The organism is Variovorax sp. Sphag1AA, from assembly GCF_014192575.1.
Taxonomy (GTDB): Bacteria; Pseudomonadota; Gammaproteobacteria; order Burkholderiales; family Burkholderiaceae_C; genus Variovorax.
On record NZ_JACHYC010000009.1, the window covers coordinates 169,094 to 225,212 of the forward strand.

Below are 56,119 nucleotides of genomic sequence, written 5' to 3' on the forward strand. Positions count from 1 at the left end.
CACCACCACGCTCGACTGGTTCGATCGCGAGTTCGTGCTGGTCGCAGGACCGAAGGCCGATGCATGGATGGAAGCAGCGCGCGCCGTGTCCGGCAAGAACGGGCGAACCGTGCTCGCCAGGCAACTCTACGACTCGCATGAGAAGGACGGCCTCCTGCTCGGCCTGCGCGGTGCAGTGCTGGTGCGGCCCGACGGCCATGTGGCCTTCCGCATGCCGTGGACGCCATCCGACCCGGCCGCGGAACTGTCGGCTGTCCTATCGACGCTACTGGATTGATGCCATGCCAGTCACCGCCCTGCACCACTTCACGATCCGCTGCACGCCGGACGAACTGCCACCGCTGGTGGACTTCTACACGCGGGTGATGCGCCTGACCATCGGCGCGCGGCCGGAGATCCCGGCACCCGGTGCGTGGCTCTATGCGGATGGCCAGCCGATCGTGCACCTCTACGCGCACCTGTCGACGCCGGACGCACCCGTGGATCCCGTCACGGGCCACCTCGACCACATCTCTTTCCGCTCGCGCGGGCTCGTCGAGATGCGGGAGCATCTTCGCGCGCTGGGCGTGCCGTTTGCAGAAGCGCCAATTCCCGGCTGGGCGATTCACCAGCTCTTTCTCCACGATCCGCGCGGCCTCAAGATCGAGATGACCTTCTGGCTGGACCAGGAAGAAGGGAGCGGCGCATGACGCACTTCGTGCAGGTCGGCGAAGTGCGCGTTGCCTTCGACCGCGACGGCGACGGCCCACCGCTGATGCTGATGCATGGCGCGGAAGCCTCCCGTCAAATGTTCTCGGCGCTGGTGCCGCTTCTGTCGAAGCACTTCACGGTGATCGCGTATGACCAGCGCGACTGCGGCGAGACCGAAGGCCCTGAGCGCGCGCCGACGCTCGCCGATCTTGCGAACGACGCACAGCTCTTGATCAAGGCGCTGGGACTCAAGCGCGCGCACGTGTTCGGCTCGTCCTTTGGTGGACGGGTGGCGCAGGCGTTGGCGCTTTTGCATCCGCGTGCAGTCGACCACCTCGTGCTCGGCAGCACATGGCCGCTGCCGCGGCCCTACGAGGAACTGTGCCCGGATGCGCGTCGACTGGGCGAGCTGCGACGCGACCTGCCGGGCACGGCCGAGGAACTGGCGACCTGGTTCTTCCCCGAAGCCTTCCTCAAGCAGCGTCCGGAGCTGCGCCGGGTGTTCGCGACTGCACGGCCCGCATCGACGCGCTCCGCACGGCGCGGCGCAACGGTGCAAACCACGATCGAACGCGGCGTGGCCGACATCGTCGCGCCCACGCTGGTGCTCGCCGGCGAACTCGATCGCGTCGTTCCGCCCAGCGTGACCCTCGCCATGGCCGGGCGCATCCGCGGCGCCGATGCCGTGCTGCTGCCCGCCATCGGCCATGTGACCGCGATGCAAGCGCCGGAGGTGCTGGCGCATCACATCGTCCGCTTTCTCCAACCCGAAGGAGCCAAGGCATGAACACGACCAGCGAACGATCGCGCGGGCGGCCCGACTACATCCGCGTCGAAGGCCTGTCGAAGCACTTCGGCGATGGTGGCGAAGGCGTGCTCGCGCTGAAGGACATCGACTGCAGCATCGAACAAGGCAGCTTCGTGACCATCGTGGGCCCGAGCGGCTGTGGAAAGAGCACGCTGCTGCGCATCCTGGCAGGGCTGCTCGACTACGACGTCGGCCGCGTCGCGCTCGACGGCCAGCCGATCCGTGGCACCCGGCGCGACGTGGGCGTGGTGTTCCAGAGTTCGATCCTGCTGCCGTGGCGCACCATCCTCGAGAACGTGATGCTGCCCGCGGAAGTGCTGGGCATTCCGATGAAGCAGGCGCGCGAGCGTGCGATGCAACTGCTGCACATGGTTCGCCTCGACGGCTTCGAACACAAGCTGCCACGCCAGTTGAGCGGCGGCATGCAGCAGCGCGCCTCGATCGCGCGGGCGCTTCTGCACGATCCGAAGATCCTGCTGATGGACGAGCCCTTCGGCGCGCTCGACGCGATGACGCGCGAGCGCATGAACCTGGAGTTGCAGCGCATCTGGATGGAGAGCGGCAAGACGGTCGTCCTCATCACCCACTCGATTCCCGAAGCGGTGTTTCTCGGCGACAAGGTGTTCGTGATGTCGCCCCGCCCCGGCACGCTGGAACGGGTGCTGCCCATCGACCTGCCGCGTCCGCGCTCGATGGATGTGATGACGCATCCTGCGTTCGCCGCTGCGACGGCCTCGATCCGCGAGCGCTTCTCGCATGCCGCTTCATTCGACTGACAGGGAGCTTCCGATGACAACCGCCATGCTCACCACGACTGATTCCATTGCGCACCCGGAAGACACCACAACGAAGGCGGCAAGGCCGAAGCACTCGCGTCGGGCCAATCCGCTCGCTTCGACCCGGGTGCAGTCGGTCCTGCTGCTCGTCACGCTGCTCGGCTCGTGGGAAGCGGCCGTGCGATTCTTCAAGGTGCCGCAGCACCTCGTGCCTCCGGTGAGCGACATCGCGGTCGCGCTCTGGCGTGGGCTCGCGACCGGGCCGCTTGCGAAAGATGGCTTCTGGTATCACGGTGGCGTGACGGTCGCCGAGATCCTGCTGGGCTTCCTCATCGGCAGCGGCGTGGGGCTCGCGATCGGCATCGTGGTGTCGCAGATGCCGAAGGTCGAAGCGCTGCTGGAGCCCTACGTCGCCGCATTGCAGAGTGTGCCCAAGGTGGCGGTCGCACCGATCATCGTGGTGTGGCTGGGCTTCGGGATCGGGTCGAAGGTGATGATCATCTGCCTGCTCACCTTCTTCCCGGTGCTGGTGACCAGCATCGCGGGCTTCAAGGCGGTAGACCCGGACCGCATCGACCTGCTGCGTTCGCTGTCGGCAACGCCATGGCAGATCTTCCGCAAGGCCAAGTTCCCGAGCGCGCTGCCGTACATCTTCGCGGGGCTCAACATGGCGGCCGCCTTCAGCGTGGTCGGCGCGGTGGTCGGCGAATTCGTCGGCGCACAGGCGGGGCTCGGCGTGCTCATCCTGCAGATGGAGGCACAGGCCGATACCGGCGGCAGCTTCGCGGTGTGCGTGGTGCTGTCGGTGATCGGGATCGTGCTCACGGGCCTCCTGCGCCGCATCCAGCGACGCGTGCTGCACTGGATGCCGGCCGACACCTCCCAGCGGACGGTGAATGTCTGAAGTTCTTCATGAAGGAGTGGACCATGTTGACGCGACGTGATTTCGGCCTGGGCCTCGGCGCCTTGGGCCTTGGCGCCGGGCTTCCGGCACTGGCGCAGGCTGTGCGCGTGATGAAGGTGGCGAACACCGCGGCGGTGAACGATCCGCAGCAGTGCTTCTGCACCGCGGGCCAGCATCCGAAGCTCAACTTCTACAAGCCCAACGGCGTGGATGTGGAGTACGTCAACATGTCCAGCATGACGCAGGCGCTGCAGAGCCTGCGAGCCGGCCATGTGGACTTCGGGCCGGCGGTGCCGGGGCTGCTGTTGCCCGCGATGGCGAAGGACCCGTCGCTCGACCTCGTCAGCGTCTACAAGTGGCTGCCGCGCAATGCGAACGTGATCGTGGTGAAGCCGGGCAGCCCGATCAAGTCGGCGGCGGACCTCGCGGGCAAACGCATCGGCGTGCGAAGCCAGGGCGATACCGGCATCGTCATCACCAAGACCATGCTGGCCGAGCTGGGCCTGAAAGACGACAAGTGCGAGTACATCGCCATCGGCGACGGTGCACCAGCCGGCGCCGCCATCGACAACGACCGGGTGGACGCGATGGTGACCTTCGACACCGCCGCCGCACGCATCGAACTGGTAGGAACGAAGCTGCGCTACGTGCCGATCACGCCGAAGTTCGCGCAGGTCGGGTCGGGCTGGATCTGCGTGCCGAGGAAGCTGCTGAAGGAGGAGCGCAAGTCGCTCGTGGCGCTGTTCCAGGGCATCGCCAAATCCACCATCTTCTCGAACGCGAACCTCGAAGCGGCCATCGACCTGCACTGGGCGGTGTACCCCGAAAGCCGGCCCAAGGGCCGCAGCGAAGACGAGGCGCGCAAGGAACTCGCCTTCATCCTCAAGGACCGCAAGAACAGCTGGATGCGACGGCCCGACGATCCCGACCAGCGCATGGGTGCGTCGTCGCTGTCCGAATGGAAGGCGAACATCGAGATGACGGCTGACAGCAGCAAGAACCCGAAGCTGGCCGAGGAACTCGGCGATCCGAACCGACTGTTCACCAACGAGCTGATCGACGACATCAACGCCTTCGACCGGCAGGCGGTGGTCGACATGGCGAAGGCCTTCAGGCTCTGAGCCCGCACGCGCCGCGGAGGTGCAAGAATCGCTCGATGAATTCGACGAACGAACACTTCCGCCCCGTCGCGCTCCAGCATGCCTGTCGGCTCATCAACCATGGCCCGACGGTGCTGGTGACCAGCGCGCACGACGGGCGTCGCAACGTCATGGCGGCGGCATGGTCGATGCCGGTGGAGTTCACGCCGCCGCGCGTTGCGGTGGTCATCGACAAGCACACCTTCACGCGTGAGTTGGTTGCAGCGAGCGGGGTGTTTGGGCTGTGCATCCCGAGCGTCTCGTTCGTCGACACGACCTATGCGGTCGGCAGCGAGAGCGGTCGCTCGGTCGACAAGTTCGCGCGACACCAACTCGTTGCGCGGCCCGGTCCGGTGCTTGGCGTACCGCTCCTCGAAACTGGTTGCGCGGCATGGCTCGAATGCCGACTCATTCCCGAGGCGCACACCGAAGACGCCTACGACACCTGCTTCGGTGAAGTGGTCGCGGCAGCGGCCGACGAGCGCATCTTCTCAGGCGGCCATTGGCAGTTCGGTGACGACAACAAGGCGCTGCACACGATCCACCATCTCGGCGGCGGAAACTTCGTGAGCGCCGGCGCCAGCTTCCGCGCCGCGCAGCCCTGACAGCGGTCACACCTCGAATCGAGCGACGTCGATGGCCTCGGGAGGCAAGCCAGCAACGTGGCGTGCCCACATGGCCTCGCACGCGGCTTCGAAGTGACGGGTGAAGCGGCGGGCATCGAACACGCTGCTGGTCTTTCGCTGCAGCAGCAGCTTGTTCCGCAACGCCGCAAGCGATTGCGGCGAGCGAGCGAATTCGAGTGCGCGAGCCTCGTAAGACTCGACATCCTTCGTCACGAGTTCAGGCAACCCCATTGCACCGAGCAGGCTGGACGCCACGCGCGCCGCGAAGGTGTCTCCTTCGAGCGTGAGCAGGGGCAAGCCGGCGCGCAATGCATCGCTGCAGGTGGTGTGCGCGTTGTAGTGAAAGGTGTCGAGGAAAAGGTCCGCCAGTGCATGGCGCGACAGATGCTCCGCATGCGACGATCGCTTCGCCCACACGATTCGCGACGGGTCGACGCCGCGCTTCTGCGCTTCCGCGGCAAGCGCCGACGGTGCGCCCGCGTGACCTTCCAGGAGCCACAGCACGCTGCCGGGTACGGCGGACAGCAGGCGCATCCACACGTCGAAGACGTCGGGCGTGATCTTGTAGTTGTTGTTGAAGCACGCGAACACGAAGCCGTCCGCCGGCAGCCCGGCCTGCTCGCGCGTGATTGCGCAGGGCGCGATCTCTGCAAGCTCGTCGTTGCATTGGTACGAGCCGGGCAAGCGGACGACCTTTTCACTGTAGAAGCGCTCGTCCTCAGGCCGGATCACCACAGGGTCGGCAAGGATGTAGTCGATGAAGTCCGCGCCCATGGTGCCGGGATAGCCGAGATAGCTGACCTGCAGCGGCGCAGCGCGGTGGGCGAAGATGCCGGGGCGGGATCCTTCGATGTAGCCGTTGAGATCGATCGCGATGTCGATGCCTGCTTCATGCGCCATTGCCGCAATCTGTGGATCGTCGCGGTTCGCCACCTCCATGAAGTGATCGAGCGATTGCATGACGCGTCGGCCCAGCGGATCCGAGATCGGCGGGCCGAACGAAAAGCCGAAGCATTCGAAGCGCTCGCGGTCGTGGCACTCGAAGAGGCGCGCAATGAGCTGCGAGGTTGGATGCGGACCGAAGCCGGATGAAAAGTAGCCGATGCGTAGACGGCGTGAAGCCGCGTCTCTAGGCGCCAGTGCGGGGCTTGATGCCGAGGCCGCATGATCCTGTGCGTAGCGCTTTGCGCAGGTGAAGAGCACGTTCGGGTCAGCGCCGGTCGGCAGGAGTGCGAAGGGTTCGGCCGCTTGTTCTCCAGCCAGCACGCGACTGAATGTCTCCTGCAGCAGCGACCGGTAACCGTCCCAACGGCACGCCAGCATTCGGTCGTGCAGCCAGTACCCGCGCATGTGGGCGGTGTCGGCAGGCAGCCGGGCGAGACGTGACAGGGCTTTGCGCGCGGCGTCCTGGCGGCCTGCGCGTTCGAGGAGTGCGACCTGGTTCATCGATGCATAGACATCCTGCGGCGCGAACTGCAGCGCGCGCTCGCAGCTCGCGAGAGCGTCGTCGAGTCGGCCGAGCTCAGCGAGCGCCATGGCGCGCTCCGACCATGCGCGCGCGAGCTGGGGCTGGAGCTTCAGCGCGCGCTCGAAGTGAACCACGGCCTGCTGCGGACGCTGCAATGCCAGCAGGCTGCTTCCGAGATTGAGCTGGAGTTCGGGCACGCGATCATTGAGGCGTGCCGCGCGCTCGAACGCCGCGAGCGCCAGCGCATGGTCGCCCGTCGCACTGTGGGCGACGCCGATTTCATGCAGCGCTTCGAAGAACTCGCCGGCTTCGCGGATCGCGCGCTCGAAGCAGGCGATGGCTTCGCGCGCACTGCCCCTTTGAAGGCGCACGCGACCCAGATAGAAGTGCGCTTCGGCGGAGCAGCCGGGCAAGACAACAGCGCGCGCGAGGTAGTGCTCGCAGCCTGCCATGTCGCCCTGGTTGCCGCGGATGAAGGCCAGAAGCTCGAGGGCGCGCGAAGGTGCGTCCGGCTTGTCGATCATGGTGCGCAGCATGGCCTCGGCCTGAGGCGCGCGGCCCGATCGGAACAGCTGTTCGGCTTGGACGAGTAGGGGATGCGCTGCGCTCGGCATGGCGCCGATTCTGATGCATCGAACAACGCAGGCGGGGTGCAGCTTGCCCTCCCCCAAGCCCTTTACTTAACTTCACTTGCTATGGAATTCGTAGCGCGGAATCGCGGCGTGCAAAGGACTTCAGGCGGAAATCGACAGTGCCGCTATTTCTGCTCGATCCGCCGCAAATGACATTCATTCGCATTTGATGTCTAGAATGGCGGGCTCAGATGACCTCCGCTCCCAACGCCCGCCGCCGCGCCTACTGGCTGAAGACCCTGCACGAATGGCACTGGATCAGCTCCGCGGTTTGCCTCGTGGGGATGGTGCTGTTCGCGGTCACCGGCTTCACGCTCAACCATGCGGCAAGCATCGAGGCCAAGCCCCAAGTCACCCATCGCACGGCGAAGATCGATGCGCCCCTGCGCGAGCAACTCGAGCAGGCAGTGCCCGCAGCCAAGGCGAACAAGGGCAAGGCTGAATTGCCCGAGGCGCTCCAGGCTTGGATCAAGCACGAATGGTCGATCCAGACCTCGGACCGAGAGGCCGAGTGGACCGACGACGAAATCTATCTTTCGCTTCCGCGTCCGGGCGGCGACGCCTGGCTTCGCCTCAGCCTCGACGACGGCGAGATCGAGTACGAGCGCACCGACCGCGGCTGGCTGTCGTACTTCAACGATCTGCACAAGGGCCGCAACACGGGCGCGGCCTGGAGCTGGTTCATCGACATCTTCGCCGTGGCGGCGCTGGTGTTCTCGATCACCGGGCTGTTCATTCTCAAGATGCATGCGGGCAACAGGCCCTTCACCTGGCCGGTGGCCGGGATGGGGCTCGTGATCCCGGTGCTGCTTGCCTTGCTGTTCATTCATTGATCTCAGGAAAGAGGTTTTCGTGCAAGTTCGCTACTCCCTCGCTCTCGTTGCGCTGCTCGGCGCGCCGGCCTTCGCCGGAGGGCTCTCCGTCAACATCGAAGTGCCGCGCCTCAACGTCGCGGAGTACCACCGCCCTTACGTCGCCGCGTGGATCGAGCGACCCGACCAGTCGGTCGCGACGACGCTGGCCGTGTGGTACGACGTCAAGAACAAGGGCAACGCCGAGGGCGAAGGGACGAAATGGCTCAAGGACATGCGGCAGTGGTGGCGCCGCACGGGCCGCGAGCTGCAGATGCCTGTCGATGGCGTGAGCAGTGCGACGCGACCCGCGGGCAAGCACCAGATCGCCTTCACCGAAGGCTCGGTCGCGCTGCCGAAGCTGGCGCCGGGCGCCTACAAGCTCTATGTCGAGGCGGCCCGCGAAGTCGGTGGACGCGAGATCGTGAGCATCCCCTTCCAGTGGCCTCCAGCAAAGGCCGAAACCGCGACTGTCGCCGGCAGCAGCGAACTCGGCGAGATCAAGCTCGATCTCGCGCCCTGAACCTTTTCATCCTCGACACCGGGAATTCATCATGAAGATTGCCACCCGCATTGCCTCGATCGCCCTCGCCCTTTCCGCCAGCGCCGCCGTCCACGCACATAACGTCTGGCTGCTGCCGTCGAGCACGGTGCTGTCGAAGGGCGACTGGATTACGGTCGATGCCGCGGTCTCGAACGACCTGTTCTTCTTCAACCATCGCCCGATGGGCCTCGACAACCTCGTCGTCACCGCGCCCGACGGCAGCACGATCAAGCCCGAGAACGTTCATGAGGGCAAGCTGCGCAGCGTGTTCGATCTGAACCTCGTGCAACCGGGAACGTACCGGGTTGCAGTGCTCAACGGTGGCGTCTTCGCGCGCTGGAAGGACAAGGCCACCGGTCAGGTCAAGCGCGCGCGTGGCACGCCGGAGAACATCACGAGCCAGATCCCGGCCGATGCGCAGGAAGTCGAGGTCACGCAGTCCGCGGGCCGCATCGAAACCTTCGTCACTGTCGGCAAGCCCAGCGCGCTGAAGCCGAGCGGCAAGGGGCTGGAGCTGATTGCCGCCAATCCGACGGATCTCGTCAAGGGCGAGAAGGCCACTTTCGCGCTGCACATCGACGGACAGCCGGCCAAGAACTTCGATGTGACGGTCACGCAGGGCAACACGCGCTATCGCGACAAGATCAACGAACTCACGGTCCACACGGACGCCAACGGCCAGTTCTCGGTCACCTGGCCCGAGGCGGGCATGTACTGGCTCGAGGCCACCGGAAAAGACGCGAAGACATCGGTGCCCGCCGCCAAGGAACGGCGCCTCAGCTACGCCGCGACTCTGGAAGTGATGCCCTGACTTCCCCGGCGGACCAGACATCCCCGCGCGTTTCTTTCGCGACATGGGGAGCCGGTGGCTATGCAAACAGCGCCGCCCCGCGTCTCGCGGATCCGGCGCGCCTGCAAAGCCTGAGCGGCCGCACGATGGGGACCACCTGGAGCGTCCGTCTGGACAATCCGTCGATGGTGCCGCTCGAAGCCATCCGCGCAGCCATCGAGGAAGCGCTGGACGTCGTGATCGCGCAGATGAGCACCTGGGAGGCCGACTCGAGCATCACGCGCTTCAACGAAGCGCCTGCGGGGAGCCGTCATGCGCTGGAGCCGGAATTCGCCGAGGTGCTCGCCTGCGGGCTGCGCTGGGCGGCCGCGAGCGGCGGCGCGATCGACCCGACGATCGGACCGCTGGTTTCGCTCTGGGGATTCGGCTCGCACGCCGCGGCGGTGATGAGCCTGCCCTCACCGTCCGACCTCGCTGCCGCGCGCTCGCGCATCGGCTGGCAGAAGCTGCAGTTCGATGACACGACACGCACGATCACGCAGCCCGGCGGCGTGCGGCTCGATCTGTCGGGTATCGCCAAGGGTTTCTCGGTCGATCAAGTTGCCGATTCGCTGAAGGCCCTCGGCCTTCGAGCCTTCCTCGTGGAAGTCGGTGGCGAAGTGCGCTGCCTCGGACGGCGTCCGTCTGGAGAGCCTTGGCGCGTGCTTGTCGAGGCGGGCACGCAATCGGTTCACATAGCGCTCGCCGACACGGCCATCGCGACATCCGGCAATCGCTGGCATGTGCATGAAGTCGATGCGCAGCGTTGGTCGCACACGATCGATCCGCGCACGGGGGAGCCCGTCGGACACTCGCTCGTTTCCGTCTCCGTGATCCATCCGCACTGCATGCACGCGGACGCGCTGGCCACGGTGCTCACGGTGCTCGGGCCGGAGGACGGCTTCGCGTTCGCGCAGCGACACAAAATCGCCGCACTGTTCGTCAAGGAAGACCAGGACGGCTGTCTTTCGTGTGCGACTGACGGCTGGATGGCGCAAGTCCACGCCGCATGAACGACTCTTCGTTGCGCGCCGTCGGTGCCGGCATGACGGTGCTTGCCTATGTGGCGCTCTGCACGAGCGTCTATTGGCGGCAGCGTCGGATTCGCCTCGAGAACGCGCGCGCGAGCGCGGCGCTCGCTGGCGGCGGTGCCGGCAAGCCGGCCCTGGTGCTTTTCGCGAGCCAGACCGGAAATGCGGAGACCCTGGCGTGGAAGACGGCGCGCTGGCTCCATGAACGCGGCACGCCTTCGCGATTGATGCCGCTCAACGATGTCGATGCAGACACCCTGCGCACTGCGGGAAGCGCCTACTTCATCGCGAGCACTTATGGCGAGGGCGATGCGCCGGATGGTGCGAGCCTCTTTGCCGAGCGTGTCATGGGCGGCGCCGTCGCTGATCTGTCTTCGCTCCGATATGCCGTGCTCGCTCTTGGTGATCGGCAGTACGCCAACTTCTGCGCGTTCGGCCGTGCACTCGATGAGTGGCTTCAGGCGAAGGGCGCCAAGCGCCAATCCGCACGCATCGAGGTGGACAACGGCGATGCAGCCCAGCTCGCTGCATGGCAGGCTCACTGCAGCGGCAGCGATGCAGAGGCCGTCACGGAAAGTCCCGCCTCGGCACCGCAGCCGTGGCGACTCGTGCGGCGAACGTTGCTCAACGAAGGCAGCGTGGGCGGCCCGATCTTCGAGCTGGCTTTCACGCCCGCCCTGGGCCACGAAGCGCAGTGGGAGTCCGGCGACACGGCGCAAATCACGCTCGACAGCGATCCAGGCCGGCCGCGCGAATACTCGATCGCATCGATCGGCGCAGACAGGGAAATGCAGTTCCTCGTTCGGCAGGAACGACACCCCGACGGCTCGCTGGGCGCCGCCTCCGGACTGTTGACGTCGACCCTCGTCATCGGCGAGACCGCGACCTTCCGCATCCGCCCACACCACGGCTTCAGGCTTGGGAGCAATGCCGACCGCCCGTTGATCCTCATCGGCAACGGAACGGGGCTCGCGGGACTTCGGAGCCATCTGCGCGCCAGAGCGGCGATGGGCCAGCGCGAGAACTGGCTGGTCTTCGGCGAGCGCAACGAGCGATGCGATTTCCTCTGCCGCGCCGAGATCGAGGCATGGCAACGCGAAGGCGTCCTCGGTCGGCTCGACCTGGCCTTCTCGCGGGACCAGGAGGAAGCGCGCTACGTGCAACACCGTCTACTGCAGGCCCATGAGGACGTATCGCAATGGGTCGCTCGCGGCGCGGCGATCTATGTGTGCGGCAGCCTGAACGGCATGGCGTCGGGCGTCGACGCGGCGCTCAGGCAGATCCTCGGCGTCGAGGCGATGGGCGAGCTCTCCGCGAGCGATCGCTATCGCCGCGACGTTTACTGAGCGGATCCCTCTCTTCTTCCCTCGTTTTCGTTCGTCAGTTGAACGCGCGTCGTTGCTGCATTGCGACGAAATTGAGGATTTCGCGTTACATTTGTATTGCGATTCATTATCATTTGCGAGGTTTCGCAAACCGCGAATCTCAGACTTCAACCAGCCAATCGCCACAGCCATCAGGCTCCATGCGACCAGCCAGTCGAGTTCTCTCTCATTTGCCTTCCTTCCAGGAGAACCTTCATGGCTTACATCAAGAGCCGCAAGCATGCGCGCGTCTTGCCGCCGCTCGGTAGCGCGGCCGCTGCCACCCTCGTTGCACTCGCCCTCCCCGTCTCCGCTCAAACCTCCACGAACACCCTCAAGGAAGTCCGTGTCGAAGGCACCGCGTCGGACGTCAAGGTCGACAACTCGGCCAACCCCAAGTTCACGGCTCCGCTGGTCAACACCCCGCAGACGATCCAGATCATTCCCGAGACGGTCATGCGCGAGCAAGGCGCGACGACGCTGACCGAAGCGCTGCGCAACTCGCCCGGCGTCGGCACCTTCTTCCTCGGCGAGAACGGCACCACCAGCACGGGTGACTCGATCTACATGCGCGGCTTCGACAGCTCGAGCAGCATCTTTGTCGATGGCATCCGCGACACGGGCTCTGTCTCGCGCGACACCTTCAACATCGATCAGATCGAAGTCGTGAAGGGCCCCGCCGGCACCGATACGGGCCGCACGTCGCCGACGGGCTACATCAACATGATCACCAAGAAGCCGCAGCTGTCCGACAGCTTCCTCGGCTCCGTGAGCATCGGCAGCGACGACTTCAAGCGCACCACCATCGACTGGAACAAAGTCCTGAGCGGCCCCGATGGCATCGGCTCGGCCCTGCGCCTCAATGCGTTCGCGCTGGATGCGGATGGCGCCGGCCGCGATGTCGTGAACAACAAGCGCTGGGGCATTGCGCCATCGCTCGCCTTCGGCCTGAATTCGCCGACGCGCTTCTACTTCGATCTGGTCTACGTCAAGCAGAACAACATCCCCGACGGGGGCGTTCCGACGATCGGCCTGCCGGGCTACACGTCGCCCGACCCGACCCGCCGCTTCCTGACGACCGCGTCGCCCGTGGCTTCGAGCAACTTCTACGGAACGCAGTGGGACTTCGACAACGTGACGCAGACCATGTTCACCGCCCGGTTCGAACATGACTTCACGCCCGACGTGACCCTGCGCAACACCTTCCGCTACGGCAAGACCGACCAGGACTACATGCTGACGTCCTTCATGGGCAGTTCGGCGAACCTGGTCACGCGCTTCCCCACGCAACCGCTGACCTGGACGATCGCGCGCAGCAATCCGACCAACAAGGATCAGGAAAACTCCATCCTGACCAACCAGACCAACGTCAGCGCGAAGTTCAATACCGGCAGCATCAGCCATACGATGAACGCCGGTGTCGAACTGATTCGCGAAGAACAGGACTCGGTGGGCTACTACGGCCAGAACGCGACCGTCTTCGGTATTCCGGGCATCCGCAACAGCGGCAGCTGGCCCGCGGCCAACCTCTACTCGCCGAACCCGTACGTCAGCGGCTACCTCCGCCTGCCGAACGGCACGACCACGGCCGGCACGACCGACACCGTCGGCGTGTACGCATTCGACACCGCGAAGCTCAGCGAACGCTGGATGCTGACCGGCGGCCTGCGCTTCGATCACTACTCGACCGATTACGCGTCGAGCGCCCTCAACGCGACCACAGGCGCGCTGACGCCGTCTTCGTTCGGCGTGTCGGGCAGTGAATGGACCGGCAAGCTCGGCGCCATCTACAAGCCGACCGAGAACAGCAGCGTCTACCTGGCCTACGGCACCGGCGCGCAGCCGCCCGGCGGCAACAACTTCACCCTCGCGGCGGGCGGAACCGGCAACAACGCGAACCGCACCGACTTCCTGCCCCAGAAGACCAAGACCTGGGAACTGGGAACGAAGTGGGACGTGCTGGAAAAGAGGCTTGCCCTCTCCGCAGCGCTCTTCCGTACCGACGTGAGCAACGAAGTGGTGCAAGACGCCGTCAGCGGCAACTACTACCAGACCGGCGAGAAGCGCGTCGAGGGCATCGAACTCGCCGCCGTGGGTGCGATCACCGACCGCTGGAGCGTGACGACCGGCTTCACGCATCAGAACGCGAAGGTGCTCAGCGGCCCGTCGGTCCTCGCGGATGGCGGCTCGGTCCTGGCCTATACGCCGGAGAACTCGTTCACGGCCTGGACCACGTACCAGTTGCCCATCGGCCTGAGCCTTGGCATCGGCGCACGCTACAACGGCAAGATGCATCGCGGCACCGATGGCGCCATCGGCACGCCGGCGTATGTCGAGGACTACTGGGTCTTCGATGCGATGGCCGGCTATCGCATCAACAAGAACCTGGACCTTCAGTTCAACATCTACAACCTGACGGACAAGGAGTACGTGGCGGCCATCAACAAGAGCGGCTACCGCTACACGCCGGGTGCACCTCGGACCTACCGCCTGACCGCGAACTTCCAGTTCTAACCACTGCTGCGGCGTCGCGCCCTGAGGGGCGCGACAATCCAGCCCCGCCGCCAGGCCGGGGCTTTTTGCTTTTTGAAGGATCGACGAAATGATGCTGCATGTGCCCCAAGTACTGAGTGCCGACGAAGTACGCAAGATCCGCACGGCGCTGGATGCAGCCGACTGGATCGACGGCCGCGAGACCGTCGGTGCGCAAGGTGCGCAGGTCAAGCGCAACCGGCAGCTGCCGGAGCACTCCGCAGTCAGCCGCGAGCTGGGCGCGATGATCCTTGCCGCACTGGCACGCAATCCGCTCTTCTTCGCAGCCGCCTTGCCGTTGCGATTTGTTCCGCCGCTGTTCAACCGCTACGAAGGCGGCGAGCACTATGGCTTCCATATCGATGGTTCCGTGCGCGCGATACCCGCGACAGGGCAGCAACTGCGCACCGATCTCTCCTGCACGCTGTTCCTCGGAGAGCCCGATGAGTACGAAGGCGGAGAACTCGAGGTCGTCGACACCTACGGCACTCACGAAGTCAAGCTGCCGGCAGGTGACCTGATCCTGTATCCATCGACGAGCCTTCACCGCGTGCAGCCCGTGACGCGCGGGGCGCGCGTCTGCTCGTTCTTCTGGCTGCAGAGCATGATCCGCGACGATGGGCGCAGGAGCATGCTCTTCGAGCTCGACCAGACCATCCAGAAGCTTCGCGCCCGGCACGGAGAGAACGACGAGACCGTTGCACTTACCGGCCACTATCACAACCTCTTGCGGATGTGGTCGGAGGTTTGAGCGCCCATCGTTGCTGATCGTCCCGGTCGGCGCACCCGCGCTCGCAAGGCCTTTATTCATGATATACCGCGCCATACACTTCTCTCCATGGCCCGCACATACGCATTCACCGTCACGAGTGGCACCGACGAGTTGCCATGGCTGCAGGATCCGATCGAGGCACATCGCCGCTGGCGCTCGACCCTGAGCTGGAAGCGTGACGTCTCAACCAGCGATGCCGACGCCCCGCTCTATGCCGAGCACAGCAACAATCTCTACCAATCGCTTTGGGGCAAGTTCTGCCGATGGCTGACCGGCCGTTCGCTGAAACTCGACGAAGTGCGGCAAACGCACATTGAAGCCTTCCTCAAGTCGCTGGAGGGACGCCGCGGCGCGCCGGCCAGTGTCCGCACCATGCGTACCTATCTGGCCGAGATCCATCGCGTGTTCACGCACCTTCACGAGATCGGCATCCTCAACGCCAACCACGCGGCCACGGTGCTCAGGCGGAAACGGCTTGCGCCCGAGTCGCAGTTCGAAACCGATCCACCGCTGCCCCCGAGCCCCGGCTTTCTGAAGGCCTACGAAAAGATGGCGCAGCGGATGTTCAAGGAAGAACGCGCCGAGCTACCCGAGGCGTGGTCGCCGGCACGCAATCTCGCGCTGCGGTTGATCGTCGCCGAGTGTGGATTGAAGCTGTCCGAGATCTGCAAGCTGATCCCGCGCAACGTCACGATCCAGCCAAACGGCACGGTGGTGATCCGCTCTCCGGGGCACCGTCAGGTTGTGACGCGCCCGCTTGTCGGTCGGCCGATGCTGGCAAGGGCGATGCAGGGCTGGCTCGACGCCCGGCGCGGCCTTCGCATCGTCCAGATGCGCCGCGCCCACGACGAGGACGGCCGCCGCTCCAACCGGCTCTTCCTGGGGCAGGCGGACAAGGTCATGTCAGCGGAACTCGTCGGCGGCGGCCTCGGCGATGCCTGCAGTCCGGTGGCGCCCGACCTGGCCGAGCGCGTGATCACGAGCTGCGTCAAGCGCACGCTCGAATCGCTGGGTCACGAGGCCGCCTTCCATGGCCCGCAACTGGTGCGCAACGCGTACGCTGCAAGGCTGATTCAGGACGGCATGAGCGACATCGACGTCTCCGACCAACTCGGCATGAAGACGACCTTCACAGCCCGAACCATTCGCGCAAAGCTCGGGCTTCCGGACGGGGCAGGTCAATAGGCCACCCCACACAAAGTTTGTCAACGCGAACACTCGGCGCTTGAGCAGCGGGCTGACAGGGCCTATCCTGCGGCAAATTCGTCAGGCGACGCCGCGTCGCCGTGCCAAGTCGAAGGAGGAAGGAGATCGCGATGCCCGACTTCCTGATTGCCTACTGTGGTCCAGCAGCGCTCCCCGAGAACCTCTGGGTTCGCTGGAACACCGATCCGTTGCTCATCGCTGCACTGGCTGCGTTGGCTGCCGTGATCAGCACCGGTCGCTCGTCCGATTCGCGGGCGGGATGGGGCGCGGTGGCGCTCATGGTGCTGGTTTTCGTCTCGCCGCTTTGCGCGCTGTCGTCGGCGCTGTTCTCGGCGCGGGTGTTCCATCACGTCGTGCTGGTTGCCGCGGTGGCCCCGCTTCTCGCGAGGGCGTTTCCGCTGCCGCGTCTGGGCTATCCACCTCTCGCGATGGTCGTGGCCGCGCACGCGGTTGTCCTCTGGCTGTGGCATGCACCGGGGCCCTATGCGTGGGGTCTCGCAAGCGTGCCGGCGTACTGGCTGATGCAACTCTCGCTGCTCGGTAGCGCATGGCTCATGTGGCGCGCGATCCTGGCACCCGCAGAGTCCTCCGGTCCTGCGCTCATCGCGCTGGTCGCGACCGTCGCGCAAATGGGCCTGCTCGGCGCGGTGATCGTCTTTGCATCGGTGCCGCTCTATCCGGTCCACCTCACGAGCACGCTGCCATGGGGCCTCACGCCGCTGGCCGACCAGCAACTCGCGGGCCTGCTGATGTGGGTGCCGGCGATGCTGCCCTATCTGGCTGTCGGCCTCTACACGGCATGGGCGAGCCTCCGACCTAGCGAGCCGGCGCTGTGACGACGTTTCTCAAGTTCCTGCATCTGGCCGCCATCGCAGTGTGGTCTGGCGGCTTGATCGCGCTGCCTTACCTGTTCTGGCAACGTCGCCTGCTCAGCCCCGGGGCGGAGCTCGATCGCCTGCACCGCGTCACACGCCTGGTCTATGTCGACCTGACCTCGCCTGCTGCCTTCATCGCCATCGCAAGCGGCACCGCGCTCATCTTCCTGCAGACCACCTTCGTCGAGTGGTTCTCCATCAAGATGGTCTTCGTCGGATTGATGGCCATGCTGCACGTGGTCGCCGGACTGGTGATGCACCAGCTCTTCCTGCCCACCGGCCGCTTCGGCCGCGTCTCGTTCGTGACGCTGACAGTGGCGTACCTGGTGTTGATCACCGCGATCGTCTGGGTGGTGCTGGCCAAGCCGCACATCGACTCGAACCAGTTCGCGGTGCGGCTCTTCGAGCCCGGCGGCCTCTCACGCCTGTGGCATCAATCCTTCGGCGAGACCAGGATGCCGATGCCATGATCGAACACGAGCTTGCCCCCATGCCAGCCGGCAAAGCCCACCATGACCGACCCGAGGACGGACAGCATCAACCCGTGCGGCAACACCGAAGCGGGATCGGTCAACCGGACACCCCAGCTCGCGCCCGCGATGGCGACCAGCGTCATCGCTGCGACCGCGTGCGACCAGCTCGCCTCGTGCGCCCGTATGCCGCGCACCAGCAGCAGCTCACCGGTGCCGACGATGCTCGCGGCCACGCCGCTCCAGAACGCCATGCCGGCCGCCCAGAGGCCTGCACGCAGCCAGAAGGGGTCGCCCGACCACCAGTAGAAGACATCGACGCCGAGTGTCGCCACGACGAAGGCCACCGGAAAGTGCACCAGCATCACATGGAGCGGATGGCCGACCACAGCGACCGCGGAGCCGACGTCGAGACGCTGGAGCTCGAGCAGGACTTCGCTCTTGGCCGAGGTCGCGTTGCCTTTGTTCGCCATGGTTCTTCTCCTTTGAAGCGCATGCCGTTGTCGATGGGCGGCCATCCTAGCCTCATGCGCGCTGCGCTCCAAGCCGGATCGTTGATGGCCTTGTCGGGCTGCCGCGGACCGCTGTCCGCGCTGGATCCTTCGGGCCCCGCCGCCGCCTCGATCGCCACCATGTGGTGGGTGATGTTGATCGGCTCGGCAGTGCTCTTCCTGCTGGTCGTCGGCATCTTCATCCAGGTCGTTCGACGTCCGGGCTGGGGATCCAGCGTGTCGCCGACGCGGTGGGTCGTGATGGGCGGGCTGGTGCTGCCAGCGATCGTGCTGCTGCCGCTGCTGGCTTACGGGCTGGTCACCGGCGAACGTCTTCTGCCCCTGCCCGGCGCCGCGCCGCCGCAGCGCGTCGAGGCCATCGCGGCACAGTGGAACTGGACCTTCCGCTATCCCGACCATGGCGGCGCCGAGACGCGCAACATGCTGCTGCTGCCCGCGGGCACGCCAGTCGACATGGTCGTGACGAGCAAGGACGTGATCCACGCCTTCTGGGTGCCGCGCTTCGCCGGCAAGGTCGATGCGGTACCGGGCCGGGTCAACCGCCTGCGCATCCAGGCCGACCAGCCCGGACGCTACGAAGGCACCTGCGACGAGTTCTGCGGCCTCGGCCACGCCGGCATGCGATTCGGCGTGATCGTGTACGCACAGGGCGAATTCTCAGCCGCGCTCGAACAGGCACGCGCGGCACCGGAGGCAAGGAAATGAGCGGACCCGTCGATCCCCAGCCGGAAGGCGCGAAGGCGCTGCGGCTGCACCGGGAACTGACCCGGATCTGGGCGACCGGCCCCGGCTGGCAGCGGCTTGCCTCGGTGAATCACTCGGTCATCGGCATGCGGATGTTCATCACATCCTTCGCGTTCTTCCTGATCGCGGGCGTGCTAGGCATGCTGACGCGGGTGCAGCTCGCGACGCCCCATTCCGGCTTTCTTGACCCGGCGACCTACAACCAGGTCTTCACCATGCACGGGTCGATGATGCTGTTCTTCTTCGCGATCCCGATGGTGGAGAGCTTCGCCGTCTATCTCACGCCGAAGATCCTCGGCACGCGCGACTTCGCGTTCCCGCGCCTGACCGCCTACGGCTACTGGTGCTATCTGTTCGGTGCGTCCATCGTGACTGCCTCGCTGATCCTCGGCGTTGCGCCGGACAGCGGCTGGTTCATGTACACGCCGCTCAGTTCGAACGTCTTCACGCCCGGCATGAACGCGGACATCTGGCTGCTGGGCATCACCTTCGTCGAGATCTCGGCGCTCTCCCTGGCGATGGAGATCGTGGTCTCGGTGCTCAAGATGCGCGCGCCGGGCATGTCGCTCGACCGCATGCCGATCTTCGGCTGGTACATCCTCGTCACCGCGCTGATGATGATCGTGGCCTTCCCCCCGCTGATCCTCGGCTCGATCCTGCTGGAGATCGAGCGCGCCTTCGGCCTGCCCTTCTTCGACCCGACGCGCGGCGGCGACTCGCTGCTCTGGCAGCACCTGTTCTGGCTGTTCGGCCACCCGGACGTCTACATCATCTTCCTGCCGATGGCGGCAGTGCTGTCGACCATCATCCCGGTCTTCGCCAAGCGCGCGTTGGTGGGCTATCGCATCATCGTGGTCGCGATCATCGCGCTGGCCTTCCTGAGCTTCGGCATCTGGGTGCACCACATGTTCACGGTGGGCATTCCGCACCTCGCGCTCGCGTTCTTCTCGGCCGGCTCTGCGATCGTCGCGGTGCCCACTGCGGTGCAGGTCTTCGCATGGCTCGCGACGCTGTCACACGGCAAGCCGCGCTGGGACGTGCCGATGCTCTACATCTTCGGCTTCTTCTTCATCTTCGCGATGGGTGGGCTCACCGGCGTGATGCTCGCGATGGTGCCCTTCGACTGGCAGGCGCACGACACCTACTTCGTGGTCGCGCACATGCACTACGTGGTGGCCGGCGCGCTCGCGTTCCCGATGATGGCCGCGGTCTACTACTGGCTGCCGTTGCTCACCGGGCGCACTGCGGTGCATCAACTCTCGGTGCCCGCGTTCTGGCTGATCTTCATCGGCTTCAACATGACCTTCTTCATGATGCACCTCACCGGCCTGCTCGGCATGCCGCGGCGCATCTACACCTACCAGGGCGACGAGGGCTGGAACTGGCTCAACCTGCTGTCTTCCGTCGGCGGCTTCGTGATGACGATCGGCTTCGGGCTGCTGGTGATCGACCTCGTCGTGCAGCTTCGCCATGGCCGGCGCGTGCGGCGAGACCCGTGGCAGGCGCAGACCTTCGAGTGGGCGATGCCGATTCCTCCCGCGCCCTATGCCTTCGCATCGATCCCGCACGTGGGACCGGAGACCGAGGGCGTGCCCAAGAGCGAACTCGCCATCACGCTCGCACGCGGCGAGGGCTACCTCGGGTCTACGCGCAACGGCTGGCAGGAAGCCCTCGGCGTGCACGCGACCAGCGGCAAGCCCGAGCAACTGATCGTGTTGCCGAACCCGACCTATCTGCCGCTCGTCACCGCGATCGTCACTGCGGGCGTGGTGCTCGGCTTCCTGTTCAAGGCTTACTGGTTGTCGGCGTTGTTCGCGCTGGTCACGCTGGGCCTCTTCGTCCATGGCGCGCGCAACGCGGGATTGCCGCGTGACTACGGTCCCCTGCCGGTAGGCCGCGGGGTCGCGGTGCCGCCGCATACCGAATCGCCGAGCGCGCCCTCGTGGCTTTCGCTGATCTGCGCGCTGGTGGCCGACGGCACGCTCTTCACGTCGCTGGTGTTCGGCACCTTCTATCTGTGGCTGGCGGGCGCCGACTGGCAGAAGATGACGCCCCCCGAGCCGAGCAAGATGCTGGCCTTCGGCGCGATCGCCTGCCTCGTGGTCGCGGTGGCAACCGCGCGCGGCTCGCTCCGGATCGTGCAACGCGGCGGCAAGCCCTGGGGATGGATCGGCCTCACTGCGATCGCGCTGCTCGCGGCCATCTCGCAAGTGGTGCAGCTCATCATGGGCGTGACACCCGATCCGAGCAAACACGCGCTGGGTTCGACGGCATGCGTTCTGCTCGGCTACGTGGTGGTGCATGCGGGCGTGGGCCTGCTGTTCCTCATCAGCAATGCCCAGCGCATCGGCAGCGGCCATGTGTCGCAGCGCCGCTTCAACGATCTGCGGCTCACACGGCTGTGGCTCGACTACACATTGGTCACCGGCATCATCGCGATCGGCCTCGTGCTCTCGCTGCCCGCACTGGTGACTGTCCTGGGAGTGCGGCCATGAATGCAGTCGTCGTGCCGCCCGGCCGGGTGTGGTGGCTCGGAGCCGCCTTCACCGTGTGGTGCGTGGCGCTGGTGGTTCTGTATGCGCTGCATGCCATCGGATGCGCCTTCGGCTGGTCGACCGGCGCGCTGCGCTGGAGCCTCGTGCTGGTGCTCATCGCCCACCTGGTCGTGATCGGCTGGATGTGGAGCAAGTTCGCGCGCGGCCGGCCCGACCCGGCCACCGGCAAGACCGGAAGCTTCCTGCATCAGGCCATTCTCTGGACCGTCATCACGGCATTCGCGAGCACGGTGCTCGTGCTCGGCCCGCCGCTCCTTCTCACGACCTGCATCTGAGGCCCCATGCGAAGCAGGACCATCTGGGCCGCCATCTACCTGCTCTTCATCCTCGCGCCGCTGCTGGCACTGCTTGCGGGCGCGATGCCGCCCGCCCGCGATTTCTGGACCGAGTTCTCGGTCGCGCTCGGCTACAGCGGGCTCGCGATGATGGGGCTCCAGTTCGGCCTCACTGCGCGCTTCCGTCATGTCACGGACCCGTGGGGCGAGGACGTCATCTACCACTTCCACCGCCGGATCTCGCTGACTGCGGTGGCTTTGGTGGTGGTGCATCCGGCCATCCTGATCGCCGCAGGGTCGGACAAACTCGCGATGCCCGACTCGCTCGCCGAGGTGCCGATGGGCGCGGTCTTCGCCGTTCTGTCGCTGGGCTCGGTGGTGCTCCTTGTGATCATGGCGCTGTGGCGCACGCGACTGAAGATCAGCTACGAGTTCTGGCACATCAGTCACATCGTTCTCGCGGTGGCTGCTGTCGGAGGCGGACTGCTGCACATGGTCGGCTGGGGCTTCTATCTGGCGGACCCATGGAAGCGCATCTTGTGGATCTGCATGACGATCTTCTGGATCGCGCTGCTCTTCTACGTGCGCGTGTTCAAGCCGCTCTTCATGCTGCGTCGTCCCTACCGGGTGACCGAAGTGCGACCCGAGCGCGGCGACACCACGACCCTCGTCATGCACCCCGACGGCCATGCGGGCTTCCGCTTCAGGCCGGGCCAGTTCGGCTGGATCACGCTATGGGGCAGCCCCTTCAAGATCACCGGCCATCCGTTCTCGTTCTCGTCGAGCGCCGAGGCGAACGACGGCCGCATCGAGATGACGATCCGCAACCTTGGCGACTTCACGCGCAACATCGCGAAGGTGCCGGTCGGGCGACGCGTCTACCTTGACGGTCCTTACGGTGCATTCACCATCGGCAACCCAGCCGACATGCACGTGCTCATTGCTGGCGGCATCGGCATCACGCCGATGATGAGCATGATCCGCACGTTCGCCGATCGCGGCGACAAACGCCCGCTGATCCTTCTCTACGGCGGCAAGGATCTTGAATCGATGACCTTCCGCGAAGAGCTCGACGCGCTCTCGCGGCGCATCGACCTCACAGTGGTGTACGTGCTTTCGCAACCGCCCGAAGGCTGGAGCGGCGAGAGCGGCTACATCAACGCCGACCTCTTCAAGCGGCACCTTCCGCCGCACTATGCCGATCACGAGTACTTCATCTGCGGGCCCGACGTGATGATGGATGCGATCGAAGCGGCGCTCGGCGAGATGAAGGTGCCTCTCTCCAAGTACCACTCGGAGCGGTACAGCTTTGTCTGACAACAGTGGCCGATCCCGACAGGCGGGCGATGGTGCTTTCGGGTCCGCGAATTCGTCGACTTTGTCGCCGCGAGCTTTGCTACCGATAGTCGAACTAGCAACTCAGACGTTGGCTACGCCCGCAGCCCCTGGAGCGCCTTCGTCCATCGGAGAAGCTCGTCGAGCATCGCGGTCGCCGCGGCACCATGCACCGCGTTGGCTGCGATGCCGCCTTCGGCCTGAAGCTGCTGCGCCACGAAAGGAATCGCCACTGCTTCCAACATCGGCACCATCTTCAGAGTGGTGAGAAGGCCTTTGGTCACCTGCACCGAACGCATGCCACCGGACACACCACCGTAGCTGACAAAGCCCACTGCCTTGTACTGCCACTCTCGAACGAGATAGTTGAGCGCGTTGATCAACGCACCCGGCGGACCGTAGTTGTACTCGGGCAGCACGAACAGGAACGCATCCGCCGCGTTCACGCTCGCACTCCACGCCTTCGTGTGCTCATGGACATAGCGGCCAAGACGCGGATGCTCGGGCTCATCGAAGACGGGAAGACCGAACGATGCCAAGTCGACGAGGCGCGCATCGAAGCCGCCATGCGCGACGGCGGCGGCATGCGCCCATTCGGCGACGCCGGGACCGACGCGCCCAGGGCGCGTGCTGCAGATCAGTGTGTGAAGAATCGGTTGGGTCATTTGAAAGTCGGTTCAATGGAATGGCTGCGCAGCCTCAGGGGCTGTTCAAGCCCAGGCGCTGGATTGTGGCCGCCTTCAGCCGGCTGTCCTCGCGAACGTTCCGTTCGAACTCCTTACCGGGCCGGAAATCGACCACCTGATTCGCGCGGCGCGCCCAGTCCTGGTACTTGGGCGAAGCCACGGCGGCCTTGCAGGACGACTCCAGCTTCGCGACGACCGTATCAGGCGTACGCGCTGGCGCGAGCACACCGCCGAAGCTCGCCTGCACGACAGGCACGCCGGCCTCCTTCAATGTCGGCACGTCCGGGAACGACGGATGGCGCTTGTCGGCATACACCGCGATGAGCCGCAGCGCGCCGGAGTTGAGGTGCCCGGTGATCGAGCTCACCAGCACCGCGCCGAAGCTCAGGCGATCGCTCAGCAGGTCCTGCAGCATCGGGGCGTCGCCCTTGTAAGGCACATGCGTCAATGTGACCTTGGTCGTGGCTTCGATGTCCGAAGTGCCCAGATGCGGAATGGAGCCCGTGCCCGAGGTTCCGTAGCTCACCCGGCCCGCGTCCTTGCGCGCGTCGGCGAGGATGTCCCCGATGTTGCGATACGGCGAGTTCGCCGGCACCGCGATCGCGAAGATGTTGTCGAAGACCTGGCACACATAGCGGAACGAGTCGAGGTTGTAGGCCAGCGACTTCAGCCGGTGTGGCTCGCTCGACAGCGGCACCGCCGGCGTGAACGCGAGGACATAGCCGTCGGGTCGCGCGCTCGCCACCACGTTGAGCCCGATGGTCCCTGCCGCGCCATCGCGGTTGCTCACGGCAATGGCCTGCCCGAGGCCCTCGGACATGGCCTCGGCGAGGTTGCGTGCGTTGAGGTCGAGGCCGCCGCCCGCCGCGAAGGGCACCACCATCTGCACCGGCCGCGAGGGGTAGTCCTGTGTGGCGGCGCCGCAGGCTACCGACGCCAGCAGCAGTCCGAGCACGAGCGGCCGCTTGCCGCGCAAGAAGTTGTTCATCCGTCTGTCTCCATGGATGCGGCGGTCGCCGCGTCAATCCAGCTTCGCGCCGGACTCCTTGATCACCACGCCCAGCCGCTGCGTGTCGGCCTTCATCAGCCTGGCGAACTCCTGCGGCGTGCCGCCGACGACCGTCATGCCCAGGTCGTTGAGCCGGCTCACCACATCGGGAGTGCGCAGCACGGCGACGACTTCGTCATGCAGCTTCGCGATCACCGGCTTGGGCGTGCCGGCGGGCGCGACGAGGCCGAACCATGGGCTCGCCTCGTAGCCAGTCAGGCCCTGCTCCACCAGCGTCGGCACGTCTGGTAGCAGCGGCGAGCGCTTCGGCGCGTCGATGGCCAGGGCGCGCAGCCGCTTGTCCTTGACGAAGGGCAGCGAGGACGGAATGGCATCGAACATGAAGTCCACGCGTCCGGCTACAAGGTCCGTGAGCGCCGGCGCGGACCCCTTGTAGGGCACGTGATTGATCTGCAGCCCGTTCCTGGAGCGCAGGATCTCCGCAGCGATGTGGCCGCCCGCGCCCACGGACTGGGAGGCATAGCTGATCGTGCCCGGGGCCGCCTTGGCCTTGGCGATCAGCTCGGCGACCGTCTTGACCGGACTGTCGGCCGGGACCACCAGCAGTTGCGGGATCTGCACGGTCTCGATGATCGGATCGAAATCCGCCTCCGGGTCGTACGAGAGCTTCGAGTACAGAGCCTGATTGGCCGCATGAGAGCCGCTGTTGGCGAGAAACAGCGTATAGCCGTCGGCCGGAGCCCGCTTCGCGGTGGAAGCGCCGATCTGCCCGCCGGCGCCGGGCCGGTTGTCGACCAGCACCGGCTGCTTGAGGTTGTCGCCGAGCTTCTGCGCCACGATGCGCGTCGATGCATCGGAGGCGCCCCCGGCCGGGAACGGAACGATGATCGTGATCGGCTTGGTCGGAAAGGCTTGCGCGAGTCCGATCACGGGCATGGCGGCTGCCGCGGCCACTGCAAGGGAGAGCAGGAGTTTCCTGAACATGGAGGACCTTTCAGCGGTTCGATGATTCAGCCGACCTGCTCGTCGACGATGGTGTTGCGCAGGATGCCGACGCGCTCGACCTCGACTTCGACCACGTCGCCCGGCTTCATCCACAGCGGGGGCGTGCGCTTGGCGCCGACGCCGCCGGGCGTGCCGGTCACGAAGACATCGCCGGCCTGCAGGGGCGCGACCGTCGATGCATAGGCAATCTGCCGCGGGATGCTGTGCAGCATCATGTCGGTGGTGGCGCGCTGTACTTCGGTGCCGTTCAGGCGCGTCACCAGCGAAAGAGTGGCGCCCGCTTCGATCTCGTCGGAGGTCACCATCCAGGGGCCGAAGCCGCCGGTGCGCCAGAAGTTCTTGCCGGGCGCCCATTGGCCGGTGTGTATCTGCCAGTCGCGCACGGAGCCGTCGTTGTAGCAGGCGTAGCCCGCGATGTGGCTCCAGGCATCGGCCTCGGAGATGCGGCGGCCGCCCTTTCCGATGACGATCGCGATCTCGCCTTCATAGTCCAGCTTGACCGATTCCGGCGGCCGCGGGATCGCTTCGCCGTGGCCGACCTGCGAGTCCGCCACGCGCAGGAAGAACATTGGCTTCTCGCTGACTTCGCGGCCGGTTTCGCGCACGTGCTCGCCGTAGTTGAGGCCCGCGCACCAGATCTTGCCGGGGTTCGGGATGACAGGCAGGAAGCGCACGTCGGCGAGCTTCAGTTCGGGCGTGCGGCCCCGGATGGCGGCTGCCGCTGCTGCGAGACCGTCGCCTTCGAGCAGGCTCTTGAGGTCGGCGTAGCGGCCTTCCAGCAGCTTGAAAAGGTCGAAGACGCCGTCGCCGGACGCGACGCCGAAGCTCGCCTTGCCGGCGTGTTCAAAGCTCATGAGTTTCATGGTGTTCCTTGGTCAGAAAAGTGAAAGTTGCTGGGGAGGTTCAGGCGCTGCGCCGCGCGTTGTTCATTGCGTCTGCGTGCGAGCGGCGAAGGGAGCGCGAAGCGCCGCGCCATCTCGCGGCGGCGCGGCATTCAGGAAGGACGGGAGCTCGGGCACCAAGGTCGCAAGCGACTGGAGCACCGCGTGCTCGCCATCGGCGGACGCGGCCGCCGCCACATAGCGGTCGGGCCGCACCACGAGCGCGACGCCGCTCCCTGCGAGCGCAACGAAGGACGCATCGAGGTCGATGACGCTTTCTCGCCGGCCGGCACTGTTCCCCATGGGCTGAAGCTCGATCAGCGTCGAGTCCCGCGGAAACCGCAGTACCGCCCAGCCGGCGCCCAGCATCCGGTCCAGTGCAACGCGATCACCGTTGCCGCGCTGCACCGTAGGCTGCGGCAGCGAACGGCCGACCAGTCCGGCGGCCGCCTTCGGCAAGTCGGCGCCCGGCGGCACCACGCAACCCGACGTGAAGTGCGGCTGCTTCAGAAACTTCATGCCGACCAGCCAGCGCTTGGCGGGCGGAACGATGCCGAGCGCGACGACCGCGATGTCGCGCAACGCGGTGACCAGCGGGTTCGTGCTCATCACCACCTTGCCGATGCGGTGCGAGAGCCGCACCATCTGCTCCGCATGCGGACGGCGTTCCGTCTGGTAGCTGTCGATCAGCAAGTCGGTCGCCTGGCCGCGCACCTGTGCTGCGATCTTCCAGGCCAGGTTGGCCGCATCGCGCACACCGGCGTTGAGCCCCTGCCCTGCGAAGGGCGGCATGAGATGGGCCGCGTCTCCCGCCAGCAGCACGCGGCCGGCGCGGTAGCTCGCGGCGATGCGCTGCTGCGCCACATAGACGGCGGCGCGCCGGATGTCCGATGCCACGATGCGCTGGTACGGCGCGACCAGATCGATGATGAAGGCCGGCTCGGTCACCACCGACGGCTCCTCACCGGGCAGCAGCATGAACTCGTAGCGGCAGCGGCCCTTGACGCCGGGCACCACCACGCAGGGCCGCACGCCGTTGCAGTGGAACTGCGAGAAGCGCTCCGGCTGCCCGGGCGTGTTGAGCACGTCCACCACGATCCACTTCTCGACCTGCGTCGAGCCTTCGAGCGGAATGCCGAGTTGCGTGCGCACCGGGCTACGGCCGCCGTCGCAAGCCACGATCCATTTCGCGCGCACCCGCTGCGGCCCTTCGTTGCCGACGACGAGTTCAGCCTCGACATGCCCCGGGCGTTCGATGATCGCCGCGACTTCGGTTCCGAAGCGCAGATCAATGGCGGTCCGCGTCTGCGCAGCCTCCAGCAGCAGCGCAACGAGGATCGGCTGATCGAACTGAGACTTGGCCGGCTGGCCGAGGCGTGCACTCTTCGCGGCCACTTCCGCCAGCAGTTGCCCCTTGCCACCGAAATAGCGCGCGCCGGTGTCGACCAGCATCTCGGGCAGCAGCTTGTCCAGCACACCGATCTCCGCCATCACGCGAAGCGATTCGTCGGTGATGCTGATGGCGCGTGGCTCGTCCGTGATCGTCGGGTTGCGCTCGGCAAGAACCACCTGCATGCCCTGGTCCGCCAGCAGGTTGGCAGCGGTCAGGCCGATGGGGCCCGCACCGATCACCAGCACGTCGGTGTCGACGCTGTCGTTCATGGAAGTCTCCGGAAATGTTTTGAAGCGCGCGCTCGAGCGGCGTCTTCGTTCAGGCGATGAAGCCCTGGTGTTCGCACAAGGGCAGGTAGTCCTCTCGCACCGGCGCGAAGACGTCGACGTTCAGGGCGCGCTCGTCACCGATCGGCTCGGCGCAATGCGGCACGCCGCCGGGGATGTAGAGCACCGCGGGCGAGACGACGTCGAAGGTCTCGTCGCCGACGAAGAACCGCATCGCGCCGCACAGGACGTAGCTGAGCTGGTCGAAGGGATGCGAATGCGGGCCGATCGTCTTGTAGCCAGGGTCGAACCAGTTGATGGTGGTGACGGCGCCATCGGACCGCAGGCCGGTGCGCGCGAAGCCCGGGCGAACCTCGGTCAGCGGCATCTGGTCCATGCGGAACACGCGCGCGGCGTTCTTCGGGCGGGTGGTGGAGTCGGTCATGGTCGGCACCGGTCGGCTTCAGCGCGCCGCGCGAAAGGCCTTGCGGATGACGCGGCGGCGAATGCGCCACTGGCCGTCTTCCTGCACGTACAGGTCCTCGTAGTCGCCCACCATCAGTGGCGTGGTGTCGACCGCATCAGTGGTCTCGCTGCGGAAGACGCTGGCGTAGAGCGTGCCGCACAGCCCCTCGTCGCTCCACCAGAGGCGGTGATTGGTCTCGACGTGGCGCGAGACGCGCGGTAGTTTGACGCGTTCGGCGCCCCAGGCCGCGATGGCTTCGCGACCCACGAGATCGCGCGGGGGCAGGCCGAGCAGTTCGCCATCGGCGCTGTAGAGTTCATGCAGCGTGTTCGCCGAGCCATGGTCGAGGCGATAGGCGTGGTCGGCGGTCAGTGCCTGGATCTCCAGGCGGAGCTCCACGCTCAGCGTCGGTCGGTCCAGTGTCGCTTGCTCCATTTCAGTCTTCCTCTGTGGCAGTCATCATTCCGAAGCCGGTCATCCATTCGTCGACAGGCCAATACCAGCGGTTCGTCACGCGGTAGCGCCCACGCGACGACAGCGCCGCAAAGGCCGCGAGCCAGGCGCGGATCTCGTGGCCCGAATGGCCGCCGCTGCGCTCGATCCACTCATTGGTCCAGGCATCGGCGTCCGTCAGGCGTCCGGATGCCAGCGTGTCCATCACCTGTGCGTCGAATTCGGGATTGATCTTCTGGAAGGAGGCGCCGCCAAGCGCGTGCGCCCTACCCGCTTCGATGACGCGCTTCTGCCGAAGCGCGCGCGCTTCGGGCGTGGGATTGCGGCCGTCGATCAGGCGCGCGACGACCTCCGGCGGCGCACCTTCGAGACGCGGCACGGGCGGGTCGTGGGACAGGCCGCCGGAAGCGATCATCAGCACGCGCCGGCCCCAACTCGCGACTTCCCGGCCCACTGCTTCGCCTAGCAAGCGCACGCGTTGCATCGGACCGAGCGGCAGCCCGACGGCATTGACGAAGACCGGCACGATCTGCTGCGTGTAGTGCTTGCCGAACAGGAACTCCAGCGGCTGGCTAACGCCGTGATCGACGTGCAAGCGCTCCGACTGGGCGACATCTACGCCCGCCTCCAGCACGGCACGGACCAGTTGGCGAGCCGCCGTGCGATCGACCGGAAGAGGCCCCGGCTCGGTGCCCCAGTCGCCCACCGAGACGGCACCGGAGCCGATGCAGAAGGCCGGCATCATGTCGTAGAAGACACCGTTGAAATGATCGGGCCCGAAGACCACGGTGATCTCGGGATCGAAGTCGCGCACGAAGGCGCGCATCTCGTCCAGCGCAGTCACCACTCCATTGATCGTTTGCGGCCCGGGGTCGTTGATCCCGAAAAGGGGTGAGTGCGACAAGGCACACAAAGCCAGCGTCATTCAGTCCGTCTCCTTGTTTCTCTTCGCGATGACTGAATACTATGACGGTTAAAAGCTACTTGTCAACAAAGAATATATTATTCATGGATAGTAGAATCTCAGCCATGACGACTCTCACCACCGATGCCCCTGTCTTCGAACGGATTCGCCGCGCGATCCTCGAGGGCGACTGGGCGCCCGGGCACAGGCTGGCGCCGGCAGCGTTGTCCGAGCGCTTCGACACCAGCACGACCGTGGTGCGAGAGGCCCTCACCCGCTTGGTCGGAGAGAACCTCGTCGCCGCCAGGACCAATCGCGGCTTCTTCATTCCCGAGTTGGATTTGCAGGAGTTCCGGGACGTCACCGAGCTGCGATGCGTGACCGAGTCGCTGGCCCTGCGCCTGGCCATCGAGCGCGGCGACCTGCAATGGGAGACCAGCCTGATCGCGGCCCATCACCGCCTGACCAGGACGCCTCGCCGCAGCAGCGAGGACCCATCCCGGATCAGCGAGGAGTGGTCGGATGCCCATCGCGCGTTTCACCAGACCCTGATCTCGGCCTGTGGTTGCGAGCCGATGATTCGCGTCGCCAACAACCTTTCCCTGTCCACCGACCTCTATCGCCGGTGGTCCGCGCCAGTGGCGGCAGCCGGCAAGCGCGACGTGGAGAAGGAGCACCGCGAGATCCTTGATGCCGTCCTGAAGCGGGACGCGGACCGCGCTTGCGCCCTGCTGCGTCACCACTTCGAGGAGACCGCGCGAATCGTGGTGAAGTCAGGCCTCGCGGGCTGAGGCACTCGCGGCTTCTCTCATCCCGGCAAGGTCTGCGCCGGCCTTCCTGTCGCCGCTATGGCAACAACGGCAACGAAGAGGCGGAGGTCGTCTTTTCCATCACGCCACCGATGCCTCGAGGCCCCTCGCTAGGGGCGATTCTTCCACCATACCCAGCGAGAGCGACGCGCATAGATTGACCGCCGCATGTTGTCTGGAAAGCCTAGAACTGATGGCCCGCAGACACCTAGATCATCTGTCGTGCCTGATCGCCTACGTCACCATCCGCCTCTACGCCGCGATCAGCGGCCTCACCAGAGTGCCATTCGCGTTGCGCGGACCCACCACAGTGCCTGAGGAGCATCAGTCCTTCGCAGTGGACCGGGATAGGAAGAGTCGAAGCCTAAGCACTAACGGCGTCAGCCTTCGCTCCTTCCCCACCCGCCTCCGAGTGCCTTGTACAGGTCGACCGAGGCGAGAAATCGGTGAATCCGCAACTCCACCGCCTCGTCCAACGCGGTGTAGAGCGTGCGCTGCGAATCCAGGAGCACAAGCAAGGTCTCGGCTCCGGCACGATATCGACTCTCGGCAATGGCCACAGCGCGCTGAGCCTGTTTCACCACTCCGTCCTGCTGCTCGATTTCCTTTTCGTGCGCACGGAGCGCCTGTAGCGCACTCTGGGTTTCGGCGAATGCAGAGACGATGCTCGATCTGTAGCCCGCGAGCACCTCATCCCGACGCGCCACCGACAGGTCCCGCGTTGCCGCGAGCCTTCCGGAATCGAAGATGGGTGCCGCAATGGCGGCAGCCAACGTGTAGATCGGCGACTCGATCAAGTCACGCCAATGTCGTCCACCGGTCCCGATGGCAGCCGAGAGCGAAAGTGAAGGCAGCATGGCGGCGCGTGCCACCGCGATGTCGGCGTCCGCCGCTGCGAGTTGCGCCTCGGCACGCGCTATGTCAGGGCGACGTACGAGAAGATTGGAAGGCAGTTCGTTGTCGAAGGATGGGAGGCGCAGCGATTCGAGCGATCGCAAGCCGGGCGACATGGGCTCTTTGCGCCCAAGCCAGGTTGCGAGTGCGACATTGCTTTCGAGAACCGCTCGCCGCGTCGACTCCAGGGCACGCCGCTGGCTCGCAGTGATGCCACGTTGCTGGGCCAGTTCCAGTGGCGTCGCCGCCCCGGCGCGATTGCGCGCCTCAACCAGTACGAGCAGCCGCTCGGCATCCGCGACATTTCGCTCCGCAATCACCACGCGCTCCTGCATTCCAACGGCTCGTATCCAAGCGATTGCGGTGCCCGCGCTGACAGAAAGACGCACCGCGTCGCGATCGAATTCGGTGGCGCGAAGGCTGGCAACGGCACTAGCGCTCTCCCCGCGCAAGCGGCCCCAGAGATCGACCTCGTAGCTGGTGACCAGAGCGCCCGCGTAGGTGGTCGTTGCATCCGAAGCACCCGACTTGATACGCGCGGTTCGCCCCGCATCCACCCCGAGCGAGATCCCGCTCCAGGACCCCGCGTCGGCATCGTGCACCCGTGCCTCGGCCTGACGTACGCGCGCACCGGCGGCCGCCACATCGAGGTTCTGTGCATTGGCCTCCTCGACCATCGCAGTCAGCTCGGGACTACCGAAGGTTTCCCACCAAGGATCGGCCTCTATCGCAGCGGCGGTGGACTCGGGCGCAGAAGGCGCGCTGCTCGCGCACCCCGTCATCGCGATCGTTGTGGCCAATCCGAGGATGCGCAACATCGCCAGCATCGAACTGCTCTTTTTCATTCGCTCGCCAGTGCAACTACAGGTTCGAGTCCGGCCGCCTGGCGCGCCGGCATGAAGCCGAACACCAATCCCGTGGCCGTTGCGCACAGGAAGGCGCCGACGATGGCGCGCAGCGAGAAGATCGCAGGTACGCCGAGGGCCATCAAAGCGGCCCCGACGCCAAGGCCCAGTGCGACGCCCGCGCTGCCGCCCACCACGGAAACCAGTACGGCCTCGGTGAGGAACTGCCGCAGGATGTCCCTCCGGCGCGCGCCCGTCGCCATGCGAATGCCGATCTCGCGCGTGCGCTCGCGAACCGTCATCAGCATCACGTTCATCACGCCGATGCCACCTACCAGCAGAGAGACTGCGGCAATGAGCGCCAGCAGCAAGGTCATGCTGTCTTCAGTCTTGGCTTTGGCTGCAATGGCAGCCGCTGCATTGCCGATGCGGTAGTCGCGGATGCCATGGCGCTCGAACATGACCGCATCGACCGCCTTTTCTGCATCGTCCACGCTCGCACCGCTTTGCACTGTCATCGCGGTATAGGTGGGCTCTCGCTGGCCAAAGAGCTTGACTCCGGCGGTCGTGAAGGGCATCAGAAGGAGGTCGTCGTAGCTCTGGTCTCCGGCTGCACTCCCTTTCTCGGCCATCACACCGATGACTTGGAACGGTACGTTCTCGATCAGGACATGCTGGCCCACCGGGTTGGGCAAATCCGGCATCAGGTCGCGTGCGAGTTTGTGACCCAGCACCGCCACCGCGGCAAGGTCACGATCGTCCTCTGCGCTGAAGAAGCCGCCCAGGCGCACCGGCCAGTCCTGTACTTCGGGCATCGCAGCACCCGTCCCGCGCACATAGGTCTGCAGATCCTTCTCCCCAAATCGGACCACCTTGTTGCCTGTGACGTTGGGCAAAACGTGAGCCAACTGCGGGATCTCGGTGAGCGCCTGCAGGTCGGCCAGCGTGACGCTTCGTCCGGGAATGCGCGAGCTCGCACCGACAGAGCTCATGTAGAGCAGGTTGGCTCCGAAGGCGCTGGCCTGTGCCACGACCTGTTGCCGCGTGCCCAGCCCGATGGCGACCATCACGATGACCGAAGCCACACCGATCACGATGCCGAGCAGCGTGAGACTGGTGCGGAAGCGGTTGATCCACAGCACACGCCACGCCGCGCGACAGGCGTCGCGCAGTTCGGAGGGAAGCGATGCACCCCGCGTGCGCGTTGCCGGCCGAACTGGCACAGACACAACGGGTGCGGAAACGGTGCTTCCGCTGTCCGCGACGATCTGGCCATCGCGGATCTCCACCACTCGCCTGGCCGCCGCCGCGACCTTGCGGTCGTGGGTGATCACGATCACCGTATGGCCGGCTTCTGCCAGATCACGAAGCAGCGTCATCACGTCTTCGCCGCTCTTCGAATCCAGCGCGCCCGTCGGTTCGTCCGCAAGAATGACGCGGCCTCCGTTCATCAGGGCCCTGGCAATCGACACGCGCTGCTGCTGCCCGCCCGAGAGCTGGTGCGGCCGATGGTCGATGCGGTCACCGAGTCCGAGCCGTTCGAGCAAAGACCGCGCGCGTGCCTTCCGTTGCCCCTCGTGCTGCCCTGCATAGAGCGCGGGCACTTCAACGTTCTCCAGTGCCGATTCAGTTGCGATCAGGTGGTAGCCCTGGAAGACGAAGCCGAAGGCCTCGCGGCGCAGCCACGCGAGCTGATCACGATCGAGTGTGCCCACGTCATGGCCGTTGAAGAGATAGCGACCGGCGCTCGGGCGATCGAGACACCCGAGGATATGCATCAGAGTGGACTTGCCGGAGCCCGAGGCGCCCACGATGGCCACGAACTCGCCGGCCTCGATTTCGAGCGACACACCACGCAGCACCTCGACCTCCGGCGCGCCGCCACGTCCGCCGTAGCGCTTTCGAAGACCCTCGATGGAGATCAGTGACCGGCGATCCACAGCAGCGCTCACCACTGGAATCTCCGCAGCCGGCTTTGCGCCGGCCGTTCGCCTGTGACGAGCAGTTCGCCTTCGGTCAAGCCTTCGAGTACTTCGGCGACAAGGCGATCGCGCACGCCAATGCGGACTTCGCGTGGCTGCGCTTGTCCGTCGGTGCCGAGCACGCGCGCCTTGTAGCGCCCGGGCTTGCCCGCGACCGGCTGCAATGCCGGCAACGGCGCGGTCAGGACATCGCGCGCTGCGGCGGTGACGAAGGAGACCTGCGCGGTCATCTGCGGCATCAACTCGCCATCGGCGTTCGCGACGTCGAACAGCACGGTGTAGAGCACAACCTTGCTCGTGGATGGCGCTAGCGCCGTCCCGGTGGTCTTGCCCTCGGGCTGCTGTGGCGCGGGAAGAACCTGCCGCACCGTGCTGCTCCACTGACGCTTCGGCTGACCGGGCGTCGCGCCCAGCGTCGTGAATTGCACGGGCATGCCGGCGCGAACCCGGCGGATCTCCGCCTCGGACACTTCCGTCCACACGGTCATGAACGAAAGGTCCGCGATGCGCAGCACGTTCGGCGTCTGGTAGGTCGCATTGAGAGTCTGGCCCTCCCGGGCTTCGAGCGAGACCACGGTGCCCGCCATCGGTGCGTGGATGCGGGTGTAGCCGAGTTGCGCGAGGTTGCCTTTGAGCGTCGAATTCGCCTGGTCGATCTGCGCCTTGAGATCGTCGATGCGGGCCGCAGTCCTGTCTCGATCGGCCTCTGCTATCTGGAGATCCTCGTCGCGCGTCGCACCTTCTCGCGACAACTGCATTTGGCGTGCGTGTTGGTGGCGAGCGAGTCGATGGCTGGCTTGCTGATCAGCAAGTTGCGCCTGCAGGCCCGCAAGTTGAGCCCGCGTTGCGTCGACGGTCGCCTGCTGCACCGTGGGGTCGATTTCGACCAGCAATTGGCCCTGTTCGACCACGTCGCCGGCGCGCACGTGCAGACGACGCACCTGCCCCGAGACCTGCGCACCGACCTCGACGTAGCGCCGCGGCTGTAGCGTGCCGATCGCATCCACGGTGGCCTTGATGTCGCCACGGGAGATGGTCGTGGATTCGTAGTGACCTTCGGCCGACGGGCCAAACGCCCAAAGGCCGGCTGCAGACAGCAGCGCGACGGCGCCAGCCCCTGCAGCCAGGCGTTTCACGGAAGCCCGCCGCCCGCGAGGCGCAACGTCCGCGGGCATCGATTCGAAAGAACTCATGCATGGATGACGTTCGAAAGCGCGAATCGGGTAGTCCTGGACCTCGGTCGCCTCTCTCTATAATGAGAATCGTTCTCAATATCATCAGCTTGCCTTTGAGGCCACCTCCTCACGTGTCCGCGCCGCATCATCAGCAATTTCACGATCTGTACGTCGCACACCAGGGTTGGTTGCGTGGTTGGCTCTACGGGCGCGTGCGCTGCGGCTTCACCGCCTCCGATCTGACGCAAGACACCTTCGTCAACCTGATGGAGCAGCCAACGCCGCCGGTGCTGCGACAGCCCCGCGCCTTCCTGCAGGTCGTCGCGAGCAGGCTGATGATCAATCGGTTCCGCCGTATGACGATCGAGGCGGAGGTGCTGCGCACCGTGGGGCGGCTTGCGGAGGAGAACCAGGCGGCCAGCGCGGAGGACGTCGCATCACATCGCCAATTGCTCGGCCAGGTGCTCGCGATGCTCGCGCATGAGGTCGACGTGAAGAGCCGTACCGCGTTCCTGATGGCAAGGGTAGACGGCCTCTCCTACCGTGAGATCGCCGAGCACCTGCAGGTGTCGGAGACGCGCGTCAAGCAGTATCTCGCCAAGGTGCTCCTGCATTTCCATACCCGGCTCGCGAATGCCAACGCAGTGCCGGCGTCCCGTCATGACTGACGCGGCGCTCGCCTCGCACCACATCGCCAGCATCGAGGAGCAGGCCGCCAACTGGGTGGTAATGCTGGACGATGAAGTTGTCGATGCCTCAACGCGTGCGGCCTGCGATCGTTGGTGCGCACAGGACCCGCGCCACGCCCAGGCACTGGAAGCAATGCGCCGCATGTGGCAGGCGGTCAATCCCGACACACCCCTGCCGCGAACCAACGCGCTTCAGAAGCCTACGGTGCGGCGGGTGGCCGGTTTGCTGGTTGTATTGCCGTGCGCAATCTGGATCGCCCAGTCCCTTCCGTGGCGCTACTGGTTGGCGGACGAGCGCACCGCGGTCGGCGAGACACGTGAGCTCACTCTTGCCGATGGCAGCCACATCACCCTGAACAGTGACAGTGCGGTTGACGTCGACCTGCGGGACGGCAAGCGCCGCGTGCGCCTGCGCCGCGGTGAGGTCTATGTCGAAGTGGCGCAAGGTGCGGCCCCCTTCGCGGTGATCGACCGCGACGGCGCGGCGGTCGCCCTCGGCACGCGCTACGCGGTGCGGCGCGACGAGCACGACACGCTGGTCACGGTCGATGAATCCCGCGTGCAGTTGCGCCCCCGTGAAGCACGCGACGCCGGTGTCGTCGTCGCCGCCGGCCAGCAGGCGCGCTTTGACCGGCAAGGTGTGACCATGCCGGTGGCCGATGCCGCACCAGGCGCGCTGGCGTGGCGGCAAGGGCGCCTTGTGTTCCAGGATGTGCCGGCACGCGAGGTGCTCCGCGAGTTGGCGCGCTATCGGCCAGGCGTCCTGCTGATCGACGATGAAGCGTTGGAGGGCCTGCGCTTTACCGGAGTGCTACCCACCACCCAGAGCGACCAGGCTCTGGCCCTGCTTGCGAGCGCGCTGCCGCTGCGTATTTCACGGGTCTCGCCTTGGCTGGTGCGCGTGACAGCCAGCGACTCGTCCTCCAGGAGCCCCACGGTTCGCTGAAAAATTTCTTATCCGCCCTACCCGATCGCGCGTCCCGATTGTCATTGCTGGTGAAGAGGAGTTCACGCAATGACAAGAGGATTGAAATGACGTATCGACATTCACGCGGCCGGGTTTGCCGTTCGCTCCTGCGCCTTTCCGCGCTCACACTCGCCTGCGGCATGCTCGGCGGGACCGCCTGGGCACAAACGGCCCTTCCGGCCGACCAGGATGCCATCGAATGGCATCAGCCCGCTCAGCCGATGGGCAATGCCATCACCGCACTGGCATTGCGCACCGGCCTGCAGATCGGTGTGGATGCGGATGCGGTGCGCGGCAAGCAGGCGCCGGCGCTCGAAGGCCGCCTCACCGCGCGGCAGGCGCTGCTGGCGCTGCTCGAAGGCAGTGGCCTCGAAGCAGTCCGCGGTTCGTCGGGCAGCTACACGATCAGGCCCGCAACGCCGGCACCCGTGCGTGCGAACCCCACAACCGGCGAAGAAGCGGCCGGCGGATCGCTGCCAACGGTGACCGTCGCGGCCGGACGCGACACCGTCACCGAAGGCACCGGTTCCTTCACCACCGACTCGCCGATCCGCACCGCCGCAGGTCTGCCGCTGACATTGCGCGAGACGCCGCAGTCGGTCACCGTCATCACGCGCCAGCGCATGGACGACCAGGGCATCAGCCAGGTGAGCGATGTGCTGCGGCGCACGCCGGGGATCAGCTTCGTGCAAAACGGCAATTCGGGAAGCGACAGCAACTCGGTGTACTCGCGCGGCTTCATGGTCGAGAACTTCCAGATCGACGGGATCCCCCAAGCGGGAACGGCATCGGGCAGCTGGCTCCAGCAGACCGGAGACCTCGCCCCCTACGACCGCGTCGAGGTGGTGCGCGGCGCCACGGGTCTTCTCAACGGCGTCGGCACGCCGGCCGCGACGATCAACCTGGTGCGCAAGCGCCCGACGGCCGAATTCCAGGCCAACGCGTCAATCAGCGCGGGTTCATGGAACTACTACCGAGGCGAGGTCGACATCGGCGGTCCGATCAACGAGAGCGGAACGGTGCGCGGGCGCATCGTCGCCGCGGTGCAGGACAACGAATCCTGGATCGACCGCTACAAGGAACAGAAGCAGATCTTCTACGGCATCGTGGAGGCCGACCTGACGCCGGCGACCCGCCTGACGGCAGGCGTCAACATTCAGCAGCACGACAGCGACAGTTCTGCCCGCAGCGGCCTGCCGCTCTTTTTCAGCGACGGCTCGCTCGCCAACTTCGATCGGTCGGCAAATGCAGCGGCGAGCTGGGCACATTCCTACCAGGACCAGAGCCAGTACTTCCTGGCCGTCGACCACCGCTTCGACAACGGCTGGACCGCGCATGCCGCCTTCAACCGCTCGGAGCGCGCCTATGACGACGTGATCGGCTATGCAGCGCGCGGCTATGTGAACCGCACCACCGGAGCGGGCCTTTCGCTGTGGCCCACCCGCTGGAACTCCGAGCCGGTGCAGAACGCGGCCGACTTCCACGCCACCGGGCCGTTCGAGCTGTTCGGCCGACGACACGACCTGGTGCTCGGCTACAACATCTCGCGCACCGTGGATCGCCCCCCGAGCTATACGAACTGGTACATCCCAGGCTACGACTCGTCGATTCCGAACTTCTATCTCTGGAACGGCGACTATCCGGCTGAGCCTTTCAATCCGCAGACCGGTACCAACGAAACGGCCACCAACCAGTCGGGGGCGTACGCCACGGTACGCCTGCGGCCCACTGACGCACTGTCGGTCATCCTTGGCGCACGGGTCAGCGACTGGAGCGAGCGCAAGCGCAGCATTCCGTTCAGCGGCAAGGCAACGTTCAGCTCGCGAAGCGAGAACGGCGTGGTCACGCCGTACGCAGGCGTGGTGTACGACCTGACCGATCACTGGTCGGTCTACACAAGCTACACCGACATCTTCAAGCCGCAAACCAGCAAGGACCTGAGCGGCAACACTCTCGATCCTCTCGAAGGCAAGGCCTACGAGGCCGGGGTCAAGGGCTCGTTCTACGAGGACCAACTCAACGTCAGCGCCGCAGTCTTCCAGACCGACCAGGACAACCTTGCGGTCGCGCTGCCGGGGCAGTTCGCGCCTGACGGTTCCGCGGCATACCGCGCGGCCCGTGGCACGCGATCGCGCGGCTACGAGCTGGAAGCCGCCGGCGAGCTGATGCGCGACTGGCAAATAGGCGCCGGGTTCTCGCGCAGTGTGGCGCGCGATGCGGACGGCGTGCGCCTGAACACGCAGGTGCCAGGGCAGCTTTTCAGGCTCTTCACCACCTATCGCATCGCGAGCATCGGCAATGGGCTCACGGTGGGAGGCGGCGTCAACTGGCAGAGCGAGACCTACAGCAGCAACCTGGGCCCGAGCGGCAAGGCGCGCTTCACGCAGCCGAGCTACGGCACGCTCGACCTGATGGCGCGCTATCAGATCAACAAGCAACTCTCGATGTCGGTATCGCTGAACAACGTGTTCGACAAGACCTACTACACGAGCACCACCAGCAGCTTCTACGGCGCGCCGCGAAACGTGCAGGTCACGCTGCGGGGCACCTTCTGAGCACCCCCTCCACCCCTCCCTGAAAGGATTCACCCATGCATCTCAAACGCATCTGGTTCACCCTCGCCCTCGCGATTTCAAGCGCGGCCCACGCTCACTTCGTCTGGCTGGAGCAGTCGCCTGATGGCGGCGAAGCCAAGGCCTATTTCGGCGAGTGGGCGGAGGATCTGCGCGAAACCGAGACAGGCCACCTCAAGCTGATCGCCGCGCCACGCGCCGTCGATGCCCAAGGCAAGCAGGCGCCCGCAACGCGACGTGCCGACCATTTCGAGGTCAAGGCCGGTGCGAGCGGCGACGCACGCCTGATAGGCGCCTACGTGAATGACAAGGGCGTGGCCAGTCTCTACCAGGCACGCGCGGGACGCAACGAAACCGTCGCACGCAATGCACTCGAGCTGGTCCCAGAGGCCCCCGGCAGCAACAGCTTCACGCTGGTCCTCGACGGCAAGCCTCTCCCGAAGACCAAGGTGGTCCTCTTTGGGCCACCGAAGTGGGAGAAGAGCTTCTACAGCGATGACGCAGGCAAGCTTGCGCTGCAGACGCCCTGGCCTGGCCAGTACGTGGCCGAGGTCTCGCATACCGACACGAATGCCGGCGGCACCTGGGACGGCAAGCCCTATGTGCAGACCCGTCACGTCGCGACCTTGAGCTTCATCGTCAAATGACGCAGCACGCACGCGACGTGTCACCCATGCGCCGCCACCGCTGGATTTCGCATGGAAGCGAGGGCCTGCACTACAGGCTCGCGGTCGCGTCGCGTGCGATCGCCGCGATCGCAGGCGGGTACGCGCTCAGCGCGCTGACGGCGGCGGCACTGGCGCTGTGGTTGCCGCTATCCCGCATTGAAGCGGCGCTCACCGGCACGCTGCTCTCCTTCGTTGTCTATGTGTGCGCGGTCATGTGGGTGTTCGCGGCGCGCAACGCGTGGCACGCCTGGTTCGGCATCTCCGTGCCGATCGCAGTGCTCGGTGCCCTCATGCTGGCAAGTCATGCAGGAAGCGGCTCATGAAGGAAAGTTTTCGCCAGTCGATGGCCTGGCTGCACACCTGGTCCGGCCTCCTGGTGGGCTGGGTCCTGTTCCTCATCTTCGCGGCGGGCACCGCCTCCTACTATCGCGACGAGATCACCTTCTGGATGAAGCCCGAGTTGCATGGCGTCATGGGCACGAAGGTGCCGCAACCGCAGGCGCTCGCAAACGCGGTGGAGTTCCTGCAGAAGCGCGGGCCGGACAGTCCTCGCTGGTTCATCACCCTGCCGAGCGATCGCGAACCTTCGGTGAGGATGTTCTGGAGCCACGCGGCACCACCGGCGCCATCCGGTGAAAAGCGCCAGCGCGCGCGCTTCGAGAACGCGGCCATCGACCCGCAAAGCGGCGAGGCACTGAGCGCCGCGCGCGAGACGCGAGGGGGCGAGTTCATCTACCGCCTGCACTTCGACCTGCACTACATGCCGGTGATCTGGGCGCGCTGGATCGTGGGCTTCTGTGCCATGTTCATGCTGGTCGCGATCATCAGCGGCATCGTGACGCACAAGCGCATCTTCAAGGACTTCTTCACCTTCCGCCCGAAGAAGGGCCAGCGCTCCTGGCTCGATGCGCACAATGCGACAGCCGTCCTTGCCCTGCCCTATCACCTGATGATCACGTACACCGGACTGGTGACGTTGATGTTCATGTACATGCCGTGGGGCCCCCAGGTGGCCTACAAGGAGCATGGCGGCATCGACGCATTCTTCGAGGAGGTCTTTCCTTCCGGCGGGCCGCGCGATGCGAAGCCGTCCGGCACCCCGGCCGTGCTCGCACCGCTCGCACCGATGCTCACGCAAGCCACTGCGCACTGGAATGGAGCCCCGGCCGGCCGCGTGGTGGTGAGCCACCCCAACGACGCTCACGCGACCGTCGCCATCACGCGCCAGGAAGGCCGCGGCATGTCGCAGAACCAGCCTTCGATGCTGTTCGACGGCGTGAGCGGCGCGCTGCTGTCGACCTCGGGTGATGAACCGCAGGCCGCCGCGCAGACCCGCGGCGTGCTGTATGGCCTGCACATCGGGCGATTCGCCGATCCTTTGCTACGCGCGCTCTTCTTCGTTTCGGGCCTGGCGGGTTGCCTGATGGTTGCAACCGGACTCTTGCTATGGGCGGTGAAGGAGAGGCAGAAGTACGCCAAAGTGCTGAAGCACGGCGGTCGCGTCGGCTTCGGCTTGCGTCTGGTGGATGCGCTCAATCTCGGCACCATCGCAGGGGTGCCGATCGCCTTCGGCGCCTACTTCTGGGCCAACCGATTGCTTCCGGTCGGCATCGAGCAACGCGCCACGATCGAGATCCGCTGGTTCTTCATCGCATGGGGCGCGGCTGTGGTTGCGGGTCTCGTGCGTCCGACAAGACGGATGTGGCAGGTCCAACTTGCAATTGGCGCGCTGCTGTTCGGCGGCATCCCGTTGCTCAATGCCCTGACTACGCGCACCCACCTCGGCGTGGCCATCGCGGAGGGACTCTGGTCGGTGGCAGCCTTTGATCTGGTGATGCTCGCGCTCGGGATCGCGCTGGGCGTGACAGCGCGTTCTGCCGGCCGAGTTCAATCGCGTGCGAAGCCTGTCTCACGGCCGGTGGAGGCGACGCCATGAGCACGCTGCTGCTGAGCTGTGCTGCCTTCATTGGGGCACTGAGCGGCTTCCTGGCGCTGTCCCTTGCGATGGACCGGCACCACGAAGACGCCTATGGCCGTGGCAGCACTCCGGGTGGGCGGCGACCCTGGCTTCGTGGTGTGGGCATCGTGCTGCTCCTTGCGTCGCTCGCAACCAGTCTCACCCTGGAAGGCCGCAATCAAGGGTGGGTGCTTTGGGCCGGCGTCCTCACCTGTGCGGCGCTGACTGTTGCGGTCATCCTGTGCTACTGGCCCGAGCGGGCCTTCTGCATCGGCGCCCTCGGGGCCCTGACGAGCGTCGGATGCGGCGTAGTCTGGTGGGCTCTTATCGAACCAACGAATGCTGATTCGCACACCGAGCGAGCCACCGGTCCCAACTCCCTCGCTATTGCGCAATCATGCGGCCGGCAGTCACTCCCCTGCGTGATGATTGGTCGCAGTTGAGGATCAGGACCTTGCCAGTTCCGTCCTCAAGGCCTGAGCGAGAGGTGCCCATACCGGACCTCCTTCGTTCGGTGGGCTTGCGCCCCACGCAAGCAAGAATCCGCATCCTTGGCGCCATTCAGGCCTGTGGTTCCGAATCAATTTCGGCCGAGGAACTCGCGCGACGACTGCTGTTGAAAGGCGGAAAGGGGGTCACAACGGGGACACTGTATCGATCGCTTCACGACCTGCGCACGAGCGGACTCGTAGCATGCGAATGGTACGGAGCTCGCAAGTCCCTCTACTGCTCCCGCAGGCCTACAGAGCGCCTGCTCCGGCAACCGGACAAGGACTCGGCGATTTCGCGCGGGAGCAGGGCTCCCGCCGAGTTTGAGAGTGCTTTCCGATGTGTGCAACGAGCGCACGACCGACTGACTGAAATCAACGACCTCGGACCAATCGGTCATGAGGTTCGGAAGCTGCTCGTTGAGGCTACGGTGAAGCTGTCGGAGTTTGAGGCGAGTCAGTACTGCAAACCAGTGGGGATCGCCACGTGAATCGCGAAGGGATCCGTTGCAGGATTGATGCAGCAATCGATGCGAGCAACAACTCGGTTCTCGGGCTACTCGAGTTCGAGCGGAATGCTCGCTATGTTGATCTTGGGATCCCTGGACTTCAGTGAAACCAGCGCGCAACGATGCTCCATTGCGTCCAAACTAGTTCGGCGTGAGTCGATACAAGCCGCCCTCGTGGGCGTCCTCGATCAACCACAGCGCGCCATCCGGCGCCTGTTCGACGTCGCGGACGCGGAAGCCGACCGTCCAGTGCTCGGCTGGTGTCGCGGTCGAGCCATGCACCTCGATCCTATGCAGGGCGCGGCTTATGAGGCCGGTCGCGAAAGCAGAGCCCTTCCACTGCGGAAACATCGCGCCGCTATAGAACATCAGGTTGCCGGGCGCGAGGACAGGCGTCCAGTAGATCACGGGCTTGGCGAGGTCGGGGCGCGTGTCGGGACTTGCAATGGGCACGCCGTCGTAGTTCACCGCATAGGAAACGAGCGGCCAACCGTAGTTCTTGCCCGGCTCGATCAGGTTGAGTTCGTCGCCGCCGCGCGGCCCATGCTCGAGTTCCCAAAGGCGGCCATCCGGCGCGAACGCGAGGCCGTAGGGCGTGCGATGCCCCGAGGTCCATGTTTCGGACGGCGTCAGATTGGGCCCGTCAAAAACATACGTGCTCACGACCGGCGCGGTCTTGGCAGCCTCCGTATCCCTTGGCGGATCGATCACCGGGACCGACCGTGCACCGGTCTTGCCCTCCATGGGGTTGCCGGGTGCAGGCTTGCCGTCCAAGGTCAACCGCAAGATCTTGCCGGCCGGTTGGTTCGGGTCCTGGGCGGGGGTGAAGCGCTGCCGATCGCCGACCGTGAGGAAAAGACAGTCCTGGTCCGGCGAAAAAGCTACTGCAGCGCCGACCTGGCCCCCCTTGCCCTTGATCGGGTCGCGCCAGATGACCTTCAGGTCCTCCAGCGAGGCGGTTCCGGTGCCGATCTTGAGCGTCGCGCGGGCGAGCGCCAGGCTCGAGGTGCCCGGGTCCTGCCCGGGCTCCGAATAGGTCAGGTAGATCGTCCCATCGCTCGAATAGGACGGGGATAGGTAAACGCCAAGCAGGCCGTTCTGATTCTGGTACAGCACCGGTGGCACGCCGGTGACTTCGACTTTCTGCCCAGATTGGGTCGCGAGGAAGAGCTTGCCGATCTTCTCGGTGACCAGCATGCGTCCGTCTGGCAGAAAAGCGATGCGCCACGGCAGATCGAACTGCGCAACCTTCGCGAGCTTGAACGGAGGCGATGGGTTCGGGGGCAGGGTTCCGGCGTTGATCTGCGCAACCACAGGCGTTGCACCGAGGAGCAACGAAGGAATAAGTCCGAACTTGGAGAGGTGCATGCTTCGCTCGTCAGTGGCTAGTCCAAAGAGTATCCGGCGAGCGTGAAAGCGGTGCCGAGCAGCGGACATCGCCAAGCGCTCGCGAGAGAATGCACTCCTCATGGGCATTGATTCGGAAGGAGATCGTTCGATGTTCAATGTCATGAAGCCTTGGCTCGTGGTCCTTTTCATGGCGCTCGCTTCGCAGGCCATCGCGCAGGTCACGCAAAAGGTTGTCGATATTCCGACCCGCCCCGGCGTGACGCAGCGAATGCTTGTGTTGACACCGCCCGTGGCGAAAGGTGGCGTGGTCCTGTTTGCGGGCGGGCACGGCGGGCTGCAGATCTTTCCGAATGGCTCGCTCAAGTGGGGTGACGGGAATTTCCTCGTTCGCACGCGGCAACTGTTCGCGGACCAGGGACTCATGGTTGCCGTCGTCGATGCCCCGTCCGACCGCCAGAGCCCGCCTTACCTCGGCGGCTTCCGCCAGAAGCCAGAGCATGTGGCAGACATCAAGGCAGTCATCGCGTGGATGCGCGAGGAGTCCAAGGCCAAGGTGTGGCTCGTGGGCACCAGTCGCGGCACGCAGTCCGTGGCCTACATCGCCACCGAGCTTTCCGGCCCGGAAGGACCGGACGGCATTGTGCTGACCTCGACGATCCTCGTGGATGACAAGAGCCGCCCCGTCCCGGCCATGCCGCTCGGCAAAATCCGCATCCCTGTCCTCGTCGTGCATCACGTGCAAGATGGCTGCGCCCTCTGCGACTTTGCCAAAGTGCCCACGCTGATGGCGAAACTCGACAACTCGCCGAGCAAGGAACTGCTGACGTTCAACGGCGGAGAGAACAAAGGCGACCCGTGCGAGGCGATGGCCAATCACGGCTTCAACGGACTTGATCGCGAAGTTGTCCAGCAAATCGCTGGGTGGATTCTTGCCAAGTAGGCCTGTCGCTGGAATGGTGGCACTGGGCCGGAGGTCCGCTCGTGGCTGAGTTCGCAGAGGTTGCGCGCCCCGACGGCCCGAGCCTGCGTCGTTGACGGGGCTTCTCAATGGGCGCATATTGTTTGCCCGAATTTTTCAGCGGAAACGGAGGTGCGGCGATGACAACGATGGCCAAGCCAACGATCGACGGTGTTCGGGAGCGCGCTCGCGGGCAGGTGATCACCCCCACCGACGACGGTTACGAAGAGGCGCGCAAGGTCTACAACGGAATGATCGATAGGCGACCCTCGGTGGTGATCCGTGCGGTCAACGTTGGCGACGTGATGGCGGGGGTCGACTATGCGCGCGAGAACGGCCTCGATCTGTCGGTGCGCGGCGGTTCGCACAGCGTCCCCGGGTTCGGGACCTGCGATGGGGGCGTCGTGATCGACCTCTCGCAGATGAGAGGCGTACGGATCGATCCGAATCGCAAGACTGCGCGAGCAGGCGGCGGGACCCTGTGGGCCGACTTCAATCACGCGACATATCCGTTCGGCTTGGCGACCACCGGTGGAATCATCGGCTCGACCGGCATCGCCGGGCTGACGCTTGGCGGTGGCATCGGCTACCTTACACGCGGGTTCGGGCTGTCGCTGGACAACTTGCTCTCGGTAGATGTCGTCACGGCAGACGGGCAATTCCGCGTGGCGAGTGACGCGGAGAACGAGGATCTCTTCTGGGCGATCCGCGGCGGAGGCGGGAACTTTGGCGTGGTGACCTCGTTCGAGTACCAGTTGCACCCGGTGAAGGACATCACAGCAGGCATCTTCTTCTATCCGATCGAGAAGGTACGCGAGGTGTTGCGGTTCTACCGCGACTATGTCGCGAAAGCGCCGGAGGAAATGGGGCTGTTCCCAGCGTTCCAGATTGCCCCGCCACTGCCGTTCATCAAGGCAGAGGACCATGGCAAGACGTTCATCGCGATCGTCTCGTGTTGGGCGGGGCCGATGGACAAGGCCGACGCGGAAATGGCGAAGATACGCGGCGCGGCGCCGATCGTTGCGGAGATGGTCGCGCCGATGCCGTATTACGTGATCAACGGCCTTTTCGATGCGCTGTTGCCTCCGGGCCTGCAGCACTACTGGAAGGCTTCATTCGCGACCGAGTTGACGGATGGCGCGATCGAGGCCCACGTCCAGTTCGGGCCGCAGGTGCCGGTGGTGAACTCCACGATGCACATCTACCCGATCAACGGAGCCTGCCACCGGGTGAAGCCGGACGCGACCGCATGGGGCCATCGCGACGCGAGCTTCGCGACTGTGATCGCTGGGATGTGGCCAGATCCTGCTGACAACGCCAGGAACACGAAGTGGGTGAAGGAGTACTACAAAGCCCTCGAGCCCCACTCGCAGGCAGGCGGCTACATCAACTTCATGGCCGAAGACGACCAAGGCCGTGTCAAGGACAATTTCGGACCGCACTATGACAAGCTGGCGTCGATCAAGCGCAAGTACGACCCGGGCAACCTGTTCCACATGAACCAAAACATCCAGCCGTAGCATTGCAGTCGACGGCGACGCGGAGTGGCATCTGAATCGTCCAGCTCGGATTGAGCGGGCTGCGAGCGGCTGCTTCTGGCGCTGACGGACTGAGCTGCGGGAGTGCAGCGAGCCGTTCACACATCTGTTCGTCGGCGTCCAGGCCGACAATGCCGCAAGACTGCAACGGAGCGATGCCATGGCCGAGCCCGCACCCTGGACCTGTCCCACGTGCAAAACCGGCGTGCTGACACCCTTCTGCCCACTGTGCGGCGAAGAACCGCTCAAGCCGATTGACCTGACGCTGCGCGGACTCGCGGAAAAGCTCTCGCACGCTCTCACCAGCATCGACGCGCGCGTCCTGCGTACGGCTCGCCTCCTCATCCTTCGCCCCGGCGAACTGACGCTCGCCTGGACGGAGGGCAGGCGCAAACCCTACGTCGCGCCGTTCCAGCTCTTCCTCGTTGCCAACGTGATCTTCTTCTTCCTTCAGTCGTTGACTGGCATCAACGTTTTCAGTTCGAACCTGCACTCCCACCTGCACCAGCAAGATTGGAGCGAGCTTGCCCAATCGCTCCTCTCCAGCCGGCTGGAGGTGACCGGCACCTCAATCGACACCTACGCGCCGATCTTCGATCGCGCGGTCGTTCTGAACGCCAAGTCGCTCATTGTGGTCATGGCGGTCCCGTTCAGCGCGCTTCTTCCGTTGGTCTTTCTTCGCAAGCGCCAGCCATTCATGCTGCACCTTGTCTTTTCCCTCCACGTCTACACATTCCTGCTGCTTGTGTTCTGTCTCGCCCTCCTGGCAGCCAAGGCATGCGAATGGTCGGGAATCGGGGGCCTGGACACGCCGGCCGTCGACAACGTGCTCAGCGTCGCGAACCTCGCAGCTTGTGCGCTCTATCTGTACGTGGCAATCGGTCGGGTCTACGGGGCGAGGGGTGCGATGCGGGTTGTGCAGGCGATCGTTCTGGCGCTGGCGGTCGGCGTCATTGCGCTGGGCTACCGCTTCGCGCTGTTCCTGATCACCTTGTACGGGACCTGACTATGGGATTTCAGTCAGTCATGACTTCTGACGCCCGAGCGATTCCAGCGGCAGGTTGTAGGTCTCCTTCATAGAGGAGATGGAAATCGCCGAGACGACGCAGATCAGGACGGCGTACGCGGCGGGCATGACCCAGGGTTGCGTTCCCCATGCGCCCATCAATGCGGTCTGGATCAGAGGCGCGAAGCCGGCGAATGCAAATCCGAACTGTGTACCCACGGCCATGCCGGACAGTCGCACCTGCGTCGGGAAGCGCTCCGCGTAGGTGGCTGGCCAGACGGCATTCGTGATGCTGTAGACGACTCCGCCCAGCAGGACGCCGGTGGCAAACACGAGCGATGTGTTGCCGGTGGGAATCGCCCACAGGAAGAGGACCGTTGCAGCGGCGCACAGGACGACACCGGACAGGAACACCGGCTTGCGACCGATTCGATCGGACAAGGCACCCCACATCGGAATCGTGAAGGTGGCGATGAGATTCGCCACGATGGCGATCCAGAGCATCGTCGATGCGCTGATCGGGTGCGCTTGACTCTTGCTCGTTGCGAAAGAGAGCGCAAACACGGCGAAGGTGGTGCCGACCGACGCGATCATTGCGGCAAAGAACACCTGGAGGAGTTCCTTGCGGTAGTCGGAGAACAGCACCTTCAACGGAACCTTCGGCACGTCGCCATGAGAAGGCTCCTTCTCGAATGCAGGAGTTTCATCGAGCTTGCGCCGCACGATGAAGCCCACGAAGACCACGATGACACTGAGCCAGAACGGGACTCGCCAACCCCAGGAGAGGAACTGCTCCTCGGACAGCATGGCCGCCAACGGCAGCACGACCGCGGGGGCAAGGACCTGGCCGCTCGCGCCGGGGGCTTGAGAATTCTCAATTGCCCGGTGAAGGTCCCATCCTTCTCGGTAAAGCAGTACTGGCACCTTCGCATGCATCATGACGAAGCAAATCGCTGGCTGCGGGGTATCTGCGCGTCGATCTATGCCAAGCAGAAGCGGGATCGACGCATGCCTTAGCAGTCGCCCGGGGCGAGTTCATTCGAACTTCGGCAATGGACACCGAGCAGTCCGACCGCCTTGCCCAGCTCGCAGCGAAAGCAGTCTGCCAGCGAGAAGTGGTTCACCGGCCGATGATCGACAGGATGCGGAAGTTCAGTCGAGCAAGAATTTTGGGGCTAGCGCGACCGACAGCATCGTGCCCATGGCACGTCCCGACCACAAGTCGCACATGTGTCGCGATCGAGCCTGCGCCTCATCGAGACAACCGCGAGTTGTCGTGCGTCGGAATGCCGGTGCGCGCGGACGCAGCACACAACTCGCGCAGTTGCGTCGCCAATTGCTCGGGCTGCACCGGCTTGAACATCACCAGCAGACCGCTGTCGTACGCCGCACGTACGAGGACTGGGTCTGTGTCACCGGTGATCAGGATGACGGGCAGCGTTTTCCCAGCCAGGGCGCGCAGCCGGTGTGCGGCACCGATCCCGTCGAGCTCACCAGGCAGCCGGTAGTCCACCAGCAGAGCGTCGAGTCTCGCGCCTTCACGCGCCACCACGAGTCCGGCTTCCTCCACCGTCTGCGCGGTATGGATGGCCGCGCAGTACGGCGCAAGCCACAAGCGCATGGCTTCGCAGACGGCGGCCTCATCGTCTAGCACCAACACTTGCAACGGCCGCTCGGGCGCCTCGGCACTCGTGCTCCCCACCCAGGGCGCAGGCGCCGCGGCGCCGTCGGCAGCCACTGTTGCCTGCGGGGCAGCACCAGCACGTAGTGGCAGCTCGATCCAGAACACACTGCCCCGCCCCGGCGTGGAACGAAGGCCCACTTGTCCCTCCAGCAGCACCGCGAGGCGCCTGACGATCGCCAGTCCGATCCCCAGCCCGCGCGCGCTGTCGCGATGCAGATTGTCCACTTGGTAGAACTCATCGAAGACACGCGACAGATGCTCCGCTCCGATGCCGCGCCCGGTGTCCCAGACAGCAAACCTGATTCGGCCGCCACGCAGCCGTGCGCTCACCAGCACGCCGCCGCGCTCGCAATACTTGAAGGCGTTGTCGACAAAGTTGAAGAGCACGCGCAACAGCAGATCGGCGTCGCTCACGATCTCGAATGGAATCGGGTGAAAGCGCAGTTGCAGCCTGGCAGCCGCCGCGCGGTCTTCATAGAGTTGGCTCAGACGCAGGAAAATCTGGTCCACCGCCACTGGCGCAAACACCGGCTGCACCGCACCGGCGTCGATCTTGGAAATGTCGAGCAATCCGTTGAGCAGGCCACTGACCGACTGTGTAGCCTCCACCACGCGCTCAGCCAATGGTTGCGTCGGGGTGCCTAGAACTTCGCGCCGCAGCGCCTCGGAGAAGAGCGCGAGTGCATGCACCGGCTGGCGCAGATCGTGGCTGGCCGCGGCAAAGAAGCGGCTACGCTCGGTGTTCAACCGCTCCAGGTCTTGTGACTGGGCCATCAGCTGTCGCGACAGCGCCTCCTTCTCGATCTGCGAGTGCAGACCTGCGCGCAGAAGGTCGTTCTGTTGAAGCGCAAAGCGCAACGCGACGGTTGCATAGACCAGGATGTAGGTGCACAGGGTCCAGCCGACCATTCCACCGTGGACCGCAGCCCGTGCCGCCATGCCCAGCGCCAGTGGCAAGAGCCACACGTGGGCGGCCGTGCGCGACGGCACGATGACCGGAACGGGGCCCGTCATCAGTCCCGACATGAACACTGCCAGGAGCGCCAGCCACTCGGTCGGAATCGGCCCGAGCGGGACCAGAAACCACGGGCCGAGGCTCCAGGCTGCACTGGTCGCTGTGTACGGCCCGAAGTAGCGCCAGTTGCCGGCCGGCTGACGTTCGACGTATTCGGGCGCCGGATACACACGCAGGTTCTGATCGAGGAAGTGCAAGCGCACCAGTAGCACGCAGAGCATCAGTGCCGCCCATATGAAAATGGCATGCCGCGGGCCGGTGAGTCCCGCGAAGACCGCCGTGAACACGGCCACAGTCATCAGGCCCTGGCGCACAGCCGAATGTCCCAGCACGAACAACCGCCGGCGCAGCCGGTCCTCCAGTTCGCGCTCCGGCAGCGACTCCTCGACCGTCGCCGCCACAGGCGACGGGTGATCCGCCACGTCGCCCAATGGCCGCGGTGTTAACACCTGCCGGGACGGCAGATCAGGGCTGGACCTCATGTCCATTGAGTCTAGCGCCGCGCGCGGCAAGAACGGATTCGCCGTCGCGAGGTCCGGAGCCCGGGCCAATTTTGGCCGAGTGGCTGCCATGTTCGGCGAAGGTCATGCAGCGAAGAATTTGCTCCTGTCATTCACCCAGGAGCACACCATGCAAGCCTCTCTCGTCAGCACCGATTCCTACGCCAAGGTCATTCACAACTCCAAGCGCGTACGCTGGGACATCGAAGCCGACGTTCTGCGCGGCCGCCGCTTCGATCTGAGCAAACCGTTTCTGCCCGGGGGGTTGTCTCTGGTGGACGAACTCGGCTACATGCAAGTCGGCGATCGACGTCTCGTCAGCCAGATTCAAGGCCGGAGCTATGCATACATCTTCGGTCTGGTCGAGCGCTTCATCAGCGTGAAGATGCTGGAGATCGGCCGCGCGCATGCGATGGGCGACCAGGTGGCGCTGGAAGCCCTGGTGCGCATGACGGACGAAGAGATCAAGCATCAGGAGCTTTTCCGCCGGCTCGAGACCTTGATGGACGCCGACATGCCCGCCGGCTACCGCCCTGCGGCCGAGCCGAACGCCGTGGCCGCCGCGGTGCTGAGCAAGAGTACCTGGGCCGTGCTGGCACTCACGCTGCACATAGAGCTGTTCACGCAGGCACACTACCGCGCCAGCATCGCCGCCGAGGCCGACATCTGCGAGTTGTGGCGCGATGTGTTCCTGTTCCACTGGAAAGAGGAGTCGCAACACGCCATGCTCGACGAACTCGAGTTCCGACGCGAAGACGCCCGACTCGACAACGCACAGCGCGATGCGGCCGTGGGCGAGCTGATCGAGCTGGTCGGCGCCGTTGACGGCATCCTGCAGGCCCAGGCTGCTGCCGATGCGGCGTACTTCTTCGCGGTGGCGACGGGCCGCTTCACCGGCGCGCAACAAGAGCAGATCGCGGCGACCTTCCTCAAGGCCTATCGCTGGCAATACATCGTCTCCGGCGTCATGCAGCCTCGATTCCAGAAGGTGCTGTTCGCGATGCTGAGCGCTGAGCAGGCGGAGCGGGTCAACAGCGCGTTGGCGCCGCTGCTGTCGGTCGCCCCGTCCGAAGGTTCGCCCATCGTCGCAATGGCCTGAACTCCCTGAGTGCATGCGTCATGTCGATGTGCCCATCCCTGGCGGGCCGTTCACGCGCCGCCAGGTCGCCGGAGGCATTCCGAACTCGCGCCGGAACGCGCGACTGAACGTCGCGTCCGTTTCGTAGCCCACTTCTTCGGCGACTCGGGCGACGCTCAGCGAGCTGCGTCGAAGGTAGTTCGTGGCCAGCGCCATGCGCCAGCCGCCGAGGTATTGCATCGGCGACTTGCCGACGAAGTGCGTGAACCGCTCGGCGAGGACCGACCGCGACACGCCCACCTCGCGGGCCATCGTCTCCACCGTCCAGGCATGCGCGGGTCGCGCATGCATCAGCGCCAGACACTGTCCGACGGCCCGGTCGCGCAGCCCGGCCAACCAGCCGGTGTGCTCCGGTGGGAGCTGCGCTATGTACCGGCGCAAGGTCTCCACGACCATCACCTCCGACAACTTGGCCAGCACGCCTTCGGCCCCGGGGCCTGGCGAATTCGCTTCCTGCGCGACGTGTCGAAGCGATGCCTCCAGCCAGTGCGTCTCGCTCACGCCGCGCAAGCTGATGGTTGCCAGCCGCGGCAGCGCCGTCAGGAGGGGCTGGATCAGCCGAGGGTCGCACACCATGTAGCCGCAGATTAGGCGTGTCGCTTCGCCGCCGCCGCCGAAGTGCAGTAGCTTCGGACGCTCCCGCAGGACCGCGTGAGCGTCCAGATGCAGCACATCGGCATCGGGCGACGATGACATCGTGTGCGCATCGCCGTGCGGAATGAGGATGACGTCGCCAGTTTGCAAGCGCTGAATTTCATGGCCCTTGAGCGCGATCCGGCACGAGCCTTCCAGCACGTAGTGATAGAGCAGCACCCTCTCGGCACCCAGCGCCAACGTGCGCGCGATCGTCGTCTCAGCAGGGGTCTCGACGCACCAGGGCGCGGTGAAGCGAGCATTGAAGAAGAGCGCGCCGTTGAGTTGCACGACCTTCAGGATTTCGGACAGGGCATCCACCTGGGGAATTTAAGCGGAAGGCGGGTGGCGCGGCAATGCGTTGGAGACAGTGACATCGAAGCCATGCGGCGCGATGGACAGAAAACAGTCAACGACGCTCGACGATCGGGCCTTCGGCATCGATACTGCCGACTGCTCCGACAGGGCCGTCCGACGTGAGTGGCCCGCGCACTTCGAGGTCGCCCTGCACAACGAGCGAGCCGTGCACGGTAAGGGGGCCACGAATCACCTTCTTGCCGCGATATGCCTGCGCGGGAGGCACCTGGGCAAGCCACGCGGCCGTCAGCGGACCACGAACGTGGACATTCCCAGAGACGGTGACGGATCCGTCCACCGTCACGGGCCCCATCACGAGGAGAGAACCGCTGACGATCATTGGTCCGGAGTCGACCGGCTGAGCGTGCGCAGGCGGAAGCCAGATCGCTGCTGCAAGGGTCAACAGGCCAGCGACGGCTCGTGGCATGAACAAGACAAGGATACGTTTCATGCTGCTGTCTCCGGCGAGAGGGGCACGCGTTCGCTCTCGAGACTCCGTTGAGGTGGAGTGAGTCGTCGAGGGATAGTGCCACACCTGGTGGTAGCGCGACGTGCGCCACGGCTGCCATCGGCGCAGTCGCGGGACTGTCCCCAGAAGGCTTCGCTGCCTGGACTTCGCCCAACTCGGGCTGACCGGGTTCAACGAACAGGCGTCAAGATCGGAGCGCCCTTGTTCTTCACAAGGAACACCACGAACTTCGCCGGCTTGGTCGTGCTGGCATTGCGGCCGACGATGTGCACGTCGTTGGGCCCCTCGTAGACCGGAGGGTGGCGCCGGGCGTAGTCCACTCAACGACTTGCAGCCACGTCGACCGCCCGGTCGCTCCGGCTGTGAAGCAGCAGCGTGGGCGCCTTGATCGAAGGCTTCAATGTCAAGCACCCGCCGATACATTTTCTTGCGGTCCCGCCCGAGAGGGTGCACCATCGTTTCATCATTGCCCTTTCCTGACCACCCTGAAGCGTCGTGATGTCCGATTCCGGATTGCCAGCGACAGGTCGAACCGTCGAGGTGTTTGACGGAGGCGGCGCCGTTGGTGCCTTGATGCGCTCTCACGACTGGTCGCAGTCGCCGCTTGGTCCGCCGCAAAGCTGGCCGCAACCGTTGCGAACGGTCGTCGGGCTCCTGCTGCAATCACGGTTCCCCATGTTCGTCGCCTGGGGAGAAGCGCTCGGTTTCCTCTACAACGATGCGTACGCCGAAATCCTCGGCGCCAAGCATCCGCGCGCACTGGGGAGCCGCTTTCAGGACATCTGGTCGGAGATATGGCCGGACATCAGCCCCTTGATCGACGCCGCCATGGGGGGCCAGGCGATCTATCGCGAGGACCTGCCGCTCGTGATGAATCGCAAGGGCTACAACGAACAGACGTGGTTCACCTTCTCCTATTCACCGCTCCGCGATGAGAGCGGCAAGGTCGCCGGAATGTTCTGCGCGGTCTCGGAGACGACCCGTAGGGTGCTGGCCGAGCAGGCCCTGCGTGACCTGAACGAGACGCTCGAACACCGGGTGAGCGAGGCGCTCGCACAGCGCAAGCTCCTGGCCGACATCGTGGAAGGCACCGATGCGTTCGTCCAGGTTGCCGATCTCGACTACCGGTGGCTTGCCATCAACCCTTCGGCGGCCGACGAGTTCGAGCGCATCTTCGGCGTTCGCCCAAAGGTCGGTGACTGCATGCTGGACCTATTGGCTTCGCAGCCCGAGCAACAGGCGGCGGTGAAGGCCGTGTGGAGCCGCGCGCTGGGCGGTGAGGAGTTCGTGGAGATTGGGGAATTCGGGGATCCGACGAAGGAGCGCCGGTTCTACGAAATGCGCTACAGAACATTGCGCGCAGGCAGCGGCTTGCGCATCGGTGCGTACCAGTTCGTGTATGACGTCACCGAGCGCATCCTCGACCAGGAGCGCCTGAGGAAAGCCGAGGAGGCGCTTCGTCAATCCCAGAAGCTGGAGTCCCTTGGACGGCTCACCGGCGGTGTGGCGCACGACTTCAACAACTTGCTGGCTGTGTTCGCAAATGGGTTGCAGCTGCTGGAGCGGGCCATGACGGCGGAGCAGCAGGAGCGTATCCATGCCGCCATGCGCCGTGCCGTGGCACGAGGAACCGGCTTGACGCACCAGCTTCTTGCGTTCACGCGCCGCCAGGCGATCAACCCGGAGTCGATCGACCTTGCGGCCCACCTGCGAGGCATGCGTGAAATGCTGGAGCACTCGCTGCGGGGGACCATCCGTGTCGAGATGAACTTCGGAGCCGACCTCTGGCCGGTCAAGATCGATGTGGGGGAGTTCGAGTTGGCAATGTTGAACCTGTTCGCCAACGCGAGGGACGCGATGCCCGACGGCGGCGTCATCACCATCGATGCCAGGAATGTGATGAAAGCGACGGAT

The 56,119-nt window shown here is 65.3% G+C and carries 53 protein-coding genes and 1 pseudogene (2 of these 54 cut by a window edge); 35 read left to right on the forward strand and 19 right to left on the reverse strand.

What is annotated here, in order from left to right; genetic code table 11:
- The 7 genes in view from FHW64_RS30510 to FHW64_RS30540 are tightly spaced (at most 35 nt apart) and all read left to right on the forward strand, a layout consistent with a single transcriptional unit that may run on beyond the window.
- Positions 1–277 carry the 3' end of an FAD-dependent monooxygenase gene (locus tag FHW64_RS30510; protein ID WP_184532422.1) on the forward strand. 1,325 nt of this gene lie to the left of the window's left edge, so 277 of the gene's 1,602 nt are visible here — the last part of the coding sequence; its start codon lies beyond the left edge, outside the window; it ends in the stop codon at positions 275–277.
- Positions 278–281: 4 nt separating this feature from the next.
- On the forward strand, positions 282–689 hold the full coding sequence (locus tag FHW64_RS30515) for a VOC family protein (RefSeq protein WP_184532424.1): 408 nt from the start codon (positions 282–284) through the stop codon (positions 687–689).
- Positions 686–1,477: an alpha/beta fold hydrolase gene (locus FHW64_RS30520; RefSeq protein ID WP_184532426.1), complete on the forward strand. Its 792-nt coding sequence runs from the start codon at positions 686–688 to the stop codon at positions 1,475–1,477. Before FHW64_RS30515 ends, FHW64_RS30520 begins: the two co-directional genes overlap by 4 nt.
- A complete protein-coding gene (locus FHW64_RS30525; RefSeq protein ID WP_184532428.1) occupies positions 1,474–2,274 on the forward strand; it encodes an ABC transporter ATP-binding protein in 801 nt (266 codons plus the stop codon). The genes FHW64_RS30520 and FHW64_RS30525 overlap by 4 nt, the downstream gene beginning before the upstream one ends.
- Before the next feature lie 13 nt (positions 2,275–2,287).
- On the forward strand, positions 2,288–3,178 hold the full coding sequence (locus tag FHW64_RS30530) for an ABC transporter permease (protein WP_221220719.1): 891 nt from the start codon (positions 2,288–2,290) through the stop codon (positions 3,176–3,178).
- Between the two features lie 23 nt (positions 3,179–3,201).
- On the forward strand, positions 3,202–4,299 hold the full coding sequence (locus FHW64_RS30535) for an ABC transporter substrate-binding protein (RefSeq protein WP_184532432.1): 1,098 nt from the start codon (positions 3,202–3,204) through the stop codon (positions 4,297–4,299).
- A 35-nt stretch (positions 4,300–4,334) separates the two neighbouring features.
- A complete protein-coding gene (locus tag FHW64_RS30540; protein ID WP_184532434.1) occupies positions 4,335–4,922 on the forward strand; it encodes a flavin reductase family protein in 588 nt (195 codons plus the stop codon).
- Between the two features lie 6 nt (positions 4,923–4,928).
- Here FHW64_RS30540 and FHW64_RS30545 read toward each other — a convergent pair whose 3' ends face one another.
- Positions 4,929–7,025: a glycosyltransferase family 41 protein gene (locus FHW64_RS30545; RefSeq protein ID WP_184532436.1), complete on the reverse strand. Its 2,097-nt coding sequence runs from the start codon at positions 7,023–7,025 to the stop codon at positions 4,929–4,931.
- 209 nt (positions 7,026–7,234) lie between these two features.
- On the opposite strand from FHW64_RS30545, the gene FHW64_RS30550 reads away from it, so the two are divergent.
- From FHW64_RS30550 to FHW64_RS30595, 10 genes are all read left to right on the forward strand, one after another.
- A complete protein-coding gene (locus FHW64_RS30550) occupies positions 7,235–7,876 on the forward strand; it encodes a PepSY-associated TM helix domain-containing protein (protein ID WP_184532438.1) in 642 nt (213 codons plus the stop codon).
- Positions 7,877–7,895: 19 nt separating this feature from the next.
- Positions 7,896–8,417: a DUF2271 domain-containing protein gene (locus FHW64_RS30555; RefSeq protein WP_184532440.1), complete on the forward strand. Its 522-nt coding sequence runs from the start codon at positions 7,896–7,898 to the stop codon at positions 8,415–8,417.
- A gap of 31 nt (positions 8,418–8,448) precedes the next feature.
- Positions 8,449–9,249, forward strand: a complete 801-nt coding sequence (locus tag FHW64_RS30560) for a DUF4198 domain-containing protein (RefSeq protein WP_184532442.1) — start codon at positions 8,449–8,451, stop codon at positions 9,247–9,249.
- 125 nt (positions 9,250–9,374) lie between these two features.
- Positions 9,375–10,280 carry an FAD:protein FMN transferase gene (locus FHW64_RS30565; protein WP_260306488.1) on the forward strand — a complete coding sequence of 302 codons (906 nt, stop codon included), beginning with the start codon at positions 9,375–9,377 and terminating at the stop codon, positions 10,278–10,280.
- A complete protein-coding gene (locus FHW64_RS30570) occupies positions 10,277–11,644 on the forward strand; it encodes a sulfite reductase subunit alpha (protein WP_184532444.1) in 1,368 nt (455 codons plus the stop codon). The genes FHW64_RS30565 and FHW64_RS30570 overlap by 4 nt, the downstream gene beginning before the upstream one ends.
- Positions 11,645–11,878: 234 nt before the next feature.
- Positions 11,879–14,176 (forward strand): catecholate siderophore receptor Fiu, encoded by a 2,298-nt coding sequence (locus FHW64_RS30575; RefSeq protein WP_184532452.1) that lies wholly within the window; start codon positions 11,879–11,881, stop codon positions 14,174–14,176.
- 88 nt (positions 14,177–14,264) lie between these two features.
- Positions 14,265–14,945 carry a Fe2+-dependent dioxygenase gene (locus FHW64_RS30580; protein WP_184532455.1) on the forward strand — a complete coding sequence of 227 codons (681 nt, stop codon included), beginning with the start codon at positions 14,265–14,267 and terminating at the stop codon, positions 14,943–14,945.
- Positions 14,946–15,032: 87 nt separating this feature from the next.
- A complete protein-coding gene (locus FHW64_RS30585) occupies positions 15,033–16,151 on the forward strand; it encodes a hypothetical protein (protein WP_184532457.1) in 1,119 nt (372 codons plus the stop codon).
- A gap of 131 nt (positions 16,152–16,282) precedes the next feature.
- A complete protein-coding gene (locus tag FHW64_RS30590; protein WP_184532459.1) occupies positions 16,283–17,008 on the forward strand; it encodes a cytochrome c oxidase assembly protein in 726 nt (241 codons plus the stop codon).
- Positions 17,005–17,517 (forward strand): CopD family protein, encoded by a 513-nt coding sequence (locus FHW64_RS30595; protein WP_184532461.1) that lies wholly within the window; start codon positions 17,005–17,007, stop codon positions 17,515–17,517. The genes FHW64_RS30590 and FHW64_RS30595 overlap by 4 nt, the downstream gene beginning before the upstream one ends.
- On the opposite strand, the gene FHW64_RS30600 is transcribed toward FHW64_RS30595, so the two are convergent.
- Positions 17,481–17,990, reverse strand: coding sequence for a DUF2231 domain-containing protein (locus tag FHW64_RS30600; protein WP_184532463.1), 510 nt, complete (start codon positions 17,988–17,990; stop codon positions 17,481–17,483). The genes FHW64_RS30595 and FHW64_RS30600 overlap by 37 nt on opposite strands.
- Positions 17,991–18,044: 54 nt before the next feature.
- On the opposite strand from FHW64_RS30600, the gene coxB reads away from it, so the two are divergent.
- From coxB to FHW64_RS30620, 4 genes are read left to right on the forward strand one after another with little or no spacing between them, the layout of a single operon-like run.
- Entirely contained in the window at positions 18,045–18,734 is a 690-nt protein-coding gene (gene coxB, locus FHW64_RS30605; RefSeq protein WP_184532465.1) for a cytochrome c oxidase subunit II, read from the forward strand.
- On the forward strand, positions 18,731–21,268 hold the full coding sequence (ctaD, locus tag FHW64_RS30610; RefSeq protein WP_184532467.1) for a cytochrome c oxidase subunit I: 2,538 nt from the start codon (positions 18,731–18,733) through the stop codon (positions 21,266–21,268). The genes coxB and ctaD overlap by 4 nt, the downstream gene beginning before the upstream one ends.
- Positions 21,265–21,603 carry a hypothetical protein gene (locus FHW64_RS30615; protein WP_184532470.1) on the forward strand — a complete coding sequence of 113 codons (339 nt, stop codon included), beginning with the start codon at positions 21,265–21,267 and terminating at the stop codon, positions 21,601–21,603. Before ctaD ends, FHW64_RS30615 begins: the two co-directional genes overlap by 4 nt.
- A gap of 6 nt (positions 21,604–21,609) precedes the next feature.
- Positions 21,610–22,920: a ferric reductase-like transmembrane domain-containing protein gene (locus FHW64_RS30620; RefSeq protein WP_184532473.1), complete on the forward strand. Its 1,311-nt coding sequence runs from the start codon at positions 21,610–21,612 to the stop codon at positions 22,918–22,920.
- A 113-nt stretch (positions 22,921–23,033) separates the two neighbouring features.
- On the opposite strand, the gene FHW64_RS30625 is transcribed toward FHW64_RS30620, so the two are convergent.
- From FHW64_RS30625 to FHW64_RS30660, 8 genes are all read right to left on the reverse strand, one after another.
- Complete coding sequence (locus FHW64_RS30625) at positions 23,034–23,603, reverse strand: NADPH-dependent FMN reductase (RefSeq protein WP_184532475.1); 570 nt, start codon at positions 23,601–23,603, stop codon at positions 23,034–23,036.
- A 34-nt stretch (positions 23,604–23,637) separates the two neighbouring features.
- Positions 23,638–24,612 carry a tripartite tricarboxylate transporter substrate binding protein gene (locus FHW64_RS30630; RefSeq protein WP_184532477.1) on the reverse strand — a complete coding sequence of 325 codons (975 nt, stop codon included), beginning with the start codon at positions 24,610–24,612 and terminating at the stop codon, positions 23,638–23,640.
- 33 nt (positions 24,613–24,645) lie between these two features.
- A complete protein-coding gene (locus FHW64_RS30635) occupies positions 24,646–25,617 on the reverse strand; it encodes a tripartite tricarboxylate transporter substrate binding protein (protein ID WP_184532479.1) in 972 nt (323 codons plus the stop codon).
- Between the two features lie 26 nt (positions 25,618–25,643).
- Positions 25,644–26,501 carry a fumarylacetoacetate hydrolase family protein gene (locus FHW64_RS30640; RefSeq protein WP_184532481.1) on the reverse strand — a complete coding sequence of 286 codons (858 nt, stop codon included), beginning with the start codon at positions 26,499–26,501 and terminating at the stop codon, positions 25,644–25,646.
- Positions 26,502–26,564: 63 nt separating this feature from the next.
- Entirely contained in the window at positions 26,565–28,181 is a 1,617-nt protein-coding gene (locus tag FHW64_RS30645) for an FAD-dependent monooxygenase (RefSeq protein ID WP_184532483.1), read from the reverse strand.
- Between the two features lie 49 nt (positions 28,182–28,230).
- Complete coding sequence (locus FHW64_RS30650) at positions 28,231–28,623, reverse strand: cupin domain-containing protein (RefSeq protein WP_184532485.1); 393 nt, start codon at positions 28,621–28,623, stop codon at positions 28,231–28,233.
- Positions 28,624–28,641: 18 nt separating this feature from the next.
- The gene (locus tag FHW64_RS30655) at positions 28,642–29,079 is read right to left on the reverse strand and encodes a nuclear transport factor 2 family protein (protein WP_184532487.1); all 438 of its coding nucleotides are present in this window, start codon (positions 29,077–29,079) and stop codon (positions 28,642–28,644) included.
- Between the two features lies 1 nt (position 29,080).
- Positions 29,081–30,022, reverse strand: a complete 942-nt coding sequence (locus FHW64_RS30660; protein ID WP_184532489.1) for a 3-carboxyethylcatechol 2,3-dioxygenase — start codon at positions 30,020–30,022, stop codon at positions 29,081–29,083.
- Positions 30,023–30,126: 104 nt separating this feature from the next.
- On the opposite strand from FHW64_RS30660, the gene FHW64_RS30665 reads away from it, so the two are divergent.
- Entirely contained in the window at positions 30,127–30,792 is a 666-nt protein-coding gene (locus FHW64_RS30665; RefSeq protein WP_184532491.1) for a GntR family transcriptional regulator, read from the forward strand.
- A 398-nt stretch (positions 30,793–31,190) separates the two neighbouring features.
- Here FHW64_RS30665 and FHW64_RS30670 read toward each other — a convergent pair whose 3' ends face one another.
- Genes FHW64_RS30670 through FHW64_RS30680 form a run of 3 tightly spaced genes read right to left on the reverse strand, consistent with a single transcriptional unit; the run spans position 31,191 to position 35,706 of the window.
- On the reverse strand, positions 31,191–32,549 hold the full coding sequence (locus FHW64_RS30670) for an efflux transporter outer membrane subunit (protein ID WP_184532493.1): 1,359 nt from the start codon (positions 32,547–32,549) through the stop codon (positions 31,191–31,193).
- Positions 32,546–34,501: a MacB family efflux pump subunit gene (locus tag FHW64_RS30675; RefSeq protein WP_184532495.1), complete on the reverse strand. Its 1,956-nt coding sequence runs from the start codon at positions 34,499–34,501 to the stop codon at positions 32,546–32,548. Before FHW64_RS30675 ends, FHW64_RS30670 begins: the two co-directional genes overlap by 4 nt.
- Positions 34,498–35,706 carry an efflux RND transporter periplasmic adaptor subunit gene (locus FHW64_RS30680; RefSeq protein ID WP_184532596.1) on the reverse strand — a complete coding sequence of 403 codons (1,209 nt, stop codon included), beginning with the start codon at positions 35,704–35,706 and terminating at the stop codon, positions 34,498–34,500. Before FHW64_RS30680 ends, FHW64_RS30675 begins: the two co-directional genes overlap by 4 nt.
- Before the next feature lie 80 nt (positions 35,707–35,786).
- On the opposite strand from FHW64_RS30680, the gene FHW64_RS30685 reads away from it, so the two are divergent.
- From FHW64_RS30685 to FHW64_RS34940, 8 genes are all read left to right on the forward strand, one after another.
- Complete coding sequence (locus FHW64_RS30685) at positions 35,787–36,374, forward strand: sigma-70 family RNA polymerase sigma factor (RefSeq protein WP_184532497.1); 588 nt, start codon at positions 35,787–35,789, stop codon at positions 36,372–36,374.
- Positions 36,367–37,341 carry a FecR family protein gene (locus FHW64_RS30690; RefSeq protein WP_184532499.1) on the forward strand — a complete coding sequence of 325 codons (975 nt, stop codon included), beginning with the start codon at positions 36,367–36,369 and terminating at the stop codon, positions 37,339–37,341. Before FHW64_RS30685 ends, FHW64_RS30690 begins: the two co-directional genes overlap by 8 nt.
- Positions 37,342–37,427: 86 nt before the next feature.
- The gene (locus tag FHW64_RS30695; protein WP_184532502.1) at positions 37,428–39,917 is read left to right on the forward strand and encodes a TonB-dependent receptor; all 2,490 of its coding nucleotides are present in this window, start codon (positions 37,428–37,430) and stop codon (positions 39,915–39,917) included.
- A 35-nt stretch (positions 39,918–39,952) separates the two neighbouring features.
- Entirely contained in the window at positions 39,953–40,582 is a 630-nt protein-coding gene (locus FHW64_RS30700; RefSeq protein ID WP_184532504.1) for a DUF4198 domain-containing protein, read from the forward strand.
- On the forward strand, positions 40,579–40,926 hold the full coding sequence (locus FHW64_RS30705) for a DUF3649 domain-containing protein (RefSeq protein ID WP_409350660.1): 348 nt from the start codon (positions 40,579–40,581) through the stop codon (positions 40,924–40,926). Before FHW64_RS30700 ends, FHW64_RS30705 begins: the two co-directional genes overlap by 4 nt.
- Positions 40,923–42,539 carry a PepSY domain-containing protein gene (locus tag FHW64_RS30710; protein WP_184532507.1) on the forward strand — a complete coding sequence of 539 codons (1,617 nt, stop codon included), beginning with the start codon at positions 40,923–40,925 and terminating at the stop codon, positions 42,537–42,539. The genes FHW64_RS30705 and FHW64_RS30710 overlap by 4 nt, the downstream gene beginning before the upstream one ends.
- On the forward strand, positions 42,536–43,003 hold the full coding sequence (locus FHW64_RS30715) for a DUF3325 domain-containing protein (protein ID WP_184532509.1): 468 nt from the start codon (positions 42,536–42,538) through the stop codon (positions 43,001–43,003). The genes FHW64_RS30710 and FHW64_RS30715 overlap by 4 nt, the downstream gene beginning before the upstream one ends.
- On the forward strand, positions 42,958–43,539 hold the full coding sequence (locus tag FHW64_RS34940) for a transcriptional repressor (protein ID WP_409350661.1): 582 nt from the start codon (positions 42,958–42,960) through the stop codon (positions 43,537–43,539). The genes FHW64_RS30715 and FHW64_RS34940 overlap by 46 nt, the downstream gene beginning before the upstream one ends.
- A gap of 159 nt (positions 43,540–43,698) precedes the next feature.
- Here the strand turns inward: FHW64_RS34940 and FHW64_RS30720 are convergent, their stop codons facing one another.
- A complete protein-coding gene (locus FHW64_RS30720) occupies positions 43,699–44,925 on the reverse strand; it encodes a PQQ-dependent sugar dehydrogenase (protein ID WP_184532511.1) in 1,227 nt (408 codons plus the stop codon).
- Positions 44,926–45,055: 130 nt separating this feature from the next.
- On the opposite strand from FHW64_RS30720, the gene FHW64_RS30725 reads away from it, so the two are divergent.
- From FHW64_RS30725 to FHW64_RS30735, 3 genes are all read left to right on the forward strand, one after another.
- On the forward strand, positions 45,056–45,847 hold the full coding sequence (locus tag FHW64_RS30725; protein WP_184532514.1) for an alpha/beta hydrolase: 792 nt from the start codon (positions 45,056–45,058) through the stop codon (positions 45,845–45,847).
- A 158-nt stretch (positions 45,848–46,005) separates the two neighbouring features.
- A complete protein-coding gene (locus tag FHW64_RS30730) occupies positions 46,006–47,385 on the forward strand; it encodes an FAD-binding oxidoreductase (RefSeq protein WP_221210556.1) in 1,380 nt (459 codons plus the stop codon).
- 178 nt (positions 47,386–47,563) lie between these two features.
- Positions 47,564–48,409, forward strand: a complete 846-nt coding sequence (locus FHW64_RS30735) for a DUF3667 domain-containing protein (RefSeq protein ID WP_184532516.1) — start codon at positions 47,564–47,566, stop codon at positions 48,407–48,409.
- Positions 48,410–48,427: 18 nt separating this feature from the next.
- On the opposite strand, the gene FHW64_RS30740 is transcribed toward FHW64_RS30735, so the two are convergent.
- Positions 48,428–49,348, reverse strand: coding sequence for an MFS transporter (locus tag FHW64_RS30740; protein WP_184532518.1), 921 nt, complete (start codon positions 49,346–49,348; stop codon positions 48,428–48,430).
- Between the two features lie 313 nt (positions 49,349–49,661).
- Positions 49,662–51,590: a hybrid sensor histidine kinase/response regulator gene (locus FHW64_RS30745; protein WP_184532520.1), complete on the reverse strand. Its 1,929-nt coding sequence runs from the start codon at positions 51,588–51,590 to the stop codon at positions 49,662–49,664.
- Between the two features lie 148 nt (positions 51,591–51,738).
- Between FHW64_RS30745 and FHW64_RS30750 the strand changes: the two genes are divergently transcribed.
- On the forward strand, positions 51,739–52,707 hold the full coding sequence (locus tag FHW64_RS30750; protein WP_184532522.1) for a hypothetical protein: 969 nt from the start codon (positions 51,739–51,741) through the stop codon (positions 52,705–52,707).
- Positions 52,708–52,725: 18 nt separating this feature from the next.
- Here FHW64_RS30750 and FHW64_RS30755 read toward each other — a convergent pair whose 3' ends face one another.
- The 3 genes and pseudogenes from FHW64_RS30755 to FHW64_RS30765 all read right to left on the reverse strand — a co-directional run.
- Entirely contained in the window at positions 52,726–53,700 is a 975-nt protein-coding gene (locus FHW64_RS30755; RefSeq protein ID WP_184532524.1) for an AraC family transcriptional regulator, read from the reverse strand.
- An 88-nt stretch (positions 53,701–53,788) separates the two neighbouring features.
- Positions 53,789–54,187 carry a hypothetical protein gene (locus tag FHW64_RS30760; protein WP_260306490.1) on the reverse strand — a complete coding sequence of 133 codons (399 nt, stop codon included), beginning with the start codon at positions 54,185–54,187 and terminating at the stop codon, positions 53,789–53,791.
- A gap of 188 nt (positions 54,188–54,375) precedes the next feature.
- Positions 54,376–54,495: pseudogene (locus tag FHW64_RS30765) on the reverse strand (cupin); the annotation flags it as partial.
- A gap of 208 nt (positions 54,496–54,703) precedes the next feature.
- On the opposite strand from FHW64_RS30765, the gene FHW64_RS30770 reads away from it, so the two are divergent.
- Positions 54,704–56,119, forward strand: the 5' portion of a protein-coding gene (locus FHW64_RS30770) for a PAS domain-containing sensor histidine kinase (protein ID WP_184532526.1). 651 nt of this gene lie beyond the right edge of the window; the window shows 1,416 of its 2,067 coding nt (coding positions 1–1,416); the start codon lies at positions 54,704–54,706; the stop codon falls past the right edge of the window.

Excerpts from the sequence above, each read along its gene's own strand:
- FHW64_RS30575 (WP_184532452.1), top strand. The coding sequence starts at position 11,879 with ATGGCTTACATCAAGAGCCGCAAGCATGCGCGCGTCTTGCCGCCGCTC.
- FHW64_RS30650 (WP_184532485.1), bottom strand. The coding sequence starts at position 28,623 with ATGACCGACTCCACCACCCGCCCGAAGAACGCCGCGCGCGTGTTCCGC.
- FHW64_RS30695 (WP_184532502.1), top strand. The coding sequence starts at position 37,428 with ATGACGTATCGACATTCACGCGGCCGGGTTTGCCGTTCGCTCCTGCGC.
- FHW64_RS30540 (WP_184532434.1), top strand. The coding sequence starts at position 4,335 with ATGAATTCGACGAACGAACACTTCCGCCCCGTCGCGCTCCAGCATGCC.
- FHW64_RS30570 (WP_184532444.1), top strand. The coding sequence starts at position 10,277 with ATGAACGACTCTTCGTTGCGCGCCGTCGGTGCCGGCATGACGGTGCTT.
- FHW64_RS30685 (WP_184532497.1), top strand. The coding sequence starts at position 35,787 with ATGAGAATCGTTCTCAATATCATCAGCTTGCCTTTGAGGCCACCTCCT.
- FHW64_RS30590 (WP_184532459.1), top strand. The coding sequence starts at position 16,283 with ATGCCCGACTTCCTGATTGCCTACTGTGGTCCAGCAGCGCTCCCCGAG.
- FHW64_RS30760 (WP_260306490.1), bottom strand. The coding sequence starts at position 54,187 with ATGAAACGTATCCTTGTCTTGTTCATGCCACGAGCCGTCGCTGGCCTG.
- FHW64_RS30680 (WP_184532596.1), bottom strand. The coding sequence starts at position 35,706 with ATGCCCGCGGACGTTGCGCCTCGCGGGCGGCGGGCTTCCGTGAAACGC.
- FHW64_RS30705 (WP_409350660.1), top strand. The coding sequence starts at position 40,579 with ATGACGCAGCACGCACGCGACGTGTCACCCATGCGCCGCCACCGCTGG.
- FHW64_RS30620 (WP_184532473.1), top strand. The coding sequence starts at position 21,610 with ATGCGAAGCAGGACCATCTGGGCCGCCATCTACCTGCTCTTCATCCTC.
- FHW64_RS30740 (WP_184532518.1), bottom strand. The coding sequence starts at position 49,348 with ATGATGCATGCGAAGGTGCCAGTACTGCTTTACCGAGAAGGATGGGAC.
- FHW64_RS30750 (WP_184532522.1), top strand. The coding sequence starts at position 51,739 with ATGCAAGCCTCTCTCGTCAGCACCGATTCCTACGCCAAGGTCATTCAC.
- FHW64_RS30690 (WP_184532499.1), top strand. The coding sequence starts at position 36,367 with ATGACTGACGCGGCGCTCGCCTCGCACCACATCGCCAGCATCGAGGAG.
- FHW64_RS30565 (WP_260306488.1), top strand. The coding sequence starts at position 9,375 with ATGGGGACCACCTGGAGCGTCCGTCTGGACAATCCGTCGATGGTGCCG.
- FHW64_RS30520 (WP_184532426.1), top strand. The coding sequence starts at position 686 with ATGACGCACTTCGTGCAGGTCGGCGAAGTGCGCGTTGCCTTCGACCGC.
- FHW64_RS30535 (WP_184532432.1), top strand. The coding sequence starts at position 3,202 with ATGTTGACGCGACGTGATTTCGGCCTGGGCCTCGGCGCCTTGGGCCTT.
- FHW64_RS30600 (WP_184532463.1), bottom strand. The coding sequence starts at position 17,990 with ATGGCGAACAAAGGCAACGCGACCTCGGCCAAGAGCGAAGTCCTGCTC.
- FHW64_RS30730 (WP_221210556.1), top strand. The coding sequence starts at position 46,006 with ATGACAACGATGGCCAAGCCAACGATCGACGGTGTTCGGGAGCGCGCT.
- FHW64_RS30710 (WP_184532507.1), top strand. The coding sequence starts at position 40,923 with ATGAAGGAAAGTTTTCGCCAGTCGATGGCCTGGCTGCACACCTGGTCC.
- FHW64_RS30660 (WP_184532489.1), bottom strand. The coding sequence starts at position 30,022 with ATGACGCTGGCTTTGTGTGCCTTGTCGCACTCACCCCTTTTCGGGATC.
- FHW64_RS30665 (WP_184532491.1), top strand. The coding sequence starts at position 30,127 with ATGACGACTCTCACCACCGATGCCCCTGTCTTCGAACGGATTCGCCGC.
- FHW64_RS30580 (WP_184532455.1), top strand. The coding sequence starts at position 14,265 with ATGATGCTGCATGTGCCCCAAGTACTGAGTGCCGACGAAGTACGCAAG.
- FHW64_RS30585 (WP_184532457.1), top strand. The coding sequence starts at position 15,033 with ATGGCCCGCACATACGCATTCACCGTCACGAGTGGCACCGACGAGTTG.
- FHW64_RS30630 (WP_184532477.1), bottom strand. The coding sequence starts at position 24,612 with ATGAACAACTTCTTGCGCGGCAAGCGGCCGCTCGTGCTCGGACTGCTG.
- FHW64_RS30640 (WP_184532481.1), bottom strand. The coding sequence starts at position 26,501 with ATGAAACTCATGAGCTTTGAACACGCCGGCAAGGCGAGCTTCGGCGTC.
- ctaD (WP_184532467.1), top strand. The coding sequence starts at position 18,731 with ATGAGCGGACCCGTCGATCCCCAGCCGGAAGGCGCGAAGGCGCTGCGG.
- FHW64_RS30720 (WP_184532511.1), bottom strand. The coding sequence starts at position 44,925 with ATGCACCTCTCCAAGTTCGGACTTATTCCTTCGTTGCTCCTCGGTGCA.
- FHW64_RS30530 (WP_221220719.1), top strand. The coding sequence starts at position 2,288 with ATGACAACCGCCATGCTCACCACGACTGATTCCATTGCGCACCCGGAA.
- FHW64_RS30545 (WP_184532436.1), bottom strand. The coding sequence starts at position 7,025 with ATGCCGAGCGCAGCGCATCCCCTACTCGTCCAAGCCGAACAGCTGTTC.
- FHW64_RS30635 (WP_184532479.1), bottom strand. The coding sequence starts at position 25,617 with ATGTTCAGGAAACTCCTGCTCTCCCTTGCAGTGGCCGCGGCAGCCGCC.
- FHW64_RS30525 (WP_184532428.1), top strand. The coding sequence starts at position 1,474 with ATGAACACGACCAGCGAACGATCGCGCGGGCGGCCCGACTACATCCGC.
- FHW64_RS30655 (WP_184532487.1), bottom strand. The coding sequence starts at position 29,079 with ATGGAGCAAGCGACACTGGACCGACCGACGCTGAGCGTGGAGCTCCGC.
- FHW64_RS30700 (WP_184532504.1), top strand. The coding sequence starts at position 39,953 with ATGCATCTCAAACGCATCTGGTTCACCCTCGCCCTCGCGATTTCAAGC.
- FHW64_RS30615 (WP_184532470.1), top strand. The coding sequence starts at position 21,265 with ATGAATGCAGTCGTCGTGCCGCCCGGCCGGGTGTGGTGGCTCGGAGCC.
- FHW64_RS34940 (WP_409350661.1), top strand. The coding sequence starts at position 42,958 with ATGCGGCCGGCAGTCACTCCCCTGCGTGATGATTGGTCGCAGTTGAGG.
- FHW64_RS30645 (WP_184532483.1), bottom strand. The coding sequence starts at position 28,181 with ATGAACGACAGCGTCGACACCGACGTGCTGGTGATCGGTGCGGGCCCC.
- coxB (WP_184532465.1), top strand. The coding sequence starts at position 18,045 with ATGCGCGCTGCGCTCCAAGCCGGATCGTTGATGGCCTTGTCGGGCTGC.
- FHW64_RS30670 (WP_184532493.1), bottom strand. The coding sequence starts at position 32,549 with ATGAAAAAGAGCAGTTCGATGCTGGCGATGTTGCGCATCCTCGGATTG.
- FHW64_RS30515 (WP_184532424.1), top strand. The coding sequence starts at position 282 with ATGCCAGTCACCGCCCTGCACCACTTCACGATCCGCTGCACGCCGGAC.
- FHW64_RS30560 (WP_184532442.1), top strand. The coding sequence starts at position 8,449 with ATGAAGATTGCCACCCGCATTGCCTCGATCGCCCTCGCCCTTTCCGCC.
- FHW64_RS30550 (WP_184532438.1), top strand. The coding sequence starts at position 7,235 with ATGACCTCCGCTCCCAACGCCCGCCGCCGCGCCTACTGGCTGAAGACC.
- FHW64_RS30625 (WP_184532475.1), bottom strand. The coding sequence starts at position 23,603 with ATGACCCAACCGATTCTTCACACACTGATCTGCAGCACGCGCCCTGGG.
- FHW64_RS30735 (WP_184532516.1), top strand. The coding sequence starts at position 47,564 with ATGGCCGAGCCCGCACCCTGGACCTGTCCCACGTGCAAAACCGGCGTG.
- FHW64_RS30715 (WP_184532509.1), top strand. The coding sequence starts at position 42,536 with ATGAGCACGCTGCTGCTGAGCTGTGCTGCCTTCATTGGGGCACTGAGC.
- FHW64_RS30725 (WP_184532514.1), top strand. The coding sequence starts at position 45,056 with ATGTTCAATGTCATGAAGCCTTGGCTCGTGGTCCTTTTCATGGCGCTC.
- FHW64_RS30745 (WP_184532520.1), bottom strand. The coding sequence starts at position 51,590 with ATGAGGTCCAGCCCTGATCTGCCGTCCCGGCAGGTGTTAACACCGCGG.